This window comes from Planococcus glaciei (assembly GCF_900099655.1).
Classification (GTDB): domain Bacteria; phylum Bacillota; class Bacilli; order Bacillales_A; family Planococcaceae; genus Planococcus; species Planococcus glaciei.
Genome location: NZ_FNDC01000006.1, coordinates 59,618 through 115,970, shown reverse-complemented (window position 1 = coordinate 115,970; position 56,353 = coordinate 59,618). Strand labels below are relative to the sequence as shown.

The window sequence follows — 56,353 nt, the reverse complement described above, 5'->3', positions numbered from 1 at the left end:
TGCACCTTCGTGAAAAATTGAACGAAATCCTGTCAGAACGTACTGGCCAGCCGCTTGAAGTGATTTCTAAAGACACAGACCGCGACAACTTCATGACTGCTGAACGTGCGGTGGAGTACGGTTTGGTTGACCAAATCATCACGCGCAACAAAATGTTGGAAGACAAAAAATAAGATACGCTAAAAGGACCGGGATGAAATCATCCCGGTCTTTTTTCTATTTGTATTCCAAATAAAAGTCCACAGCTTCGGCTGTGGACTTTTTTACGCTTCTTTTTCGATTTGTGCAGCCAAGGAATCGACCGCTTCTTGTTCGTCTCTGCCGTCTGCAGAAATTTTAACACTGGTGCCTTTGCTGATGGCCAGGCTCATAATGCCCATGATGCTTTTCGCATTTACTTTTTTATCGTCTTTTTCCAGGTATACATCCGAATTAAACCGGTTGGCTTCCTGGACGAACAATGCCGCCTGCCTTGCTTGTAAACCTGATTTCAACTGGACTACCACTTGTTTTTCAACCATATTGCTCCTCCTCTAAAACTGATCTGCATACCCAAAATATATGAAAGAACGGCCAAAATTATTGGCCGATCATCTCTCCCTTGCGCAAGTTTTCGGCAATTTCATCAATTTTCCGCAATCTGTGATTTACACCGGATTTACTGACACTGCCGGCCGATACCATTTCACCCAGTTCTTTTAACGTGACGTCCTGGTATTCCACCCGCAGCCGCGCAATTTCCCGCAGCCGCTCAGGCAATTGGTCAATCCCGATCATTTGATCGATAAAACGGATATTTTCCACTTGGCGCAGCGCGGCGTCAATAGTTTTATTTAAATTCGCCGTTTCACAATTCACCAGGCGGTTTACACTGTTGCGCATATCCCGAATGATCCGTACATCTTCGAATTTCAACAATGCAGAATGGGCACCGGCTATGCTCAGGAAATCTGAAATCTTTTCAGCTTCTTTCAAATAAGTCACAAAACCTTTTTTCCGTTCAATCGTTTTCGCGTTCAAGTGGAATTCATTCATCAGATCCACCAGAGATTCTGCATGGTCTTTGTAAAGCGAGTAGATTTCCAAGTGATATGAAGACGTTTCCGGATTATTAACAGAACCGCCAGCTAAAAATGCGCCGCGCAAGTAAGCGCGTTTGCAGCAATTTTTTTCAATCAGTGATTTATTGATTTCATGTTCAAATTGGAAGCCTTCTGAAATGATCGCTAAATCTTCCAATACATGTTTAGAACCTTCCCTGATTCTGCAAATGTAAACGTTGTTTTTCTTCAACCGCATTTTCTTCCGCACCAGCAATTCCACTGGATACGCCCGGTAAAACCGCTTAAGCAACGTGTAGATCCGACGGGCAATCGCTGCATTTTCCGTCTGGATATCAAGGCTTAGCTGCCGGTTTGAAAATGACAGGGTTCCATTCATACGGATCAAGGCAGATAATTCCGCTTTCCCGCAACAATCGTCCACTTCTACTTGGGTCATCTCTTTTTTTGTTTCCGAAGCAAAAGACAAAACATCTTCCCCCTTTCCAAGAGCTAGAAATATAGCTGCTTTGGATCTTCTTTGGCCAGGCCTCCGGCATATTCAAATAACCATTCTGCCACTTTCAATGGTTCATGCCGGACCGTTTCACCCAAAATGTTGGCGATGTCCTGTTTAAAAATTTCAAGGCCCATGCTCTGCAAGCGTTCTTCATCGTACGCCACAGGCCAGGCTTTTTGTTTGATATAGCGTTCCGCAATTCCTTGGGGAACTTGTTCTTTATTCAGCAAAATGGCGTCCAGAAACGGTTCGCCTACATGATCATAGAGCGCCTTGACGTGGTCGCAAGCTGTATATTTATAAGTTTCTCCGGCTTGTGTCATCAGATTGCAAATATAAATCTTTTTGGCTTCGGCTGATACGACCGCCTTTTTGATGTCTTTGACGAGGAGGTTCGGCAAAATGCTGGTGTACAGCGATCCGGGCCCTACAACGATGACATCCGCCTTTTGAATGGCTTGTATGGTATCCGGCAAAGTCTTGACATCGCGCGGCTCCAGAAACACTCTCTTGATTGGCTGTAAATACGCCGGAATTTTTGATTCTCCACTGACAATCGTGCCATCTTCAAATTCTGCATGAAGCGTGACCAATTGGTTGGCTGCCGGCAATACGGTTCCGTTGACATTCAGCACGCGGCTCATTTCTTTCACGGCATGCGAAAAATCGCCGGTGATGTTGGTTAAGGCCGCCAACATCAGATTGCCCAGTGAATGGCCATCCAGATCCGGTGATTGTTTAAATCGATATTGAAACATTTCTGCTACCAATGGTTCGGCATCTGACAGCGCAGCCATGACGTTGCGGATATCGCCCGGAGGCGGAATATCCAAGTCATTCCGAAGGCGCCCGGAGCTTCCCCCATCGTCGGCTACGGTCACAATCGCAGTCAAATCCAACGGGAACTTTTTCAAGCCCCGCAGCAATGTGGACAGCCCTGTGCCGCCGCCGATGATGACCACCCGTTTCCGGCGTAAAGTACTTTCCATGCACTCAGCCCTTTCTTGTTTTGACATCCCGATGCGTAATGATCGTTTTGTTGTTTTCGGCCAGCAGTTTTCCGTAGTATTCAGCAAGCGTCACTGAACGGTGCTGCCCGCCCGTACAGCCGAAAGCAATAACCAATTGGGCTTTGCCTTCGTTTTTATATTGGGGAATGATGAAGTCAAAAAGGTCGCTCAATTTGCTGATCAATGTCTGGGTTTCGCCCCACTGAAGCACGTAACTTGAAACCGGTTCATCCAGACCCGATAACGGCTTTAAATCTTCAATGTAATAAGGGTTTGGCAGGAAGCGCACATCGAAAACCAAATCGGCATCAATCGGAATGCCATGTTTGAAACCGAATGACATGACATTGACGGTAAATTTGTTGCTGGATTGCGTTGCGAAATCTGACACGATTTTTTCTCTAAGCTGGCGAGGCGTCATCGACGAGGTGTTGTACATATACTTCGCGCGCCCTTGCAGATCCATCAGCATATCGCGTTCTTTTTTGATGCCGCCCAGCACTAAGCCGCCTGGCGACAAAGGATGCGAACGCCGTGATTCTTTATAGCGGCTGACCAGCGTCTGATTATCCGCATCCAGGAAGAGGATGGTGGTGGATACTTTCGGTTCTTTCGAAATATTGTCGATTGCATCGACCAGGCTGTCAAAAAAGTCGCCGCCCCGCAAATCCATTACGGCAGCGACGCGTTTCATCGATTTTCCCGAGTCTCTCATCAACTTGATAAAAGTCAATAGAAGCGCAGGCGGTAAGTTGTCAATTGTAAAAAAGCCCAAATCCTCGAAGCTTTGGATGGCAACTGTTTTGCCCGCTCCTGACATGCCGGTAATTATGATCAATTCAGTTTCATCGGTGTGCTTATCCATTACGCGGAATCCCCTCTTCGGTAGACGTTTGAATGTTTTCGTTGATCAATTGGAATTCAGATGAATAATGGAACGTGCCGTACTGCATGCCTTCCTGGCTTACGGCAAACTTCAAGTTTGTCCGGTCGCCTTCCGCCATCGGCAAGAAATCCAAACTTTCAACAGGATGCCATTCAAGCAGCCCTTCTCTTGTTTCTTCATAAGGGGTGCCGGTGATGCCGGTTGCGAGAAACGTAAACAGCATCCATTCGTCTACGATTTGCTCCCCTTCTTGTATCATCATGGTATAAATGCCTTTTAAATGAGTGCCGATCGGCGTCGCTCCGGTTTCTTCCTTAAACTCCCGGATGGCGGCTTCGTAAATCGATTCTCCTGATTCCATTTTCCCGCCCGGGGCTACGTACCAATCCCGCCGGGGTTTCTTCAATAGCAATACTTGTCCGTTCTGGACCACTAATAAATTTGCGATTCGCTGCACTGTCGACACTCCGTATCTATTGTAAACTCTCTCCATTATACATCTATCCAGGCGTGTCATGCAAAAAAGAAAAGCGGAAGCGCCTGTTCAGCTCTGACAGGCATAAGCCAGACCAGCTGTGTGGCGCTTTTGCCACACAGCTGGGCTGGCTTATGACCCGAAGAGCTAGGCGCTGCAGCTAGACAAAAAAGAAAAGTGTAGGCGGCTTGTTCAGCCCCGACAAGCGCTGGAGGGCTTGAAGATAATGGCGTTCTTTGCCATTAGCGGCAAGACCGAAGCGACTCGAGGGGCTAGCCGCCGGAACTGGACACTAAGAAAAGCAGAGGCACCTGTTTAGGCCCGGTTGGAAATAATAAGATCTCCACACAAAAAAAAGAAGCCGTTTTCCGAGTGAATCGGAAAACGGCTTGTCAAAGTTTCTTTATAAAAAGGGGGTCAATTTACTATTCCTACTCTACCACTTATCTGTGACAAGCGTGTTACAGCAGGATTAAATTAGCGTTAAATCAGGCTTTAATCCCGATTCGTTCAACCAGTTCCTCAATATAATGCTGAATAGCTTGTGCAGCGATACTGCCGTCGCCCGTTGCAGTTACAACTTGGCGAAGCATTTTTTCGCGGACATCCCCTGCAGCGTAGATTCCTGGAACCGATGTTTCCATTTTTTCATTGGTCACGATGTAGCCTTCGTCGTTTAAGATACCGAGGTTTGCAAATGGTTTCGTCAATGGCAACAAGCCGATGTAAATGAATACGCCATCTGCATCAAATTCCTGTTCTGCGCCGTCTTTAGTGGAAACCAGTGTGACGCTGCCGACTTTGCCGTTTTCGTCGTTGATTTCTTTCACGGTATGGCTCCAGATAAAGTCGATCTTATCGTTTGCAAATGCGCGGTCTTGAAGAATTTTTTGTGCGCGCAATTCATCGCGTCTGTGGACGATTGTGACTTTGTCAGCGAAACGCGTTAAATAAACGCCTTCTTCAACTGCAGAGTCCCCGCCTCCGACAACAACAAGGTTTTTCTGTTTGAAGAATGCCCCGTCACAAACCGCACAATAGCTGACGCCGCGGCCGCCCAGTTCAGTTTCTCCCGGAACGCCCATTTTTTTGTATTCCGCACCTGTCGTAATGATGACAGCGCGGGCTTTGTATTCTTTCGAACCTACGATGATGGTTTTGTATTCTTCCCCATCGATGATTTCTTTTACATCTCCGTACGCATATTCAGCACCGAATTTCTTCGCATGCTCGAACATTTTATTGGAAAGATCCGGCCCAAGAATATGGTCAAACCCCGGATAGTTTTCAATTTCTTCCGTATTGGCCATTTGGCCGCCCGGAATTCCACGCTCTAACATCAATGTTTTCAAGTTCGCTCTCGATGTGTAAACAGCGGCAGTCATGCCTGCTGGTCCTGCTCCAATAATGATCACGTCGTACGTATTATTCGTCTCAGTCATAATAGGACCTCCTAAATCTCAGTAACTAAATCGTATAAGATTCCCGGCATTGCGGCAACTTTTTTGCTTAGCTCTCAAAAAGCGGCAAGAATTTCGCCAGTTCGTTGACGTATTTTGTCAATGTGGCAGCCGAAACGCCAAACTGGTCGGCAACCGCTTTTTTTGTAACAGACCGGTCTCTTGAAGATTTGACCATATAATATGCTGCCGCGGCCAAAGCCTTTGGATTTTTAAATCCAAAATTTTCATCAAACGCCTTTTCAACCAACATAAACCACAGTTGAAAAACGGCGGCGTTTTGTTCGGTCACCATCTTTTCTTCCTGATACAGGATTTCAGCGGCTTCCATGGCGCGCACAAAAGCCATTTCTTCCGGAATGGATTCCTTGAACGGATGGCCCAGCGCATATCCGAGCATGTAAGTTTCAATTACGGTCGGCTGTTCCGAGTTGAGCCAATTTGGATGAGAAATGATTTCCTGTTTATGGGCAGACTTGCCGAGCAGGAACAAGCCAAACAACCGCTCGCTTTTTTGCACATGATCGAGTTTTCCAACGAGGTAATCGCGGTCATGTTCGAGTGCATCAGCATGCGGCATAGCCGCCTGTTCGGCCCATGGTTCATAACCGTCTTTCCCCGGATCCATTTTCGTCAACTGCTTCCAGGCCTGTTTTGCAATGTCTTCATGGCCGGAATGGTAAGCGGCATGGGACAGCCAGAAATAAAACGCCGGATCTCCGTCAAACCCGCGTTTCTGCAAGCTGCGCAGCCAGCGGTAGGCTTCTTTGTACTTGCCGACCAATGCAAAGGTCGCTCCCAGTTTATAGCGGTGCTCAAAGACATAGGGCTGGATTTTCTTCAATAAGTTCAGGACGTCTTCCAGCTCTTCGTTTTTTTCGTAATAATGGAAAACCGCCAAATTGCAAAGCGCATGCAAATTGCCTGTATTTCTCCGCAGCACGTCATGCAGCAATGCTTTAGCCATTTCGGACTCGCCGATGTAGAAGTAAGCCAGCGCCAGGTTGTTATGCGCTCCCCAGAAGTCCGGCTTTTCTTCAATCAAGGTTTCCAGAAGAACAATGGCTTCCGGGAACTTCCCTTCTTCCATTAAACGGCGTGCTTTTTCCTGCTGATAAAAATACTCGCTGTCCTGTGCTTCGCCTTCATCATCAAAAAGCTGCCAGTCTTCCTGCTCCGCAAAATCAATGATTTCCAGCGCTTCTGCAACATACCTTCCCTGAACATCGTTTTCCACGTATTTCTTGGCGAAATTGCGCGCTTCTAAAAACATCCCCAGATGGGCATGCACTTCCGCTAAGAAAAATAAGGTTTCGGTCTTGTCGATATCCAGGTCATAAGCCGTCCGCAGCGCTTCTCTCGCCTGTTCAAACTCCTGCATTTCCATGAGGACAATCCCGAACTGGATCCAGATGTCAGGATCTTTCGGGCTGAGTTCTGTCGCCCGCTGCAAATACTTATGAGCTTTTGGATACTGCTCGCGGTGCAGCTCTTTCAATGCTTTTTTATAATAATATTCCCCCGTTGGAATGAACGACAGGATATTCTCGTAGTTTTTCTTTTTTTTATTCTCCAAAATATGCCTCCGAAAAAGTAAAAGGAACGATCAACATCGCTCCTTTACTCAAATGTGCTGTTATTATAGCATATTTCCGTATTATTTACTTGCAGTTTTTGTGGCGTGGCGTTCTTTCAAGACGTCGACCACTTGGTCTAGCCCGACTTTTTGTTCCTGCAGCAATACGAGGACATGATAAAACAAGTCTGCTGTTTCCATCGCCAATTCTTTCGGATCTCTGTTTTTAGCAGCGATGATGACTTCTGCAGCTTCTTCTCCTACTTTTTTGCAGATTTTATCAACGCCTTCTTCAAATAAATATGTAGTGTAGGCGCCTTCCGGCATTTCCTGTTCTCTTTTTTCAATAAGCCCGGTCAGTTCGTTGAACATATCCACAGTCGATTCGTTCGGTGTTCCGGCAATCGTGTTGTGGAAGCAGCTTTCTTCGCCGGTGTGGCATGCCGGGCCGTTCGGAATCACTTCGTAGATCAACGAATCGCCGTCGCAATCGAGGCGTACAGCTGTGACCTGCTGCGTGTTGCCGCTTGTTGCCCCTTTGTTCCACAGTTCATTGCGGCTTCTGGAGTACAGCCATGTTTCATTGGTCTCAATTGTTTTTTGCACGGCTTCTTCTGTTGCATAAGCAAGTGTCAGCACTGCTTTTGTTTCAGCGTTTTGAATAATGACGGGAACCAGCCCGTTTGCATCATATTTCACTTCGTTCATCGGACGTTCACTCCCTCTTTCTTTAAATAATCTTTTACTTCAGCCACGCTGGTTTCTTTGTAATGAAAAATCGAAGCAGCAAGAGCCGCATCGGCATCTACTTCTTTAAAGACTTCGGCAAAATGCTCGCGGTTTCCTGCTCCGCCGCTTGCAATCACCGGCACTTCGACCGCTTCCCGCACCGCCTTGGTCAGCGCCAGGTCAAAGCCGTCTTTTTGGCCGTCTTTGTCCATCGACGTCAACAGCAGTTCGCCTGCCCCGAGCTCGACGCTCCGTTTCGCCCATTCCACTGCATCCCATTCGGTCTTGTTGCGGCCGCCGTGGGTATAGACGTCCCAGCCCGTGCCGTTGCTTTTCGCGTCAATCGCTACGACGATGCATTGCGAGCCGAAATAATCGGCGCCTTCTTTGATCAGTTCCGGGCGGTCAAGCGCAGCCGTGTTCAAGGACACTTTGTCTGCACCGGCGCGCAGCATGCGTTTCATGTCTTCAAGCGACCGGATGCCGCCGCCTACAGTAAACGGAATCGACAATTCGGTTGCCACGATTTTCACGACTTCCACCATCGTTTCTTTGCCTTCATGCGAAGCGGAAATGTCCAAAAAGACCAGTTCGTCTGCCCCTTGCTTATCGTAAAAACGGGCCAGTTCCACCGGGTCTCCGGCGTCCCGCAGCTCCACAAAGCTGACGCCTTTGACCACACGCCCTTCCTTCACATCAAGGCACGGAATGATGCGTTTTGTCAGCATGACAGCGCCTCCTCTAACGTAAAGCGGTTTTCATACAATGCTTTTCCAATGATAACGCCGGCAACCGGGCTTTCTTTCGCAGCCGCTTTGACATTTTTAATATCTTCCAGCGTGCCAATGCCCCCCGAGACGATGACTTCGGCTTCGTCCGAATCGACCAAGGCTTTATTTGCCTCGATGTTCGGTCCGGCGAGTGTCCCGTCCGTTGCAATATCCGTATAGATAAAGTGCTTGGCGCCTTTAGACACGAAAAAGCGCGCCACGTCTTTTGCCGACTGCCCCGAGGTTTCAATCCAGCCTTCGGTTGCGGCCATGCCGTCTTTCGCGTCAATGCCGATGACGATCCGGTCAGCTCCGAATTCCTCGATAAACGATACGACCAGTTCCGGATTGCGGATTGCGAGGCTTCCGATTATCACCCGGCTGATGCCGTTCGATAAATAGTGTTCGATGTCTTCACGCGTCCGGATGCCGCCGCCAATCTGGATATTGACCGGCAGTTTCGCGGCTTCAATGACTACTCCATCGTTGATCCGGACGCCGTCTTTTGCTCCGTCCAAATCGACCATATGAATCCATTCCGTACCGGCATCGGCAAACTTCTTCGCCATGTCGACAGGCGAATCGCCGTATACGGTTTCCTGTGCATAATCCCCCTGAAAAAGGCGGACGCACTTGCCGCCGCGCAAATCAATTGCGGGATAGATCTGAAACTTGCTCATCTTGGTTCCTCCTGACATTTGCAATCCATTGCTCCAATAAATAATGGCCAAAGTCGCCCGATTTTTCGGGGTGGAACTGCATCCCGGTAATCAAACCAGAACCGACCACACCCGGCACATCAATGCTGCCATAGCTTGCCGTCGCCCATACTTGTTCAGGGTCTGTGTTCACCGCTAAAAACGAATGGACGAAATAGACATGGGTATCCACTTGCAAATCTTCCAGCCAGTACGGCATACGGGAAAACTCGAGCCGGTTCCAGCCCATATGGGGAATACGGTAAGCCCCTCTTTCAAAACGGCGGATCTGCCCTTTCAGCAAACCCAGCCCCTGTGTCGGCCGGACTTCTGAACTGTCTTCGTATAAAAGCTGCATGCCCAGGCAAATTCCAAGAAGCGGAATCCCTTTTTGGGGCAGTGACCGGATAAAGGAAGAAAGCCCTTTTTGGTTCAACAATTCCATGGCGTCCGGAAAAGCACCGACTCCCGGGAGTAAAATCGCTTCCGCTTCCAGAAGCGTTTCCGGGTCATCGGATAAGATGACGGTGCAGTCCAGTTTTTTCAACGCCTGTTCGACGCTGAACAAATTGCCCATGCCGTAATCGATAATGCCGATGATCATGTGAGCAACCCCTTTGTAGACGGCACGCCTTTCACCCGGGGGTCAATCATGGTCGCTTCGTCCAATGCACGGGCGAGTGCTTTAAAGACCGCTTCAATGATGTGGTGGGTGTTGTAGCCGTAGTGGATGATGACGTGGACGTTCATCCGGGATTCCAGCGCAAATTTCCACAGGAATTCACGGACCAATTCCGTATCGAACGTGCCGACTTTGGCATTCGGAATATCGCCGCGCATTTCCAGATGCGGCCGGTTGGAACAGTCGACAACCACTTGCGCCAGTGCGTCGTCCATCGGCACAAATGCATTGCCGTAGCGGCGGATGCCTTTTTTATCGCCCAATGCTTCTTTCACTGCCTGGCCAAGCACAATGCCGATGTCTTCCGTTGTGTGGTGGTCATCGATATGCGTATCGCCGTCCGCTTTGATTTCCCCGTCGAACAAGCCGTGCTTGATGAACAAATCGAGCATGTGGTCCATGAACGGCACGCCCGTTTCGATGTCTGCTTTTCCTTCTCCATCCAATGAAAACGAAACAGCAATTTTGGTTTCATTTGTATCGCGTTTGATCTCGGCTTTTCTCATCGTCCATTCTCCTTTTTCCAGGCACGGGATTCTACTGCCCGCGCGTGTCCTTCAAGCCCTTCCAGGCGTGCAAGACGTGCGATTTTCGCTTCGTTTTGCTGCCAGGCCTGTTCGCTGTAATACACCACGCTTGTCCGTTTGACAAAATCATAGACCGACAAGGCACTCGAGAACCGTGCCGTGCTATTGGTCGGCAACACATGGTTCGTGCCGGCAAAATAATCGCCGATCGGTTCCGAGGAATAGCGCCCGATAAAAATCGCGCCCGCGTTTTGGATCTTTTCGGACAAGGCTTCGGCATCTGCCGCCATGATTTCCAAATGCTCCGGGGCGAGTTCGTTCGCCGCATCAATCAAGTCGCCCATCGTCTTTCCGATATAAATCATGCCGTAATCCCGGATGGCTTTCCCGGCAATCGCTTGGCGCGGCAAGGTTTCCAGTTGGCGCTCGACTTCAAGTGAAACCGCGTCCGCCAATTGTTGGCTGGTCGTCAACAGCACCGCCGTCGCCATCGGGTCGTGTTCCGCCTGTGACAGCAAGTCCGCAGCCACTTCATCCGCAAAAGCAGTATCGTCGGCAATGACGGTAATTTCGCTCGGACCTGCAATCATGTCAATGGCCACGTCACCAAACACTTCGCGTTTGGCAAGTGCCACAAATACATTGCCCGGCCCCGTGATTTTATCGACAGCCTGGATCGATTCCGTCCCGTAGGCAAGGGCCGCAATGGCCTGTGCCCCGCCGGCTTTGTAAACTTCTTCTATTCCCAGTATATGCGCCGCCGCGAGTACGCCGTCAGACAATTTGCCGTCTTTTCCAGGAGGCGAAATCAGCACGATGCGCCCCACGCCCGCCACTTGCGCCGGAATGACATTCATCAATACGGAAGACGGGTATGCTGCTGTCCCGCCTGGCACATACAAGCCGGCCGAGCCAATGGCGGTGACCCGCTGCGCGACATAAGAGCCGTCGTCTTTTATGTTTTTATAGCCTTGCTGTTTCTGGTTTTCGTGGTAGTCCCGGATATTGCCTGCGGCTTCCGATAAATCCTGGAGAAGCTGCGGATCGAAACGGTCCACGGCTTCTTTCATTTCATCCGGGCCCACTCGGATCGTCTCCAATTTAACGCCGTCCCATTTCTCGGTATATTCAAGCAGCGCTGCATCGCCGTTCAGCCGGACATTCCGGATAATCTCCTTGACCGCGGCCAATTGTTCGGCGTTGTCTTCAGCCACCGTTCTTCTGATGGAGATATCCGAAGTCAATTGCGTCTGTTTCATGCTTTCGCCTGCTTTCGTAGATTTTCCACCAGTTCCCGGATCCGCTGCTGTTTCAATCGGTAACTTACGGGATTAGCAATCAAGCGGGATGTGATGTCCACAATCTGCTCGTATTCCACCAAGCCATTTTCCTTTAAGGTTTTGCCGGTGGAAACAATATCGACGATGCGATCAGCCAAGCCAATCATCGGCGCCAATTCAATCGAACCGTTCAATTCAATGATTTCCACCTGTTCGCCTTTGCCGCGGTAAAAACGGGAAGCGATTTTCGGATACTTTGTCGCAATGCGCGGCGTCACCGGGTTCATTTCCGTGTTGGGGAGTCCTGCTGTTGCAATATAGCAGCGGCTGATGCCAAGGTCGAGCAGTTCATGCACCGAACGGTCGAGCTCGAGCATGACGTCTTTTCCCGCGATTCCGATATCCGCTACGCCGTGTTCCACGTAAACCGGCACATCCATCGGCTTCGCCAAAATAAAGCGGAAGCGTTCGTTCGGCGCTTCCACAATCAGTTTGCGCGAGTCGTCCAGTTCTTTCGGCAAATCATAGCCCGCTTTGACAAGCAGTTCATAAGCTTCTTCAAAAATGCGCCCTTTCGGCATCGCAATTGTCAGTTCATCCATTTGTAGCACCTTCCAATCGTCTTACTTCGCTGAATAATGCGCTAAACTCTTCTAACGCTTTTACTGCCGGAGCATATTGAAGCGTCACCCGCGACCCGTTTGTGCGCAGTTCCTGCGCCTGCTCATGCGCCAGTTCTTCGGTCTCTTCCGAAAAGAGAATGAGGATATGCGGTTCCGCTTCCCGGTCCGGTGCAATGACTTCGAGCAGCCGGTCGACGCGGAGGCCGAAGCCGGTAGCGCCGACATGCAGGCCGAATTGCTTCATCAGTCCGTCGTAGCGCCCGCCGTTGCCGAGCGGAAACCCGCTTCCAGCTCCGTAAAATTCAAACACCAATCCGGTGTAATACGTCATATGGCTTGTGAAGGATAAATCATAGGTAATGGCTTCAGATAAGCCGTTTCGCTGGATAATGGTTTGCAGTTTCAGCATTTCACCGTACAGCGCCGCCTGCTCTTCGTTGGAAGCGTCGATATACGGCTTCCAGTCCTCTAAAGAAGACGTCGTCACCAAGCCTTTAAACGCGGCAGCCTTTGATGCGTCGTCCAGAAGCTCCGTTGCAAGCTGTTCAAAACGGACACTGTTTTTCGATACCAGAGCCGAACGGACAATGTCGATCTGGCTGTTGTCCAAGCCAAAATCTTTTAAAATCAGCTGAAGCAATTGTGTATGGCCAATTACGACACGCCCCGATTCCACGTTCAATTCTTTTAAGATGGTCGATGCCAGGATGATCACTTCTGCATCTGCATAAAGGGAATCGTCGCCGATCAGTTCAACGCCCATTTGTTCGAATTCTGCCGGGCGGCCGCCTTCCCGTTTTTGTGCGCGGAAGACATTGGAATAATAGCCAAGGCGCACCGGCATTTTTTCTTTCAGCAATTTGGATGCTGCCACCCGAGCAATCGGAGATGTCATATCGGGCCGCAGGACGAGCGTTTCGCCTTGGCTGTCCAGCAATTTAAAAAGCGCATTGTCCGGAATGGCGGAAATTTTGCCGATTGTTTCGTAATATTCCAAGGTTGGAGTCTGAAGCAGATCATATCCGGACCCTTGCATAATTGAAGTGCCTTTCGCGCGCAGCTCGGCTTTTTTCTTCGCTATAAAAGGAAAATCGTCGCGCATGCCTAGCGGTTTTTCGAACATTTGAATGGTCATTGGGAGTCACTTCCTAAAATTGGTTATTTTACTTTAGTTAGTTAGAGTGGTGAAGTAATTTTTATTTTAGCGCATCTTTCCATCGACCGTCAAGGAATTGGCTGCAAGTTATGCGAAAGAAATGAATTTTGGCATTGTCTTATCTTTTTCCCTTTTGGAATCTCGCCAACAAACAGTCCCTTTCCTATATACCCTATTCTTTTATAGTAAAAAAACCTGAAAGCACACCGCTTTCAGGTTTTCAGTTGGCGTTCGGCCATTTGTTCAGCTGTATAAATGATTTTCATCGGATTGCCGCCGACAAACGCACCGGCTGGCACGTCTTTGTTGACGAGTGTAGCTGCGGAAACGATGGCGCCGTCGCCAATCGTCACCCCCGGCAAAATGGTGGTGTTGGCGCCGATCAGCACTTCGTCCCCTATAATCACTTCCCCCAACCGGTATTCGTTAATCAAATACTCGTGGGCAAGGATCGTCGTATTGTAGCCAATCACTGAATTGCGTCCGACGGTAATTTTTTCCGGGAACATGACGTCCGGCATGACCATCAGCGCAAAAGAAGAATGTTCTCCCACTTTCATCCGAAGAAAGGTTTTGTAAAGCCAATTTTTCATCGGCAAAAACGGTGTATAGCGGGCCATCTGAATGACGATGAAATTTTTGGCCACTTTCCAGAACGGCACGGTTTTGTAAATATGCCAAAGCGAATTGGAACCTGTCACAAAATGGCGCTCCGTGTTCCTCATTGGACCGCTTCTTTCGTGAGTTCCAGCAAATCGCGGATGTGCTGCAGCATATAATCCGGCCCGAAGCCGGCTAAATATGCCTCGCCTTTGATCGACCACGCCACACCCGCTGTCCGGACGCCGGCATTTTGGCCCCCTTCGATATCGTGTGAGTTGTCCCCGATCATCAAAGCTTCTTCAGGAGACGCGTTCAAACGCTCCAGTGCCAGCAGGACCGGTTCTGGGTCCGGCTTCGGTTCTTTCACTTCGTCCAAACTGACGATGACATCGAAAATTCCTTCAATGCCCATCAATTCCAGGCCATGTCGGATGCCTGCACCTCTTTTCGTCGAGACGATCGCCATTTTCAAGCCCCGGCTTTTTAATAAGTGCAAAGTTTCCGCAACGCCGTCGTATTCTGCCACTAATTCATCATGCAAGGTTTTATTGACAGTCCGGTATTGTTCCATCAGTTCTTCTGCCCGTTCCGGCGCAATTGCGGTAAAGGTCTGTTTCAAGGATGGCCCGATAAAATGCAGCACATCCTCGCGTTCAAAGCGGCCTGGGAAATGTTCGTCCAGCACCGACAGAAAGGTCTGGATGATCAATTCGTTTGTATCAAGCAAGGTGCCGTCAAAATCGAATAACAGCGTATTGATTTCTTTTGTCATGTCGAAACCACTTCCTTCCGGTTTTCTTCCGCTTTACGCCACAGGTAGGAGACTATAATCGTCAAGACTAAAGCGGTCACAAGGCGAATGATAAACAGCGGCCATATCGGAATTCCGAGCGGAACGAATATGAGTGTATCTTCGACAATGGCGTGGCATGCGACCAAAAAGATGAAAGCAAGCGTGGCATCTTTTTTGCTGACGCCGTCTTCCTGAACCGCCTGGATCATGACGCCCGCACCCATTGCGAGTCCAAAGACCAGGCCGGAAGCCAAAGTCAATGAAGCGTTTTTCTGGATGCCGAGCAATTTCGTCAACGGCCCCATGCTATTTGAAATGCGCTGCAAGGCGCCTTTGTCTTTCAAAATTTGAATCATCAGCATGAGTGGAATGACAATCATCGCCAGCTGCAAAATGCCGAATGACGCTTTTTCCAGACCCAGCAGGAAGATGGCCATCCATCCTTCAGGATCAGCAGCCGTTTCCGGCGCAAAGCCGTATTGTGCGGTTTCGGCGCCGCCTTTCCAGACCAGGTTGATGATGATCCCGGATAGAGCGGCAAGCCCAAACCGGACAACGAGCACGACCCACAGTTTGACGCCTACTTTCAGCGCCACACCGGTTTCGATAAAGATATTATGTGAAAAAGACAGCATAACTGCCAGGATAAACACTTCTTTTACAGTAAGCTCCAGAGACAAAATTCCTCCGATTCCGGCGTACAAATTCAACGCATTGCCCAAAACCAGCGGAATGGCGGCATCGCCGCTGAGGCCAAAGATTCCCATGACCGGAGCGATAAAATCGATGATGAAGGGCAGGACCGGTGTATATTGGAGCATCGTCACCAATAATGTGATCGGGAAAATGATTTTCCCCAATGTCCAAGTCGTACGCAGACCCGCTTTCAATCCATTTTTTAACGTAGACATTCCATTCCTTCTTTCTAGTTATCCAAGTAATGAGGCGGATTTTTTAATTTCACGCGGCGATACACAACAAAAACGACGGCAATGAGGATAGCCACTACAGATACTAACTGGGCAGCACGCAGCTCCCCGATGACGTACAAGCTGTCTGTCCGCATGCCTTCAATGAAGAAACGCCCGACAGAATACCAGATGACGTAGAAAAAGAACATTTCCCCCCGTACCAGGTTAACCCGGCGCAGCAGCAGCAAAATAATGATGCCGACAAGGCTCCACATTGATTCGTATAAAAACGTCGGATGGTAATACGCGCCGTCTATGTACATTTGATTGATAATCCAATCCGGGATAAACAAATTCTCCAAAAACGTCCGGCTTACTTCTCCGCCGTGCGCTTCCTGGTTGATGAAATTCCCCCAGCGGCCGACAGCCTGGCCGATCAAAATGCTAGGCGCCAGAATATCCGCTACTTTTAAGAACGACGTATTGCGGCTTTTCGTAAACAAATACGCCACAATCACCGAAGCGATCAAGGCTCCGTGGATCGCAATGCCGCCGTTCCAGATGGCAATGATTTCAGCAGGGTTGTCTTTATAATGCTCCCACTGGAAAATCACATAATAAATGCGGGCCCCGATGATGGCAAGGGGCACCGCCCATATCAACAGATCGGTTAAAAAGTCGGGGTGAAGCCCCCGTTTGACCATTTCACGCTGGCCCACTAAAAATGCGATGATGATGCCGACGGCAATAATGACGCCGTACCAGCGGACATCGATTGGTCCGAGCGAAAAAGCGATCGGATCAATTGAAGCAAGAATCGAATACATGCCGTACACCTTCCTATTCCCTTAGTTTGTATCTTGAGCGATTACTTCATCGAGCCGTTTCGAAAATTCTTCTGCTGCGTTGACGCCCATGCGTTTCAAGCGATAATTCATTGCAGCCACTTCAATAATAACGGCTAAGTTTCGCCCAGGGCGAACAGGAATCGTCAGCTTTGTTAAATCGGTATCGATGATCCGCATTTTTTCTTCTTCCAAACCAAGGCGGTCGTATGTTTTGTCCTGATCCCAGATTTCCAGATCGATGACAAGTGAAATCCGTTTGAATGTCCGGACAGCACTTGCGCCAAACAACGTCATGATATCGATAATGCCGACTCCGCGAATTTCGAGCAAGTGCTCGATCAGTTTCGGCGGATGGCCAACCAGCGTGTTTTCGCCTTCTTGATGGATTTCCACACAATCATCCGCTACCAGCCGATGACCTTTTTTCACAAGCTCCAACGCGGTTTCACTTTTACCGACGCCGCTCTTGCCGGTGATCAATACACCTACGCCATAAATATCGACCAATACGCCATGGACGGCTGTCGTTGGCGCCAATTGGCTTTCCAGGTAGTTGGTCAGCAAACTCGAGAATCGGGTGGTCGGCATCTTCGTGCGAAGTACCGGCACGTGCTTGCGGCCGGACGCATCCACCAATTCATTTGGCACGTCCATGCCGTGCGCCACAATAATGGCCGGCGTGTCATCTGTACAGAGTTTAAACATCCGCTCTGTCCGTTCATGCGCTTCCAGCAGGGCAAAAAACGACAGCTCGGTTTTGCCGAGCATTTGGATCCGGTTTGCCGGGTAATGCGTAAAGTATCCGGCCATTTCAAGCCCCGGCCGAGAAATGTCACTGATGGGAATACGGCGTCCCAGTCCTTCTTCTCCGCTGATTAAATCTAAGTCAAACATATCCATGACTTGCTTTACTGTAACTTGTCCCATGGTTCCCCTCATTCCTTTTACATTCAAAATGCATAGAACCTTTTGCAAAGTTCTTTCATCATTCTGACGGTTTGCTCCTATTTTAACACGGAACACAAGGTTTTGAAGGTTTTCCTGTCTCCTTTCTTTCTGCTTCCATCTATATAGGAAATAAAGGAGGAATTTGACAATGAAAATTATGATTGATGCAGGGCACGGTCCGCATACTCCAGGCAAGCGTTCCCCGGATGGGCGCATCCGGGAGTTCCACTTTAACTCGGCGGTCGCGGATGAGATGAAAAAGCGGCTTGTGCTGGATGGGCATACGGTTTTTTTCAGCCACCAGCCTGACCAGGATGTTCCGCTGCACGAACGGACCGTTCTTGCCAACCGCTTAAAAGCAGATTTGTTTGTCTCTATTCATGCCAATGCGTTCGGCTCTTTTTTCAATGAAACGAGCGGCATTGAAACGTTCACTTTCACCAAACCGAGCACTTCCGCCGTTAATTTTGCCAGCTGCATCCAGCGGGCACTTGTGATGTCGACTCACCGGAAAGACCGCGGAGTGAAACGAGCCGATTATGCCGTTCTGCGGGACACAATGATGCCTGCTGTGCTGATTGAATGCGGTTTTATGACCAACCGGGAAGAAGCCGAACTATTGAAACTGGATGCTTACCGGAAACGGTGCGCCGGCGCCATTGCGTTCGGCATCAGCTGCGCCCTTTCTTAACAAACCGAAGAGAACCCATAAAAGCCGATTTGGCTTTCATGGGTTCTTTTTCTTTTTTTCGAACGCCATAAGTTCTGCTACACTGTTTCCATAGGAAGTTTAATGAAGAGGTGGACCATGAATAAGACAATCGGCATTCTTGCCCATGTGGATGCAGGCAAAACGACGTTTTCGGAACAATTGCTGTACCATACCAAAAGCATTCGGCAGCGGGGGCGCGTCGATCACCAAGACGCTTTTCTCGATAGCCATGAGATCGAAAAAAACAGAGGCATTACAATTTTCGCCGATCAGGCAAAGTTTTCCTACAACGGCTCGACGTATTATTTGATTGATACACCGGGGCATGTCGACTTTTCGGCTGAAATGGAACGCGCCATCCAAGTCATGGACTTTGCCATCCTAATCGTCAGTGCCGTTGACGGCATTGAAGGCCATACGGAAACGGTTTGGCAATTATTAAAAAAACATAAAGTGCCCGTGTTCTTTTTCCTCAATAAAGTTGACCGTGACGGCTCAGATGCCGAACGCACCATCGCCGAAATCCGCAGCAGCCTGACGCCGGATGCCATTGATTTGACGCATGTTTTAGACAACGGCCGGATGGGCGAAGAACTGGTTGAATTTGTTGCCGAACGCAGCGAAGCCCTGCTGGACCATTACATGGAGACCGGATATGACCGGGAACGATGGCTTGTGGCATTAAAAGAAATGATCCAGGAACGCCAGATTTTCGCCTGTGCCAGCGGTTCTGCTTTAAAAGATGCTGGCGTAGCGGAGTTTCTTGAGCAACTCGATCAATTGACGGAAACCCATTATTCAATGGAAGAAGGATTTTCGGCGCAAGTGTATAAAATCCGCCACGAACCCAACGGCAATCGCCTTACCTTTATCAAAGTTTTAAGCGGCGAACTGCGGGTGCGGGATGAAATCTCATACGGCCCTGCCGAACATCGCCTAACGGAAAAAGCGACGCAGCTACGCTCCTATAGCGGCGTGAAGTTCCAGGCGGTTGAAAAAGCGGAAGCCGGCGAACTCGTAGCTGTCGCGGGTTTATCAGATGCTCGCATTGGCGACGGACTGGGCCAGGCATTCTCCCGCGCTTCGTTCTCCATGGTGCCTACATTAAAATCGAAAGTGTTGTTCGATGCAGCAGCCAATGCTAAAGAAGTATTGAAGACATTCATGCTGCTGGATGCGGAAGACCCTTCTTTACGAGTCGTCTGGGACGAACATTTTCAGGAAATCCATATTCACGTCATGGGGGTCATCCAACTGGAAGTGCTGCAGCAAATCGTCAAAGACCGCTTCGGCTTTGTTGTTTCTTTTGGCGCTCCGGAAATCCTGTACAAAGAAACCATCGAAGATGCAGTCATCGGCTATGGCCATTTCGAACCGCTCCGCCATTATGCGGAAGTGCATCTCCAGATTGAATCGGCCCCGCGCGGAAGCGGCATCGCCCTGGCGAATGCCTGCCATGCGGATGCACTGTCGACCGGCAATCAAAATCTCGTGCTGCACCATCTGGAAGAACGCGACCATCACGGCCTGCTTACGGGTTCTGCGTTGACCGATGTGAAAATCACGTTGTTGACCGGCCACGGGCATAACCAGCATACGTCCGGCGGCGACTTCCGCGAAGCCGCTTACCGGGCGCTCCGGCAAGGCCTTGAAAAAGCCAGAAACCGTCTGCTTGAGCCGGTATACCGGTTTAAAATCAATGTCGACTTGGACCACATGGGAAAAGTTTTATCCGACATCCAACAGGCCCATGGCCAATTTGAAGCCCCTGAACTTGCAGGAGGCCGGGCGCTGATTCAAGGGACGGTTCCTGTTGCTACCTTTATGGAGTACAGCACCGAATTCGCATCCTTCACCCACGGCAAAGGCTCTCTTTCCTTGCTGTTCGGCGGCTATGACTTCTGCCATAATGAAGATGAAGTGATCCGGAAAATCGCCTACAACAAAGAAGCCGATCCGGAGTACACCTCGACTTCCATTTTTTGCGCAAAAGGCCAAGGTTATAAAGTTCCGTGGGACGAAGCAGAAGCCGCGATGCACTGCCTTTAAACTCCAACCGAAAAGAGGGATTCCGTATGTATGAACCCAAAACGAAAGAAACCGATTCTGACGTTATCCAGTTTATCGAAGACACGGTGGAAAACCCAAAGAAAAAACAGGATGCTTACCGCTTGCTTGAGATTTTTGAAGAAACCAGCGGCTTTCCGCCGAAAATGTGGGGAACGAGCATCATCGGCTTCGGTTCGTATCATTACGTCTATGAATCCGGCCATGAAGGAGATGCACTGCTTGTCGGCTTTTCCCCACGCAAAGCGAAAACCAGCTTGTATTTTGCCACCGGCGACCCCGACCGCGAACAGCTGCTTGCGAAATTCGGCAAACACACCAGCGGAAAATCATGCGTCTACATCAACAAACTGGAAGATATCGATACCGAAGTGCTAAAAGAATTGATTACCGAATCGATTGATTTCCTCCAGACTTTATATCGTGAATACAATTAAAAAACTGGCAGCGGAAATTTTCCGCTGCCTGTTTTCCTATTCTTTAAAGAGCCCTTCGCAAACCCCTTCTACTCCTGCCAACCCCAATACCGTCATAAAGCTTTTTTGGATTCCGAGATGGCCGTTTTTTGGATTGTGCCATTCTTCCAGTGTATGCGCTCCGCCGAAATCTCCGCCAAGCCCGATGGTAATGGCGGGAATGCCAAGGCTCATCGGGTAATTGGAATCCGTGCTGCTCGGCTCCCCGAGTTTTGGCTGGCCGCCAATCGATTTCACTGCAGCACAGGCAATTTGTACGATGGGTGCATCTGCTGGCTGGCTTGCCGGTGCCCGGTTGCCGAAGCGGTTGATTTCCACTTGCAAGCGGTCATCTTTCCATCTGTTATTTTCATCGTCCCTTGCCGTTTTCACGATTTCTAAAAATCGGCTTTCCAGTTTCTCAAGTTCTTGCTGGTCATTGGAACGCAAATCGACGGACATGCTGGCTTCCTGGGCAATCGCGTTCACGGACGTGCCGCCTGATACCTGTCCGATGGAAAACGTCGTTTTTGGCTGCGAAGGTGTTTCAAGGTCGGCAATTGCTGCAATTGCCCGTCCAAGCGCATGGGTCGCACTCGGCGTTCCAAATGCTCCGAAACTGTGGCCGCCCGGACCTTTATATGTAATGGTATAGCGGAAACTGCCGGTTGCCAGATACGTGATGTGATCATATCCTTCGCCGTCCATCGATACAAAAGCATCGATGTCGGAACGCCCATCAAAAAAGGCTTTCACGCCGCGCAAATCACCGGCGCCTTCTTCGCCGACCGTCCCTCCGAATAGTATATCTCCAGCGGTATTGATGCCCGCTTCATTCAGCGCACGCACTACCGCAAGCAGCTCTGCCAAGCCCCTTGTGTCATCGCCGATGCCCGGAGCGTACATGATGCCGTCTTTTTGGTGCACCGTTGTATCTGTGCCTTCCGGGAAAACTGTATCGAGATGCGCAGATACAAAGATTCTTGGTCCATTGCCCGTTCCTCGGCGCAATCCGAACACATTGCCTTCGGGGTCCATTTGGACTTCTTCAAGCCCCAATTCCTTTAATCTCCGCATAAAATCTTCTGCCCGCTGCTGCTCTTTAAACGGCGGTGCCGGAATTTCGGTTAACGCAATCTGGTCGGCAATGGTTTGCGCATGGTCTTGTCCAATGAACGAAAGCCCCTTTTTCACGGCTTCCTGTTCTGTTAACTGACGGAAAGCTTCTGCAATCCGGGTTGAAATCGTTGAATCTGCCACGTGTCATCCTCCTCTTTTGGTTCCGCTTATAGCCATTGACGAAATTATCGGCCTATTTAAACAGTACCGCAACTTTCAAGTGAGCTCAAGAATAGAAAAAACCGGCATACGTGTATGCCGGTTTCCATTTTCAATTATTCAACTGTCAAATAACGCACAAGTACGGTGCCTGTTTTCGTTTCGCCGTATACAAGAAGAGGTGCTGCCACTGCTTCTCCGCTTTCTTTTGAAAAACGAATAGACTTTTGCATAAACTGGCCTTGCTCATGTGTGTGCTCAACATCAGAAAGCAGCACATCCATTTTGCCGAGGTTAGAAGAAACTTCCCCTCTTAATGGAAGGTGGGACGGAATGTAGATTTCCACATTGCCCGCCAATGTTTTGGCTTCCACTTTGCGTGCTTCTGTAGAGCGAGTCGTTACGACCACATTTCCGTTCAACGATTTTGCTTCCGTTGTCTGGATATCGCCGTCAATGTAGATGCGACCATTCAATGTTTCGGTTTCCATCACTTTCCCTTGCACTTCCTGCACTTGGATGGCTCCGTTCGCTGTTTCCAATTCGGCATCATCAAATTCAACGTTCTTCAAGTCAATTTTGCCATTGGCCGTTTTGACTTTGATCAATGCCGTATTGATGCGCTTCATGGAGAATCCGCCGTTGAATAAACGCGCTGTGATGTGATCGTATGTTTTTGCTGGCACATACAGCAAGACATTTACTTGCGTTGTTTTTAAATCACTGATGATGCGAAGTTTCTGGTCATCGGCAATGAAGACAAACTTATCAAGGAAATCTTCTTTCGCCTGTTCTTCAGATTCAGCACGATACGCTTTCACGCTGCATTCCGCGCGGATGGTATCATCCTGCGACGGGAAAATTTCAAGTTGGCCATTTGCAATATCTGTAATGATGTTGCGGATGTCCACATTTTCCTGTCTGAATGTATGCGTGAACTGGAAAGCTTCTCCGAACGGGGAATCGAATTCCATCGTTTTAAGTTTGCCCACTGAACTTTGCATAAACTGCATCATGCGGTCGCTCAACTGGTTAAAATCTTTTGAAAGGTTTTTCGAGAAGTCCTTCGAAAAATCACGGGATAAATCTTTCGAGAATTTCTTTACCATGTCTTCCGGTCTGAACAAGCCGCGTCTGCCGCGCTTTTCCCGGTAATCGTCCCGGCTGTAGTTGCGGGATGATTGGTCCCGGTCTCCTCCGCCGTCTATCGCTTTCAGTAGCTCTACTGCTTCTCTTGCCGTAATGGTGCCATTTTCCACCATGTCCAAAATGCGTTCTTTTTCACTTTGCATGTATTGCGGCCTCCTCTTCGTCGGTTAGATGACTAGCCGGGCAGCAGTGTGGTTCCCTTTTGAAAGAAACCCTGGCAGCTGCCCTGCTAAGCAAGAACTCAACTGAATGTTCTTCTTAATCATACGTTTAGTGATGCAAAAGGTTTCATTTCGCTACTTTTTTCTTGCGCGTCGCTTTCTTGACTTGCGCTCCCATACGGGCACGATCCCGTTCCAAAATCGGGCCCAGGTATTTGCCCGTGTAAGAGCCTTTGACGTTGGCGATGTCTTCCGGTGTTCCCGTAGCAAGAATGGTGCCGCCCTGGTCTCCGCCTTCCGGCCCGAGGTCGATGATGTAATCCGCTGTTTTGATGACATCCAGGTTGTGCTCGATGGTCAATACGGTATCGCCGTTGTCCACCAGGCGCTGAAGCACAAGAAGCAAACGCGAAATATCATCCGCATGAAGCCCTGTTGTCGGTTCGTCCAATATATAGAAGGATTTGCCGTTCGAGCGTTTATGCAATTCGGAAGCAAGTTTCACCCGCTGCGCTTCACCCCCGGATAAAGTCGTGGCCGGCTGCCCCAATGTGACATAGCCTAATCCCACATCCACAATCGTCTTTAATTTGCGGTGGATTTTCGGGTGGTTCTCAAAAAACTGGGAAGCGGCTTCGGCAGTCATTTCCAACACATCTGAAATGCTCTTGTCTTTGTACTTCACTTCCAGGGTTTCCCGGTTATAGCGTTTGCCATGGCAGACTTCGCATGGAACGTAGACATCCGGCAGGAAGTGCATTTCTATTTTTATAATACCATCTCCGCGGCACGCTTCACAGCGTCCGCCCTTGACGTTGAAACTGAAACGCCCTTTTTTATAGCCGCGCACTTTCGCTTCGTTCGTCGATGCGTAGACGTCGCGGATATCGTCGAATACACCAGTATAAGTAGCAGGATTGGACCGCGGCGTCCGGCCGATCGGCGACTGGTCAATGTCAATCACTTTTTCAAGTTCGTCGATGCCTTCAATCGAATCGTGCTTGCCTGGTTTTATGCGTGCCCGGTTCAATTTGCTGGCGAGCGATTTGTAGAGGATTTCATTAATCAATGTACTTTTACCCGATCCGGATACGCCCGTGACCGCCACAAACATGCCCAATGGGATATCCACGCTTACTTTTTTCAAGTTGTTTTCGTTTGCGCCGCGGATGGAAATTGCGCGGCCGTCCGACTGTCTGCGCTCTGCAGGCAGCGGAATAAATTTTGTGCCGTTTAAATATTGGCCCGTTAAGGACTTTTTGTTTTTCATCACTTTCTCAGGAGTCCCGGCTGCAATGATTTCACCGCCGTGCACTCCGGCTCCCGGCCCGATATCAATCAGGTAATCGGCTGCCAGCATCGTATCTTCATCGTGTTCTACAACAATCAAGGTATTGCCCAAATCGCGCATGTCCTTCAGCGCACCGATTAACCGGTCGTTGTCCCGCTGATGCAGCCCGATGGACGGCTCATCCAGAATGTATAAGACGCCCGTCAGGCGTGAACCGATCTGTGTTGCCAGGCGGATCCGCTGCGCTTCGCCGCCCGACAACGTACCGGAAGCCCGGTTCAAAGTTAAGTAATCGAGCCCGACGTTGATCAGGAAACTGACCCGTTCACGGATTTCACGGACAATGGCACTTGCAATTTGTGCGTCTTTTTCCGACAATACCAGATTTTTGAAAAACTCATCCGCTTCAACAATTGAAAACTCGGAAACCAGGCCAATATGCAAATCGTTCACTTTCACTGCGAGTGATTCCGGTTTTAACCGATGGCCTTTACAGGATGGGCAAGGCTGTTCGCCCATGTATTTCTCCATTTGTTCGCGGGTCCAATCGGAAGAGGTTTCCCGGAAGCGCCGGTCGACATTGGTCATGACGCCTTCAAAATGGATGTGGTTGTCGCGGATTTGTCCGTAGTCGTTTTCGTAGCGGAAACGAATTTTGTCGTGGCCGGAGCCGTGAAGCAAAATCTGAATGTGTTCTTCCGGCAATTCGCTGACGGGCACTGTCATGTCAATTTTGTAATGGTTGCAGACGGCTTTCAGCATCTGCGGATAATATTGCGAACTTGTCGGTTTCCACGGAGCAAGTGCATCGTTTTCAAGTGAAACGCTCCAGTCCGGAATCACAAGGTCCGGATCCACTTCCAGTTTATGGCCAAGCCCATCGCATTCCGGGCAGGCGCCGAACGGCGAGTTGAACGAGAACATGCGCGGCTCCAGTTCGCCGATGGAAAATCCGCAAATCGGGCAGGCGTGGTGCTCGCTGAACAACAGCTCTTCCTGTTCCATGACATCGACCAACACCCGGCCATCCGCAATGCGCAGCGCAGATTCCAGGGAATCGCTGAGGCGTGTGGCAATGCCTTCTTTCATAATGACGCGGTCAATGACCACTTCGATCGAATGTTTTTTGTTTTTATCCAAATTGATGTCATCATCCAGGTCAACCAAATCGCCATTGACCCGCACACGGACATATCCCTGTTTTTTTATGTCTTCCAGCAATTTCGCATGTGTGCCTTTTCTTCCTGAAACGACCGGCGCTAAAATCTGCATTTTGGTCCGCTCCGGATATTCCAGCAGGCGGTCCACCATCTGTTCAATGGTCTGGGATGAAATTTCAATGCCGTGATTCGGGCAGATTGGCTTGCCGATCCGTGCATACATTAAACGCATATAGTCATAAATCTCGGTTACGGTAGCTACTGTCGAACGCGGATTTTTACTCGTCGTCTTCTGGTCAATGGAGATTGCCGGCGACAACCCTTCAATCGAGTCGACATCCGGCTTGTCCATCTGCCCTAAAAACTGGCGGGCATACGAAGACAGCGACTCTACATATCTTCGCTGCCCTTCCGCGTAAATCGTATCAAATGCCAAAGAAGATTTCCCTGAACCGGAAAGGCCTGTCATAACCACGAGCTGATCCCGTGGGATGACGACATCAATGTTTTTTAAATTATGCGCACGCGCGCCTTGGATTCGTATTTCCTGATTTTTCAAGCTTTATCACCCTTCCGCTTTCAATTCCAGCACTGTATCTCGCAGTTCGGCTGCCCGTTCGAAATCGAGCGCTTTGGCTGCTTCTTTCATTTCTTTTTCCAGTAAAGTAATCAATTTCACGCGATCTTCTTTTTTGAGCTTTTTGCCGGCTGCCGCTTTTGAAACGTATTCTTCCGTCTCTTCTGCTGCAACCGTAGCCCGGATCACATCGCGGATTTTCTTTTCTATTGTAATTGGCGTAATGCCATGTTTTTCATTGTAAGCGGCCTGTATGGTGCGCCGGCGGGTCGTTTCATCAATCGCCTTTTGCATCGAGTCGGTCATTTTATCGGCGTACATGATGACATGGCCGTTGGAATTCCGCGCCGCACGCCCCATCGTTTGAATAAGCGAGCGTTCTGACCGCAAGAAGCCTTCCTTGTCGGCATCAAGGATGGTGACAAGAGAAACTTCCGGAATGTCCAGTCCTTCCCGAAGCAAGTTGATGCCGACAAGCACATCGTAAACACCCATCCGCAATTCACGGATAATTTCGATTCGCTCGAGTGTCTTGATCTCCGAGTGCAGGTAATTGACTTTAATCCCTGCTTCTTTCAAATAAGCCGTCAGGTCTTCAGACATTTTTTTCGTCAATGTGGTCACGAGCACCCGCTCATTTCTTTCGGTGCGCTGGCGGATTTCATCCATTAAGTCATCGATCTGCCCTTCGATTGGACGCACTTCAATGGTCGGATCCAACAGCCCTGTCGGCCGGATGATCTGTTCCACCATTTCCGGTGTATGCTCCAGTTCGTATGGCCCCGGTGTTGCGGAGACAAAAACGGCCTGGTGGATGTGCTTTTCGAATTCATCGAATGTCAATGGCCGGTTGTCCATCGCTGAAGGCAGGCGGAAACCGTGGTCAACCAACACTTTTTTGCGTGCCTGGTCACCGTTGAACATCCCGCGGACCTGCGGCAGCGTCACGTGGCTTTCGTCGACCACCAGCAGGAAATCTTCCGGGAAGTAATCGATGAGTGTGTAAGGCTGCGCGCCTGGAGGGCGCAAAGTCAAGTGGCGGGAATAGTTTTCAATGCCTGAGCAAAAGCCCATTTCCCGCATCATTTCCAAATCGTAGCGTGTGCGCTGTTCAAGGCGCTGCGCTTCAAGCAGTTTGTCTTCTGCGCGCATTTCTTTTAAGCGTTCTTCCAGTTCCGCTTCGATATTTTCAATGGCTTTCACCATTTTTTCTTCCCGGGTAACGAAGTGGGATGCCGGGAAGATGGCGACATGTTCCCGCTCGCCGATAATTTCACCGGTCAACGCATCCACTTCACGGATCCGGTCGATTTCATCTCCAAAAAACTCAACGCGCAGACAGCGTTCATCGCGTGATGCAGGAAAAATTTCCACTACGTCTCCGCGCACGCGGAAAGTTCCGCGAATGAAGTTGATGTCGTTTCGCTCATACTGGACATCCACCAATTTCCGCAGCAGCTGATTGCGTTCGATTTCCATCCCTTTCCGTAGAGAAACGACAAGCTCCCGGTACTCTTTCGGAGAACCGAGGCCATAAATGCAGGATACGGAAGCTATGACGATGACATCATCCCGTTCAAACAACGAACTTGTCGCCGAGTGGCGAAGCTTGTCGATTTCATCGTTGATGCTTGCGTCTTTTTCTATATACGTATCGGATTGGGGCACATAAGCTTCCGGCTGATAGTAATCGTAATAACTGACAAAGTATTCAACCGCGTTATCCGGAAAGAATTCCTTGAATTCACTGTAAAGCTGCCCTGCCAATGTTTTGTTGTGCGCCATGACGAGCGTCGGCTTTTTCACTTGCTGAATGACATTCGACATGGTGTAAGTTTTCCCTGTTCCTGTTGCACCGAGCAAAGTCTGGCAGCGCTTGCCGTTAATAATGCCTTGTGTAAGTTCTGCTATGGCTGCGGGCTGATCTCCTGCCGGCTCATAAGGTGCCTGGAGTTTAAATTCCTGTTTCATCTTAACGTCCTCCCGTTTGTTTCGCTGTCCCTATTTTATCATATGCCCTAAAAATCCCCTAACAAAAAGCGAACGTATGTTTTTTGCGCCATCTTTTTTGAGACAAAATAAAAAAACCGCCCGTTGAGGGCGGTTTTGATTTTTATTCATCTTCGCACTTTAAAGCCTGCAATTGGGCTGAATAAGTGGCAAATGCTTCACGGTCGTTGTTGTCCAGGGCTTGGTCGATAAGCGTCATGAGCTGTTCTTCCTGCTGTGAGCGGTGTACATGCTTCAAGAATAGATCCAGATAAATATCGTTCAGCAGTTTTTCCGCTTCAGTGATTTTCTTCGTTTGAGCCATCGCTTTCATGAAGTCAGCATAAGAATAATAGTTTTCCATTCTTCATCACCCCGAATGCTTTTCATTAGTATACATGATAAAGCTATCAACAATCAATTGTTTTTTGAAAATTCTAATGAAATAGAAAAAATTTTATTTTTGAAATAAAAACGATTGAAAATCTTCCATTTATTGTTACAATAATATTTGTATAGTAAATTTGGGGGGTATAGCATAATGGGTAAAAGGAATCATCAGCCCTCTTCTTATACGGTGTGCAGCAATACATACGCACTTTTGCCGTATATAGACGGCAACCGCAGCTGGACGCGTGTTATTGAAGATCGAAGCGAGTTTGTCGTAGAAGAGTCCGTTTACAAAACAGTCAGTTCTTCTTGCAGTTTTTATAGGGGTTCACTGGAGAGCGCGACTCTCTATTCCCAAAAAGCAGTCCGCGTCAAACACAAGCCGCCCATTATTATCGGGGAGTATTATGGCAATCCGCTTCTCTTCTTCCCTACGCATTCTCCGAAAAACAAAGAATCAGTGTGGCTCAATTTTGACGCCGTCGAATTGGTGGAAAGCGATGACAGCGGAAAAGGCAGCATTGTGTATTTAAGCAATGGCGTAACCGTTCCTCTCGATGTATCTCCGATCGCTTTAAGGAATCAGCATTCCTTTGCTGGATCGCTGCGCCGTTATTTTAAAAATGCACAGCAGGTTCATCAACACCAAATGGTCTATTTGACAAAGCGCCGATATCCCCCTAGAAGACAACATCCTCTCGATTAAGTTTTCCAGTTGAAACGGCAAAAAAGCAGGCAGAAGCCGAGGCATTCAATCGGCTTCTTTTTTGCGCCTGCTTTTTTGCAAGCTCTCTCCTGCTATCAGATTTGCCGATTGGACATCGCCAAATACACACGCAGCAATTCTTCCACCCGGTTGCGCAGGCGCAAGTTTAAATAGCGCCGGTGGTCCTCGTAGCCGCCGTGATAAAAGACGTACTCGGTAAATGTATCATCTCCAATTCCCCTGATCATTTTCATGTGGTGCTTGCGCATATGGATCTTCGTTTCCTGCAGCTCTTTTTGAACAAGCTTGATTGCGTTGTCCACCAGTTCAATGTATGGCCGCTTCAACTTAAAAGTTCCTTTTTCGAATAAAGACCGGTCGCGTTCGAGGATGATGAGCACCATTGGCAAATAAATAGCTTTCTCAAAATGGACAACTTCCTCTTGTGAGATCAACGGCATGTTTTACACCTCCTCAAAAAGGGAACGTTTGTTCTTATTTTTAATTCTACCTTGAAATGGCCAAATTGCAAGGCTTGCCAAAAAAAAATCTGTGCCCGGTAAGGCACAGATTTTTCGTTCTTATTTGATTGAGCGGTAAGTCCACAGCGATCCGGCAAAAAAAACACCGGAGACCCAGATGAGCGGTTCATGGGAAAACCAGACAGCTGTTGAGATGCCGAAAAACGACAAAATCGTGAAAATGCCGGCAAACATGCGGCTCTGCAAGTCCCGCTGATGCTCCCGTTCCCGGCCATCCCGGTTTTCCAGGTAGTGCCGCAGCCGTTCCGGTTCTTCCAGGTAATTGATCACTTTCTGCGGGAACACGCGCAAAGGCCCTGATGCGTTCAGCACCCAGCGGAGAACATCCGCACGGCCGAACACACGCTTTTCTTCCTGCTGGGAAGATGCCCATTCGATGACGCGCGGCCGTGCCAGCGCCAGCAAGTCGATTCCCGGGTCAAGCACATTCAGCACACCGACAAAAATGGAGGCTGCCCGGCCAAAAAAAGCAAACTCAGCCGGGAGCTGGACAGGCTGGGTGCGCACAATATTCTGCATGTCCTTGAACAGCCGCTCCACCACGAAGCTGTCCATCTGCATCAATTCGTTCGATTCATAGGCGGCGACTAAGCGTGCGATGGTATCTGCCAGCAGCTCGCGGTCGGCCTGCGGCAGCAGAAAGCGCAATTCTTCAAGCGCATCAATCACTTGATCATAATTCTTGAAGATAATGCCTTCGGCAATCCGCAGCACTGCCTGAGAATCCTTTTTCGTGATGGTGCCGGTCATGCCAAAATCGATCAGCACAATCGTACCGTCCGGTTTCAGCAATACATTTCCGCCATGTGGATCCGCATGGAACTGGCCGCCGTAGAGGACTTGTTCAAGGAACAGGATGAACAAACGCTCTGCAATCTCATGGCGGTCGAGTTCGTTCTTTTCAATAAAGGCCAAATCCGTTATGCGTGCTCCTTCAATCCATTCCATCGCCAGTACACGGCGTGTCGAGATTTCATCAAAATAAACCGGGAAGCGAATGCCTTGCATTTCGGAAAAACGGTCTGCGAACGATCGCCCGCTTTGCAGTTCCTGAAGGAAATTCAGTTCAGCTCCGATGGTCTCGGTCATTTCCCGGAACAATTGATTGAAATTGATTTGCTTTGAAAGCGGCGTAAAGGTCTTCATAAACCAGATGACGATGCGCATCGCCTGAAAATCTGCCCGCAGCAGCCGGTCAGTTCCCGGCCGTTGGACTTTCAATGCTACAATCGTGCCGTCTTTCAATACACCCTTGTATACTTCTCCGATGGAAGCCGAAGCTACAGCACTTGCCGACAGCTCGGACAAATAGCTGCTATAAGGGGAATTCCATTCCGATTCAAGCACAGAAACAATTTTTTCCCGCGCTACTGACGGCACCCGGTCGGTCAGCCCCTCCAGTTCCTCCAAAAAAGACGGCGGCATGATATCAGCCCGGGTGGACAAGAACTGCCCCATTTTAATCATCAGGCCACCCAGTTTTAAGGCGAGTGTCTTGTATTGTTTTGCTTGCTTGGTAACAAGCCAGTTCCACTTCTCCTCAACAATCGGATTCCACCTGCCGCGGTATCGGCGCTGAAAAAGCGTTGCCTGCGTATAAAATTTAATTGCCATATAAACAATTCGATAAATGCGGATAAACGTGATACGGTTCATACAGAAATCCCCTCTCTGCGCTTTATTATAGAGCGGGTTGGCGGAATAGTCCAAAAAATGGTATGTTTTTAATGGATGGAATGATACTAAGGGGGATGGAAATGGACACAATTCATTATGAACAACACGGCAATCTGGCATTTGTCACGTTGAACCGGCCGGATTCCATGAATGCTTTCAATTACGATATGCTAGCTGAGCTCGGCCAGGTGGTCGAAGCAATCCGCATCAATCCGGATATCCGCGTTGTGATCTTCACCGGCGCCGGTGAAAAAGCGTTTAGTGTCGGAGCCGATTTGAAAGAACGCAAAACGCTCACTGAACAACATGTGAAACGCAATATCTTTAAAATTGGGGAAGTTTTTACTACGATTGAGAATTTGCCGCAGCCGACAATCGCCATGATGAACGGCTTTGCTTTTGGCGGCGGTATGGAACTGGCGCTGGCCTGCGATTTCCGCATCATTGCAGACGATACACTGCTCGGTTTGACCGAAACCAGCCTGGCCATTATTCCGGGAGCCGGCGGCACACAGCGGCTGCCGCGTTTAATCGGGGAATCCAAAGCGATGGAATTGATTTTGACGGCGCGCCGCTTAAAGCCGGCTGAAGCTTTGGCATATGGGCTTGTCACAAAAGTGGCGCCGCGCGCTGAACTGGTGGACGTTACCGCCCAATTCGCCGATATGATGCTGGCCAATGGGCCGATCGCTTTGCAGCAGGCGAAATTTGCCATTAAGAACGGCATGAATGCAGACTTGCAGACGGGCTTGAATATCGAACGCAAAGCTTACGAGCTGACCATTCCGACTGAAGATCGGGTCGAGGCCCTTATGGCGTTCAGCGAAAAACGGAAACCTGTTTTTAAAGGCAAATAAGTGCGAGTCACAAAACAAACGAAGAAGGAGCGCCTCTTAGAGTCGCTCCTTCTTTTTTTATGCATTTGAAACTCCGTCATTCGGGTTATATGGACTATTAAAAATAAAAATAATTTAAAATTAAATATTTTATAGTCATAAGGGTCTAAACTTTACCATGATTGGGTATCTCTTTTAGTAACGTCTATAAATCAGAGGACTCTATTGTTTTTATCGGAACAACTATACGGAGGAGGTGACATATGGCCATACTTGAGCGAAGCACTCCTTTAAAAATCCCTGTCTGGACGCTTGGTATTTTGAATGTCTTGGATGGAATGCTGACTTTCTTCGGCCTCAGCTTAGGCTATATAACAGAAGGCAACCCTTTACTGAGTTCCCTTTCGCCATTCGCCATTTTAACCATCAAGCTGTTCTTATCGCTGTGCCTGTTCAGCCTGCTTTTAACGCCTTTCATTGCCATTCGGGCCCGCCACTGGCGCTACCTGCTGCTATCTGCAAATGTTCTCTACTCCATGATCCTTATCCTTCATGCCAGCTGGCTCATCCTCGTCGCCATTGCCTAATGCGCCTTGCTCCATATCTATTTATTTGCATAAAGAAGACGCCCAACAGCAGTCGGGCGTCTTTAAAATTCCGTTCCTTATAGATATTTCTCCATCCAGCCGGCAATTTGCTCAAGGCGTGCAAAGCGCAGGTTCGGTTTTCCGGTGCGCGACAGGTTGTGGTCGGCTTCCGGGAAACGCACAAACTCGGTTTCTTTGCCCATGCTCTTCAACGTGACATACAGCTGTTCCGACTGCTCGATTGGGCAGCGGAAATCGTTCTCCGAATGAAGGATCAACAGAGGAGTCTCGACATCTTTTGCATATTTCAGCGGCGAGTGGTGCCACAAGGTCTCGACATCGGTCATGTCCGCACCGATTTGCCAATCACTGAAATAGTAGCCGATGTCTGAGACGCCGTAAAATGACACCCAGTTGGAAATCGAGCGCTGCGTAACGGCCGCTTTAAAGCGGTCGGTATGTCCGACAATCCAGTTGGTCATAAAGCCGCCGTAGCTGCCGCCGGTCACGCCGAGGCGATCTTCATCGATCCAGCTATGCTGGCCCACGATTCCTTCAAGCGATTTCATGATATCTTCATAATCCCCGCCGCCGTAATCGCCGCGCACGGCATCGACGAACTCTTGGCTGTAGCCGTGGCTGCCGCGCGGGTTGACGTACAATACGCCGAAGCCGCGCGCCGCCAGCACCTGCATTTCATGAAAGAACGTATTGGCATACATGGCATGCGGACCTCCGTGGATGTTCACCACAAGCGGATATTTCCCGCCTTCTTTAAAGCCGCGCGGTTTCATGAGCCAGCCGTGGATGGTCCAGCCTTTTGCACCATCTGCGACAATGGCCACCGGCTCAATCAGTTCCGTTTCTTCCAGATAGGTTTTATTAAACTCAGTTAATGGTTCCCGTTCTCCAGTGGCAATTGTCAGCTTGTACAATTCACCGGGATTCACCGGATCGCTGATCGCTGCAACTGCAAACACGCCGTCTCTTGAAATGTCATAGCCGTAAACATGTTCCATTTCGGGAGAAGCCGGGTAAATTGCCCCGTCAAGCGAAGCAAAATACAAGCGGACGTCGCCCATTGTGGAGACTTGGAAATACAGATGGTCATCTTGTGTCCATACCATGGCCGGTGCTGCTGCTCCTTGCTGATGATCCGCCACCACATAATCGCCGACCGGTGCATCGAGCCCTTCCGTCAAGCATACGATTGATTGCTGTACCGCATCGTAGACGTAAATATCGGTATGGGATGCGTTCTCAAATTGGCGCGTGCTTCCAACAAAAGCAATTTTCGAATCGTCGTGTGAAAAGGCTGCATCGCCGTAATAGCCATCTTTATCAATCAGCGGCGTTTCTTTTTTCGTTTCCACTTCGTACAGGTAAAGCGGCTGGCGGAAAACAAAGTCCAGATTTTCTTCACGCACCACACCGTATACCAATTGGTCCCCCTTGTGCGATACCGCTTCTAAATTGTAATCATAATTGCCTTCCGTAACTTGCTGCACTTCTTTGGTGTTGAGGTCAATCACGCCGATCTGGCGGTGGAAATCCATCGGCACTAAGCCCATGCCATCCATTTTATATTTGAGCTTGCTGACGAAAACCGGCTCCGGGTTTTTCTTTTCTTTTTCGTCTTCTTTGTCAGTAAACGTCTTGCCTTCTTTGGCCAAGGCATTAAACCAAATTTTTTCACCGCATGGCGACCAGAAGAATCCATTGACTCCTTTTTCAAAATCCGTCAATGCCCGTGCTTCGCCGCCTGTTGCCGGCAGGACGTACAATTGATTTTTGTCGTCGCGCGTCGATAAAAATGCCACATAATTGCCGTCGGCCGACCAAGCCGGCGAAGAAACGCGTTCTTTGCCGTATGTCCATTGCGTCACTCCTCCGCTTGCCAGATCCAAATGGTACAGGTGAGCTGTGTATGTATTTTCGTCTTCATCAATATGGGTGCGGATAAACAATGCTTTCGAGCCGTCCGGTGAGATTCGTGGATCTGTTACAGAAACAAGTTTGCTTAAGTCTTTAATTTCTACCGCATTTTTTGCCATTGTGAATCCTCCTGTAAAATATATTTCGTGACTCGCAATACTTCCTTCTTTACTATAAAGAAAAGAGTCAGTCTTTTCAATCAAATCCATCAGAAAAACGGTTTCGGCTTGATATGCCGAAACCGTTTTTGCTCGCTTCTTCTAAAAATAAGGATTACTTGTTCAGCGCCTGGTCTTTTAGTGAGCGGCGCAAGATTTTGCCGGTGGTGTTTTTCGGCAATTCTTCTAGAATCTCAAAATGCTTTGGCACTTTGTATTTTGCCAAGTGTTCGGCACAATAAGTACGGAGATCTTCAGCAGTCGGCGCGTCGTCTTTCAAGACCACGTATGCATGGACTTCTTCCCCGAAATTCGGGTCAGGCAGCCCGACTACTGCTGCTTCGACCACACCCGGATGGGCGAACAGCACTTCTTCGACTTCACGCGGATACACATTGTAGCCGCCCACAATAATCATATCTTTTTTGCGGTCGACAATATAGAAGTAGCCTTCTTCATCGACGCGCGCCAAATCGCCTGTATACAGCCAGCCACCGCGAAGAGCCGACTGGGTTTCTTCCGGCATCTTGTAATAGCCTTTCATGACGTTCGGGCCGCGGACAACCAGTTCGCCGACTTCGCCGACCGGCACTTCTTCTCCCAGTTCATCGACCACTTTGTTTTCAACATTGATGATCGAAGTTCCGATCGATCCGGCTTTCCGCTCGCGGTCAACCGGATTAAAGCAAGTAACGGGTGAAGCTTCGGACAAGCCGTAGCCTTCTGAAATGCGCACATTGAATTTCTCTTCAAAATTGTGCAGCAAAGCGACCGGCATGGCTGAGCCTCCTGAAATGGCAAGGCGGACCGAGTCAAAATCAGCCGGCTGGGCATCCGGGAATTGGTACATGAAATTGAACATCGTCGGCACACCTGCAAAGACCGTAGCTTTTTGCGATTTGATGGCTTCGAACACTTCTTTCGGATTAAAGCGCGGCACTAAGATGATTGTCGCTCCTTGCAATAATGGCGCATTTACAACGACAGTCAAAGCAAATACATGGAATACCGGAAGCGTAGCAACCACCCGGTCTTCAGGAGTCACCCCTAGATAAGCGCCAACGTCCCGCGCATTCGAATAGAGGTTGTCATGCGTCAGCATGGCCCCTTTCGGTTTTCCCGTCGTTCCGGAAGTATACAGAATAACAGCATTGTCGTCTCCTTGAACTTCCACTGCCTGTTCAAGAGACCCCGGCTGGCGGATCACTTCTGAGAATGCGCGGACTTTCGCTTTGGCGTCAGCCGGCAATTCAGCGATTTTGGCCACGGTTTCCGGAGCGGTTTCACAGATGACAAAAGCGGCAACCTTTGGAAGGGCTGTATGCGCTTTCTCGACAAGCGGAAGAAGTGCATCCAATGCAATAACCACTTTCGCATCGCTGTCTTTCAATATGTAAGCGATTTCATCCGGAGTGTAGATTGGATTGATCGGAACAGCCGTCGCCCCTACCCGCATTGTGGCATACAAAGAAATCAAGAAATGTGGTGTATTCCCCAAAAGAAAAGCGACATGATCGCCTTTTTCTACACCCAGACTCTGCAAAGCAGCTGCAAACTTCGCAACAGATCCTTCAAACTCGGCATATGATGTATCTTTCCCCATAAAATGATACGCCGTTTTGCCCGGATTTTTTGTTGAAACTTCATGAACATATTGGCTCAAACTCATCTTCCATCCCTCTTTCGTGTTGAATGAATCCTCATTCATTATTTACACTGTATTCATTATAAAATAAATCTTCAGACAATACAACAAGCATCGTAAAATTACGATGCTTGCAGATGGGCAATATAACGCCAGCGTATTAAAAAGAAGTAAAGAATTTGAGCCACCGTAAATCCGCTCAGCACGAGGACCATTTCGCCAAGGATCGACAGTTCGGCAAATTCGTCCCACACCACTTGAAGCGAGATGAAAGCAAATGTGCTATGGAGCAGCGCAACGCCCCAAGGCAGGAAGAACTGGGGAACGAGCTGCCGGTTGACGATTTTCCGGAGCTCTTTTTCCGTCATTCCGAGGCGAACCAAAAGCGAATATTGCTTCCGGTCACGTTCAAGCCCCGTATACAATTTAAAGTAAATAAAACTTCCCGCAGCCAGCAGGAATACCGCCGCTACCATGACTCCGATAAACAGCAGGATGGCAAACGATGATTTAAAGCGCCGGTAATCTTCGCCAGGGTTTTCAAAAAAGAAATTAACGCCGCTGAAATCTGCGGCAGCGGCTGCTTTTTCCATCTTTTCTTCCAATTCCCCGCCGATAGCAATCGTCTCTTCCCATTCCGGTACATCGAACGCATAATACGTGAATGTCGACTCTCCGGGGCCATACCCAATCAGGGGCTGATCAATCGCTTCATAATCCTCGTCGTTAACAATGATGCTGTTTAAATTCATCGTATGCCCAGGGAACATCAGCCGCGGATAAACTTCCGCAATGGAAAGGTCGATGCCGCTTTCCACCAATGTGGTTTGTACATTGCTGTTTTCCAGTTCTTTCAGTGAATCCCTGGAATAAGGGATAAAAATCCCATTCCCCTTTTCCGGATAGACCGGTTCGAAGCCAAGCGAAAAGGCCAGCCGGTTAAATTGCTGTGCCGAGAAAATATCCACATCGTTCCCGGTAAAAGCGGACGTTTGGCGCTTGATCGACAGCGGCACGACATCGTAAGCCAGTTGCTTTTCTTCCAGCTGCAAAGCCAATCTTTCCACATCTGCCTGCTCTGATTCATTGCCGTTAAATGAAATATAAATCAACCCGAGCGGATTGGATTCCCGGAAATCTCCGGTATAGGACATAAACGAAGCCAATGTGCCTACCGTCAAAAACGCAACCGTCGAAACGATTGTCACGATGAAAAACATCTGGGCACTGTCTTTCAGCTTCACTGAAGCTTCCGCCAAAGAAATGAGCCGCGTCTTATGCCAATAAACCCCTTTTCTTCGTTTATACAAGTTCAACAGCGAGTGGATGGAATGTGTGAAAAATAGATAGGTGCCGAGCGTGGCAATCGGTGGAATGATCGCAGCCATTTGATACACCGTCTGGTCAGTCACCATCGAAGCCAAAATGTAGGCAGCCAGCAAGAGGAAGATCCCAAGCAGCGACAGGCCTTTTGAAATCCCTGTCACTTCATCCGTCTTCCAATAGCCCTGCAGCAAATCCAGGATGCCTTTCGTCCGGATAAACGACACACTGATAACGGAGATGATGATGAACAAACTGGCAAAAGCTCCGATCGTCAAAGCAAAGGGCTTCCACGATACATACAAAGGAAGCGATTCCAGCTGCATGATTTCGCGGCCGATCATAAAGAAGAATTTCGAAAAAGCAAAGCCGAAAGCAATTCCAGCCACTGTTGAAACCGCCCCGAGGATCATCGTCTCAAAAAAAATCATTTTGTTCAGTTGCTTTTTGGTCATGCCCAAATGCATGAGGATGCCAAACTCTTTCGACCGGGCCTGCAAAAAAGCGCTCATCGAATAGAACAGGAAAAACAGCGTGAAGATATACAAGACGATTTCTGCGATGAACATGCCGCGGACAGCCAGTTCCTGCAGCCCATCTTCTTTAAAAAGCGGATGGAAAATAAACATCGAATACACAAAAAACACCATAACGGAAAATACACTGGCCAGAAAGAACGCGGCGTAGCTGCGGCGGCTCCGTAAGACATTATGGTAAGCGAGTTGCCGAAAGGTCATTCACGTTTCCTCCAAGCAAGGATAGAACATTCAAGATCCTTTGATAGAATGTCTGACGGCGTTCATCGCCATAGATTTCATTGAAAAATTCCCCGTCTTTGATGAACAGCACCCGGTCGCAGTAGCTGGCAGCGATGGGGTCATGCGTCACCATCACAATGGTCGCACCTTCGTTGGCACTGACTTTCGATAATAAATCCAGGACGTCCCGGGAGGCTTTTGAATCCAGGTTCCCGGTCGGTTCATCGGCCAGAATGATGGCCGGTTTGTGGATCAATGCCCGGCCGATTGCGGTCCGCTGGGCTTCCCCGCCGGATATTTCATTCGGTCGCTTATGGAGAATGGCCGTTAAATCGAGCCGTTTGGCAAGTTCCAATACACGCGTCGCCATATCATTGATCGGCACATAATCCAGCGTCAGCGGCAGCACCAGATTTTCTTCCACTGTCAGCATCTGCAGCAAATTAAAATCCTGGAACACAAAGCCAAGTTTGCGCCGTCTGAACAGCGCCAGTTCATTTTTGTCCAGGCGATGGGGATTGACGCCGTCGATGAGAATTTCACCGGCAGTCAGCGAATCGATTGTTGAAATCAAGTTGAGCAGCGTTGTTTTTCCGCTGCCGGAAGGGCCCATGACAGCCAGAAATTCACCTTTTTCCACTTCGAAGCTCAGTTGATTCAACGCCCGATGGGTGACCTTCCCTTCGTACACTTTCGTCACTTCGTCGATTTTCAATAACGACATCGTCTTGGCCTCCTGTTGTTGAGTCTTGGTTGAAGAACGATACCGATACGGCAGTTCCTTGTCCCCGTTCCGAGGAAATTGTCAGCTGGTGGCCGAGTTTATCGCATACTTCTTTTGCTAAATACAAGCCCATTCCCGTAGACTCCCCCGTTTTCCGCCCGTTTTCCCCTGTGAAAAAGGCTTTCGTAATACGCGGCAAATCGGAAGACGGAATGCCGATTCCTTCATCCCGAACCGTCAAAACGGCGTTGCCGTCTGCACATTCGGCATGGAGATACACTTTCTTGTTCGGTTCAAACGTATATTTTAAGGCATTTGTTAAAAACTGCCCCACGATAAACTTCATCCATTTCCGGTCAGTTGCCACAACGCAGTCTTCGGCCATGTCGATTTCCGGATACACGCGCTTGGAAATAAACAAGCGCTTGTTTTCTGTGACGATTTCCGCCACCATGGCGCGCAGCGAGACTTGTTCGATTTGCATATCGTCTTCGAACGTATCCAGCCGTGCATTCATCAATACCGTATCGAGCCCCGACTTCAACCGGTCCACTTCTTCGCGGACACTGTTTTTATCGAGTTCCCCTTCTTCCTGAAGCAATAATTGCATAACCGATAAAGGGGTTTTCATCTGATGCACCCACTGGTTCATAAACTGAAGATGGCGGTTTTGAGAAGCATAAAGCGCCTGCGCTTCGTTCTGGTAGAGCCGGTACAGTTCCTGCAAATACTTTTCGCTTTGAAGCTGTTCCGGAGAGCGGGCTTCCCGCTGGATGGCATGTTCCATCCGGTCCGGAATGGCCAGGATCTTTTGATAAAAATGGTACCGCTTCACAAAGCGTGCAGCTAAAAAAGTGACGACCAGCAATGTGCTGATGACAAAAGAGTAAATGGCCGTATCGACGTTCCGGAAGCCGTCAAGCCAGTACAGCGCCATGATGAACGCCACCAGCACCGCCTGAAAGACAATAAATGCAGCATGTTCTCTAAAAAACAAGCGAAACATTACAGTTCCTCCTCATGGATCAGCAACCGGTAACCGGAGCCCCGGACTGTTTCAATGGAAGACAGCACTTCATAATCCGCCAGTTTTTTCCGGACACGCGTCATATTGACATTCAGCGTATTTTCGTCCACAAAAGCCTGGTCATCCCAAAGCTCTTCCAGCAACTGCTCCCGGGTCACCACTTTTGGGTATTGGGCCAACAACAATTCCATGATGGTGCATTCTTTTTTCTGCAGCGGAATGACCGCCGCCTTTACATGGAGCTCCATTCGTTCAAGGAACAGCGAGATGCGCCCCGCCTTCACTGAACGCTCTTCCTGCTTCGGAGCATATTCCCCATAAGCTCTGCGCAGATGGCTTCTTATTTTTGCAAGGACGATTTCATAATGGAAAGGTTTCGTGATGAAATCATCTCCGCCGTTTTCAAGAGCAAAAACCTGATCCATTTCCCCTGACCTGGCGGAAATGAATAAAATCGGGCAAGTGGATGTTTGGCGCAATTGGCGGCACCAATAGTATCCATCATAAGAAGGCAAATTGATATCGAGCAGAACCATATGGGGATCAAATGCCTCAAACTCTTCAAGAATGCGGTCGAAATCTTTTGCCGTTTCCACATCGTAATGGTATTTCCGCAAAGTCTCGGCCAGCATTGCCGCTATTTTCAAATCATCTTCCACGATGAAAATTCTTTGAGCTGCCAAATTGATTCCCCCTTTCCTGTTTCTTTCCATTTTAACAAAAGAGCCTGCTCGATAGCAGGCTCTTCATGAATTCTTAATAAATTAATTTCAGGAATTCTTCTTTTGTGATGCCGCCAAGATAAGTCGGGATATCAAATCCGCTGATGGCTTCATCAAGTGAAGCCCGTTCGTATTTAACGCCGGTAATGGCCTGTTCGATTTCCGCCACATCGCCGACACCGAAAAAGTCGCCGTAAATATTGGCATCCTGTACGATGCCATTTTCCACTTGCAGGCGCACGTCAATGCCGCCGACCGGAAATCTGTGTGAATGCTTCACATTGAACTTAGGCGATTTCCCGTAGTTCCAGTCCCAGTTGCCGTAGCGTTCTTTTGACAATTGGCGGATGTTTTCCCAATCCTGGTCCGTCAACTCCCAGTACTGGATGTTTTCTTCGCCGTCAAACAGCGAAGCCAGGATCGCTGAACGGAATTCCGTGACCGTCATCGGTTCTTTCAGGAACTCCGAAATATTCGCGACGCGGCTGCGGATCGACTTGATGCCTTTGGACTCGATTTTTTCTTTGCTGACTTTTAAAGCCGACACTACTGCATCCACTTCTGTATCGAACATCAAGGTTCCGTGGCTGAACATGCGGCCGCGGGTAGAGAATTGGGCATTGCCAGAAACTTTGCGCCCTTCTACCATCAAATCATTGCGTCCGGATAGTTCGGCATTGACGCCGAGGCTCTGCAAAGCATGTACGACAGGCTCAGTGAACTTCCGGAAATTGCGGAAGCTGTTGCCGTCGTCGACAGTGATAAAGCTGTAGTTCAAGTTGCCGAGGTCATGGTAGACAGCGCCGCCGCCGGACAAACGGCGGACAACATGAATGCCGTTTGAATCAACATAGTCGGTGTTGATTTCTTCTGCCGTGTTTTGGTTTTTCCCAATAATGATGGAAGGTTCGTTTATGTAAAACAGCAAAAATGGATCTTTTTCTACATCCATTGTCTTCAGCAGGTATTCTTCAATTGCCAAGTTAATGCGCGGGTCGGTAATGCCTTTATTGTCTACGAAATACATAATTTCTCTCCTTTGAAGTACATACTCTCTTTAGTTTAACGGATTTTTCAAAATAATTCACGGTTTAGGGTTGACGAATCTAATCTGTTATAATACAATTCAATAAAGAATCACAGTACTATAACAAAGGAGCTGGAATGGATATGGAAAACGTAGTGGAATTTTTCAAGAACCTGCCCGCAAAAAAATGCTCGAATTGTGGAGAGAAGATCGAAGAACAGCATGAATGTTATGGTAGCCAATGTGAAAAGTGCGACAAATTATAAACATACATAAAAGAAGCGGACGCTGCCAATATGCGCCCGCTTCTTTTATTTGTGCCTGAACCCCACCGGCAACTGTATCAATATCTGTATCATACAAGCCCGATATATCTGGAAAACTGTTCTTTTCTTCATCTGGCATGGGTCATATACCAATTGTATGCGTCTTTATCCAAGGTGGCCAAATTGTAGCCGCCAATGTCGCCAAGCTTGCAATAAGGTTTGGCGTAACCTCCGTATCCACTGACTGCCGCATCGTTCACCGATACATTCGTCAGCAGATAGACGATTTCTTCTTCACAATATAACGCATACCTTACGCGCTCTGTTTCATGCTCTTTAAACAGCATAATTTCATGTAAAGGAATCTCGTATTTTGTAAACTCAAAAATTTCATAAGGCGTTGCAGAATGTTGTGCTTTCTGGAAATACTTCATGGCCGCCACCTCCTTCGTCCAGACATTCAGTTAAAAAGAAAAGCCGGCTGCATGAACGCAGCCGGCTCTTTCATCATCTCAGTGGCCGGAATGGTCTCCCATTTTGTCCATGCCTTCTGCGTCTTCGCTGTCATCCGGTACGACAGATGCCGGATCCGGATTGCCTACAGTGATTTCCTGCTTCGGCATCACGTGCAGGCGGCGGGCGCTGGTATGCGCCTGGATCAAGTACACGCCTTCTTCTTCAAAGGCAGTCTCGGCTTCATAAACGCCGTCTCCTGTATGTTTCGCTTCAATCATTTCGCTGCTGTCGCGGTGTCCCGATTCCCAAACTTCATAAACGACTTCATCTGCATCTTCGACAGCTTCATCGCCTTGCGTAACGGTTGCCGACAACACGACTTCCCCGGCCTGCTCCACTGTTTGCGGCGTATTGATTTCCACCACAACTTCTTCCAGCGAGTTGCCGGTCCCGGCTGAGTCGGCTTCTTCACTGCCGCATGCCGCCAATAGCAATAACGGCAGCGCCAGCCCCATCAATTTCTTCATAGTGCTACCTCCGCATTTCCTGTTCCATTTGGCAACTCCCAAGAATTTGCTGCGCCGCTGCTTTTCCTTGGGCTACGCAGCCTTGCAAGCCAAATCCTTCAAATGAACTGCCGATAATCTGAACCATGGGAAAGTTTTTTTCCACTTCTCTGCGTGCTTTTTCCACACGCTCTTTATGTCCAACCAAATATTGCGGCATCGCTTCTGACCAGCGCGAAACAATTGTAAATTCCGGGTCTGCTTCAATGGCCATCGCTTTCTGCAAATCTGTCAGGACGGTTTTTTCAATTTCTTTATCCGATAATTCCACCACCGCTTCATCACCCACACGGCCAATAAACGCTTTAAACAGCATTTTGCCTTCCGGCGTTTGCGATGGCCATTTGCAATGCGAAGCAATACATGCGGTGATGGAAAGGTCGCTGTTTCGCGCCACGACGAATCCCATGGCCTGATCCGCGAATTCACGGACCGCTTCAGCCGGAAACGCCATGGACACAGTGGCAACTGAAGTTGCCGGCATCGCTTTTAACTCTTCCAATAACCCGTAAGGTTCGAATAAGGGCTGGACTTTCGTATGTGGAAGCGCAAAAATCACCTCATCCACAACCAACGTCGACTCATTATTCAGCTTCAAAACAGCTTGGCCGTTGTTTTCCGCAATCTGAACTACTTTGACGCCTTTTAATATGGTGGAAGCAGTGAGTTCTTTTTCAATTGCGGTCACCAGCGTTTCCATTCCGTTTTTAAAAGACCGGAAAACCCCTCTTTTATTGGTGGTGTATTCGTTCGGACAAATCCGTTCGTTTTTTTTCATCCCATAAATCAGGCTGCGATGCCGCTGCTCGATTTCCTGGAATGCCGGGAATGTAGCGTCTAGACTTAAACGGTCGATGTCCCCGGAGAAAAAACCGGAGAACAGCGGTTCAATCAAGTTTTCCACGACTTCATTGCCAAAACGGCGCCGCACGAAGGGACCGACCGGCTGATCCGTTGTTTTTTTGGATTTGGGCAAGACCAGATCGACTGCCGCTCGGACTTTGCCGCTCCATGAATACAGCGACGAAGCCAGGAAAGGGCCAACAGCTGTCGGTACGCCCATCACCGAGCCTTTCGGTACAGGATGCAGTTTGTCTTCCACCATGACATAGGTTTCCCCTGCACCGCTTTCTACCAGCTGATCTTCGATTCCCAATTCCTTGACCAATGCATTAATATTTTTCGTACGGGAGAGAAACGAATCTGACCCACGCTCAATTACAAAACCGTCTTTGCGCAGCGTTTGGATTTTTCCGCCTAAGCGGTGCATCGCCTCAATCAAGGTGACTTCCAATGAAACGCCAAGTTCCTGCGCTTGTTTTTGTAAATAGTAAGCAGCAGACAGACCTGTGATTCCTCCGCCCACGACTGCTACTTTTCGCGTTCGTTCCGCCACGTTTCGCCCTCTCTTTCGCTTTTCTTTATTTTTCAGCTAACTTTCTCAGAACGACGTCTGCCAACCCATCGATAAACAATGGCTGAACATTCGGCATTTCCGGACGTCTGTAAGTTGCGCCGATTTCGTCGCATACGACTTTACACTCGTAATCGTTGTCGAATAGCACTTCCAAGTGATCAGCCACAAAACCTAGTGGTGTGTAAACGAACGAAGTGTAGCCTTTTTCGGTGAACAATTCACGCGTCAAGTCCTGGACATCCGGGCCAATCCAAGGTTCCGGTGTCTGTCCAGCGCTCTGCCATCCGACTTCCACGTTGTTCACGCCAGCAGCTTCAGAAACCAATACAGCTGTTTCTTTCAATTGCTCCGGATACGGATCTCCGTTAGCGATGATTTTTTCCGGCAACGAATGCGCAGAAACGATCAGGCAAGCTTTTTCGCGTTCTTCTTCTGACATTTCAGCAAAAGCGGCGCTTACTTTTTCGCTCCAATATTGGATGAATTTCGGCTCGGTATACCAGCTTTCCACGGAAGTCAGTGAAATGCCCGCTTTTTCAGCGGCTTCTGCAGCACGTCCGTTATAGGATTTAACTGAGAATGTTGAAAAGTGAGGAGCCAAAACAATCGAAACCGCTTCAGTGATGCCGTCAGCACGCATCGCTTCAACACCGTCTTCTACAAATGGTTCAATGTGTTTCAAGCCAAGATAAACTTTAAATTCGATATCGTCCTGCATTTCATTCAAGCGGGCGCCTAGCGCATCAGCTTGGTCTTGTGTAATTTTGGCAAGCGGTGAAAGTCCGCCAATCGCTTTATAGCGGCTGCGCAAGTCTTCCAGGCTTTCTTCGCTCGGTTTGCGGCCGCGGCGAATATGTGTGTAATAGCGTTCAATATCTGCTTCTTCGTAAGGCGTACCATACGCCATCACTAATAGTCCCATTGTCTTTTTCAATGTAATCACCCCAAGAGAAATTTGTTGTTCGATTAAACGCGTGCTTTATGGGCAGCGCTGTATTCATGTACAAATGAAGTCAAACGCTTAAGCGTATCCGGCTGAACTTCCGGGAACACGCCGTGGCCCAAGTTGAAAATGTAGCCATCCTGCTGCAAGCCCATATCCAAAATCGCTTTTACGCGTTTTTCAATAATCGGCCAGTCTGCCAGCAAATAAGAAGGATCGAAATTCCCTTGGAGGGTTTTTGTTAATCCCATTGCACGCGCTTCAGAGATCGGCAGGCGCCAGTCAAGTCCGACAACGTCTACGGGAAGGTCATGCCACTCTTTTGCCAAATGGCTTGCCCCAACGCCGAAAATGATCAACGGTACGCCTTCTGTGCGAAGTTCCGAGAAGATGCGGTCCATTACCGGCTTGATGAAAATGCGGTAATCTTCAACATTTAAAGCCCCTACCCATGAATCAAAGATCTGGATTACTTTCGCCCCTGCTTTGATCTGGGCTTTCACGTAAGGGATGATGGTATCAGCAAGCTTGTCCATCAACAAAAACCACATTTCCGGCTGTGACACCATCATGGCTTTTGTTTTATTGTAGCTTTTCGAAGGGCCGCCTTCGATCATATAGCTCGCAAGTGTAAACGGTGCCCCGGAAAAGCCGATCAAAGGAACATTCAACTGTTCCTGCGTCAAAATGCGGATGGTTTCAAGCACAAAATCCACATCTTTCTCCGGATTGATCTCACCCAAGCGTTCGATATCCGCCATCGTGCGGATCGGGTTGTCGATGACCGGGCCAACTCCCGCTTTGATTTTCACATCTACGCCAATTGCAGGCAGCGGAGTAACGATGTCTTTGTAAAGAACAGCGGCATCCACATTGTATTGGTCGACAGGAAGCTTTGTCACATACGCACAAAGTTCGGGTTGATGTGTAATCTCTTCTAGCGAGTATTTTTCTTTGATCTTACGGTATTCAGGCTGCGAACGGCCAGCTTGGCGCATAAACCACACCGGTGTGTGATCCGCTTTCTCTCCGCGCGCCGCCCTCAAAAAAGTATCGTTAAATTCAGTCATGTTGATAAACATCCCTTCAGTTCATTTCGTCCTGCATTCTATATCCGTATTTCACTATAGACGCTCCGCTTTCTATTGTATAGATTCCTTCGGCAAATGTCATAAATTAGACGCTTATGCCTTCACCGGTTCGCCATTATGTGTTTCAGCCCATTTTTTGAGGGAACCATATATAATGAAAGCAATTGCTCAAGGAGGGATTTTGATGAATTTATTTATGACGACAGGCACTTATGATTTTATGAAGAAGATGCGGGAAAAACATCCCAATGAAACGATGGTGCTGATGCAGGGCGAAAACACCACTTTGCTGCTGCATGAAACAGAAGGCAAAACCATCTTCCAGACACCGCGCCGATATGAAGTGGTGGATGGTACCGGCACCTTTAAAGAAAAAGGCTTTTTTGTTTTCAATAACATTCCGGTTACAGATGAAGGCCGGCCGATTTTTGAGCACCGCTTTAAAAACCGCGCCGGCGCCATCGAAAGCGAGCCTGGCTATGTGGCGTTCCGGGTACTGCGCCCATTGGATTCCGATACGTATGTGGTATTAACCGAATGGGAATCACCGGCGTTCTTTGAGAAATGGAAAGAATCGCAGGCTTTTTCGAAAGCACACGGAAAACCAGCGGAAAATGCCGGAGAGAAACGCCCGAACATTTTCTCAGGCGCTTCTTATATTACGACCTACAAAGCAAAACCGGAAGACGAATAAAGCTCGGCAAACCTCTTCGTTAAGAGGTTTGTTACATAATGATTAGGGGGAACACCATTGGCATTTGTTTACTTCATCCTCGCTGCTATCGTGACCGTTTTTGCTGCCGTCAAGCTTTCGCAGTATGCAGATGTTATCAGTGAAAAAACTTCCATGGGCGGCATGATGGTCGGCACGTTGCTGTTGGCTGGGGCCACTTCGCTCCCGGAAATTTCCACCAGCTTTTCAGCGGCGGCCATCGGAAATGCAGATATTGCAGTCGGCAATATGATCGGCTCCAACCTGTTTAATCTTTTCATTTTGGCAGCGTTCGATTTTTTGCTGAGCAGGCGACGGATTTTGGAACGTGCCTCCCGAGACCATATCTATACACTGTTTCTTGGGTTACTATTGACCGTTTTGGTTATTTTAGCTCTTTGGCTGCGGCTTGATGCATCCGTTTTGGGTATTGGCCTGGACGCTTTAGTGATCGCACTTACTTATATAGCAGGGATGCTCATCATCAATAAATTGCCAAAGTCGGAGCCTGCCATGCCACAATCCTTGCCGCAATCGGAGCCTGCCAACCCAAGCGCTTCCTTGTCTGCAAATGCGGCTATCGCACGCTTTATCCTAGCAGCCATTATCATATTAGGTGCCGGTACTGCATTGTCCATAACAGGCGACCAAATTGCGGTTATTACCGGCATCGGCTCAAGTTTTATCGGCAGTTTTCTGATCGCTGCTACGACTTCCCTGCCGGAAGCCATTTCCGTCTTTGTCGCTCTGCGGCTAAGCAATGTCAATATGGCGGTTGGAGCTATCCTGGGGAGCAATGTGTTTAATATGATCATCCTGGCAATATCAGACCCGGTTTATACAGCGGGGCCGATTCTGTCTGCCGTTTCAAATTCGCATCTGATCATTGCTGTCGGTGTACTCCTTATGTCGCTGCTCGTGCTTTACTCGCTGCTTCAGCGGAAGACGATTTCCAACTTCAAATATGCGCTGCCGTCGGCAATTGTCATTTTGATTTATTTCATCGCTTCCTATTTGAATTTCACTTATTAAAAAAAAGAGCCGAGTGCTCTTTTTTTTATGCTATCATTTATAGTGGAACTATTTTGATTATTGGAAATTGAAAGGGGTTTACAACATGATTGAAAAAATTTATGCCGAACTGGATTCAAGCTACGAAGAAATGGTAGACATACGCAGACATTTGCATATGCATCCTGAACCTTCTTTCAATGAAACAAAAACCGCTTATTATATCCGCCACTTTTATGAACAGCTTGGCGTTGAAGTAAAACATGGCGTTGGCGGCAATGGCGTAATTGCCACGATCCGCGGCAGCAAGCCGGGAAAAACCGTTGCGCTGCGGGCCGATTTTGATGCCCTCTCCATTCAGGACCAAAAGAAAGTTGCCTATAAATCGACGGTTCCGGGTGTGATGCATGCTTGCGGACATGACGGCCATACGGCCACTCTGCTTGTCCTTGGCAAAGTGCTGCACACTTTCCGCAACGAATTGAGCGGCACGTACGTGCTCATTCACCAGCATGCAGAAGAACAGGCGCCAGGCGGAGCAAAAGCCATGATCGAAGCAGGCGCGCTTGAAGGCGTAGATGTCATTTTCGGCACGCATTTATGGTCGACGACACCTTTTGGCAGAATCGATTACCGGGTCGGGCCAATCATGGCTGCAGCCGACTCGTTTGAGATCAAGATCCAAGGCCGCGGCGGACATGGCGCCAACCCGCATGAAACAAAAGATGCGGTGGTAATCGGTTCCCAGCTCGTGACAAACTTGCAGCAATTGGTGTCCCGCCGCGTCGATCCGCTCGAATCTGCGGTACTGTCCGTTACATCGTTTGTCGCTGAAAATCCCTACAATATCATCGCAGACCAGGCCTTACTCGGCGGAACCGTCCGGACGTTTACGGAAGCCAACCGGGTGCTCATGGAAAAAGAAATGGCCCGCGTCATCGAAGGCACCAGCATCGCCACAGACAGCCTGTATGAATTCAACTTCATGCGCGGCTATCCGGCGGTTGTAAACCATGAAAACGAAACGCTGTATTTGAAAGAAATCGCAGCTGGTGTACCCGGCGTCGAAGAAGTCTTCCAATGTGCGCCGCAAATGGGCGGAGAAGACTTCGCTTATTACTTAGAGCACGTGCCCGGCACCTTCTTCTTTACCGGTGCGATGCCGGACGGCGATGTGTACCCGCATCACCATCCAAAGTTCGACTTTAAAGAAGAAGCGATGTTAGTAGCCGCCAAAACCCTGGCGACCGCTGCACTGAATATGAATGAATAATAAAAATCCCCGCCGATTCAAAATCGGCGGGGATTTCAGCTTGTTGAGAAAGAAATAACTTATTAACCGATATTCCGCAACCCAGCTGCGCTTGCCGCGGGCGAGCCGCCAAGCCTCCTCAGCCGCTGCGCGTCTTGCGGGGTCTCGGCTGTCTCGCTTTCCCGCAGGCAAGACATTAGCCGAAGCCTGCGAGGCTAAGTCTTTGCGACGAAGTGCGCAGCACTGCAGGAGCAGTAGGGTTTTCTCCGCTGGTTTGCTCCATATCGACAGTGAACTGTGAATAAACAGCATACTTACTCTTCAACTCTTTCTAATAAAAAGAAAACTTTATGAAAAGAGTGAGCCGAATGTAGCGGAAAGTGGCGACTCCAGCGGGAGCAGCACGAGCTGAAGACACTGGACGGAGCGTAGCGAAGGAAGCGGCTGAAGCCGTGCCCGCGGAAAGCGTCCACTTGGAGCGAAATAAATATAGGATTCTCTTGTTTCTCGACAGCCTAAAATCCCCGCCGATTCAAAATCGGCGGGGATTTCGTTAGTTCTTCTTCTTTCCAAAAGCCAGTGTAATAGCTGAAACAAGCAAAATCACGGCGAAGACAGCAAGCGCGGTAAGCGGCTCCCCTACTCCTATAAGGACGGCTGCGACCAAAATCGCCTGCAGCAGCTGCATAACCAAAATAAGCTTTCTGACTGCCCGCTCCCTGCTGAATTTTGTCAGCGGAAACAGGTTGTCCATCCGGAAATGCTGGGTCTGGTTCAGGCCTTGCCAAATCTGGATGGCGGAAGCAAAAGCGAGTGCGGCAGCGAAAATGATGACAGCCGCCGGAAACGGAATGAGCCAAGCGCCTGCCATGGCAATGACGGTCAGCCTCACCCACAAATAAAACAATTCATCGGACCGGATAAATGTGCGCCAAACCAGGTAGTAGTGGGCGTTTTCCGGCCCTCTCTTGATAAAACGGTAAACCCAATTCAACCAGGCCCGTTCTTTGATCTTCCCTTTGATATGCGGAACATCGGTAAAATAATTGGCGAACTGGTAGAAGCGCAGCATCCGGTTTTCTTCCAGGCCGACAAAATGCTCATAAGCAAACGGCTTTCCTGCCGCCTGCTGCTGCACCCATCTGCCGTAAACGATGATGGCAAACAACACCAGCACCGCAATTAACAGGTTGCTTGCGACATATAGGTAAACAAAAATGAAGACGAACGCGAAGCGGACAAGCCGGTCCAGCCAAGCACGGTGTCCCGAATAGGCTTTGCGGTACGCAAACTCGGTCTGGATATTCCACCATTTGAGCAGCAGCAGTAAAATCGGCAAACCGATCAACAAGGAAGACGGCAAGCCGTACAAGGCGTTGACCATCGGCAAGGAAACGATAAACGCAATGACCGGCAAGTACAATTGCGAAAAGAACGTCCATTTTAATGCCGGCTTTAAAAATTGGTCCAATTGGCTTTCAAGCGGCAGAAAGTAAACCATGTCCGCTTCTTTCAATAAGGTCGTCGGCGGGCTGTATGCCAGAAGCAGACCGAAGACAGCTGCTAAAATCCAGGCGCCCGGAAAATCAGGCGGCACATTCTGCACCCATTCGCTGTACGCATAGCCAGCTGCTCCAATGGCGAAAAGCAGGACAACTGCAATATGTCCGGTAAAGATGTACTTTAAATAATTTTGGACTTCAATGGTGTATTTTTGAAGCCGGTTCGACCACACTTCATGCAAGTTCTTCATTGACAGCATCCTCGGTCATCGCAATGTATAAATCGTCCAGTGATGCATCCGGCATATTGAACGCCTTCCGCAAATCCGCCATTGTTCCCATCGCACGGATCCGCCCGTTATGCAGCAGAATAATCCGGTCGCAGTACCGTTCCGCCGTCGACAGGATGTGCGTAGACATCAGGACCGAAGCCCCTTTTTTCTTTTGCTGCTCCATTTGATCCAGCAGCGATTTGATGCCGAGCGGATCGAGCCCGACAAAAGGTTCGTCGATGATGTAAAGCGCAGGATTCACAAGAAACGCGCTCATGATCATCACTTTTTGCCGCATTCCTTTTGAAAAATGGGACGGAAACCATCTCAGCCTTTTTTCCATGCGGAATTCTTTCAGCAATTCTGCCGACCGTTTTTCAAAGCTTGCTGAATCGAGGTTGTACGCCATGGCGGTCAGCTCCAGATGCTCGCGCAATGTCAGTTCCTCATATAATACCGGCGTCTCCGGAATGTATGTAAACGATGACCGGTAAGCATCCATGTCTTCCTCAAAGGTTTTGCCGTTCAAGCGGATTTCTCCGGACTGCGGCTGCATAAGGCCGATGATGTGCTTAATGGTGGTACTTTTCCCCGCACCGTTCAAGCCGATCAACCCGACCAGTTCTCCTTTGTTGATTGAAAATGTTACGTCTTGCAGCACGGGCTTTCTTGTATACCCGCCCGTTAATGACTGGACTTCCAAAATAGCCAATCTAAACACCTCTTTCTTTCAAACTATTGTATCAAAATCAGCTGACGATTTCTTTTCCGAAATCGAATTTATGATAAACTGGAAAAAATGGAAAGGATGATGACAATGACCGATTGTATTTTCTGCAAAATTATCAACGGCGATATCCCCAGTGTAAAAGTGTATGAAGACGAGCATGTTTATGCCTTCATGGATATCATGCCGCTATCTAAAGGCCATACTTTGCTCATCCCCAAAACGCATCGCGAGTATGTATACGATTTAGCCCCGGAAGAAGCTGCCAACCTGTTTTCAGTGGCACCGAAGATTGCCAGCGCCATTAAAGAGACATTCCAACCGGAAGGCATGAACCTGTTGAACAACAACGGAGCCAAAGCCGGGCAAAGCGTTTACCACTTCCATTTGCATTTTATCCCCCGCTACGGCGCAACCGACGGCTTTGGCGCAAAATGGATGACCAAAGAAAAAGAATACACGGCTGAACGCATCCAGGAACTGGCAGAGCAAGTCAAACAGAAATTAAATCCGGATACTTGATAAAAAGCACCGGACACGATAGAATCAGTATAAGTTTTTTCGCCGGCGGCCAAGAGGGCACGTCCGGGAAAAGCAAATAGCCAAGAGCTGAGGAGAGATGAGAAATGAATACGAAAAATTTAGTTTTAATGGCGCTGCTGGTCAGTGTCGGAGCTGCACTTTATGTGGTGATTCCAGGATTTAGCGGCGGAATGAAGCCGGACTTTATGCTGACAATGATGTTTATCGGGATTCTTTTGTTCCCGAATGTGAAATCGGTGTTCTTGCTGGCCGTGACAACCGGAGTCATTTCCGGGTTGTTTTCCACTTTCCCAGGAGGATTTTTCCCAAATATCATCGATAAATTCATCACAGCGTTTGTCTTTTTCGCTTTTGTTTTGATCTTGAAAAAAGTGGTCGTTAAACTTCCAGTGGCCATCGCCCTTTGCGCAGCCGGTACAGTCCTTTCAGGAACCATTTTCCTGTCAGCAGCCATTTTCGTAATCGGTGCAGAAATTCCTTTCGGCCTTCTTTTCACAACGGTCGTACTGCCAGCCATCGTGCTGAACGGCGTTGCTTTTGCGCTCATCTACCCGATTGTCATCCAGTTGGTTAGACGCTCAAAGTTTGAAACAGCCGTTACACCTTCTGCTGGAAGAAGCGGGAGTATTACTGCCCGTTAAAGTGAGATAAAAAAGAGCTTTTCAGTGAGAAAATCACTGAAAAGCTTTTTTTAATTGAATAGTCGTTCATCTTTATGTTTTAATTAAGTGAAATAAAGGAAAAGAACGGTATAGGACGAAAGGGGCGTTTGGCCAATGAAAGCATCAACTTTTTTTATAGGACTTGCTACAGGGCTTGCGGCAGGAGCTGCAGCTACACTATTTTCCACTCCCCAATCCGGGAAAGAGCTTAGAAGCTCAGTGAAAACTGCGTCTACGGATTGGAAAGAGAAATTATCGGATGTAAAAGAAAAAGTGAACGGTTTAAAAGAGTCAGTCGCTAAATTATCAGATGAAGCTAAAACCGTCGTTCCGGAAGCAACTGACGGCTTGAAAGATTCACTTCAGGAATGGCAGGAAAGCACGGCTCCGGCAAAAGAGCATTTGCAGCTTGAAATATTAGCGATTCAGAACGCAATCGAAGCGCTGCAAAACTCCATCACCAAAGACAAAAAAGACAAAAAAGACAAAAAAGATGATAAAGACGATGAAAATAACGATTAAGCTGCCTTGTGCAGCTTTTTTATTTTTCTTTTTTACTTTCATCATGGGTTTTCGCTTCTGGCATATCGAAGAGCAATGGCTGACCACACCAAAAGTAACGCCCAATCCCCTGTCCCTCTTTTCGCCCGAAACATATATTTAAATTTTTTTATTATTCACACTTCATTATATTTTGCTTTACTGCTATAATAAAGAAAAAATATTTTGGGGGAAAGTGGGTGCTTTAATGAGTGAACAAGATTATACCTTTAAAGAAGCCATGTTATTTAGCCAGCGGATTGGGCAGCTGTCAAAAGCATTGTGGAAAGCAGTCGAAAAAGACTGGCAGTTATGGATAAAACCTTATGATTTAAATATTAATGAACACCATATTTTATGGATTTCCTATCATTTAAAAGGCGCTTCCATTTCCGATGTCGCAAAATTTGGAGTCATGCATGTTTCCACTGCCTTCAACTTTTCAAAGAAATTGGAAGAGCGCGAGCTGCTGGCATTTTCCAAACGGGACACAGACAAACGCAATACATATGTGGAACTGACCCCAAAAGGAGAAGCCTTAATGCAGGAAATGATTGAGAAGTATCATGACACCCCTCACGCAGTCATTGACGGTTCAATGCCATTGAAAGAACTGTACGGTAAATTCCCCGAATTTCTGGATATCATGGCGGTAATCCGGAATATCTACGGTGATGACTTTATGGAAATTTTCGAAGCTTCCTTTAAGAACATCGAAGCAAAATTCAGTGAAGAAAATCAGATCATTGTGGCGTCTGAAAAAAATGAAAACGTTCTATAAAATTTAAAGCGAATCTTTATTGCATTTCCCAGCTATTCGTTGTATTGTATGTATCGAATCAAAAGAGAAATTCACTTTTAGGAGATGCAAAGATGCACTGCTGGAAAACCATTAATGTAAAAAAACAATACGGACTCGATCGTTTATATATCATGTCTGCACTTATTGCCTTGGGTGTCTTTATGAGCTTTTATATCGTATTGAACATTCTTTATTCCGATCCTTTGTCCGATCAAAACTTCCTATTATTCATCTGTGCTATTCTTGCCGTTTATCCGTTGCATAAATTGTGCCACTTCCTGCCGCTCGTCGGTTGCCGGAAATGCCTGAAACTGATTGTTAAAAAACAGCTGAAAGTTTTGCCGAAGATTTCGCTGCACATCAGCGAACCGGTGAGCAAGATTCGATTTATCCTGACACTAGCAGCACCGTTTGTATTGATCAACACCACAATTGTAGGGTTAAGCTTGCTCATGCCTGTTTACAGCCATTATTTTGCCATGCTGCTGGCTTACCACAGCGGTTTATGTTTGACGGATTTGATTTATATGCGAAACTTGGCACATTCGCCTAAAGACGCACTTATTGAAGAAACGGACACCGGCTTTGAAATTCTCGTACCCGAAGTGGTAGCCTAATCCTGCTTTTTCTTCCCGTCTTTGGTATACTAGAACCTAACATTAGAGGGGAGGAAATTCATGATTATCGCATTTGTAGTGATGTTCTCTGTACTTTACTTATTCCAGATCAACCGCATGACATTGGCGCTTGTAACTTCCCGGGAAATTCCTGAAGAAAACCATCAGAAGATTTTCCGTACAATCAATATATTGATCACGATTTTACTGGTATCCTTGTACGTAGGCGTAGAATTTACTCCGTGAGTTCACTTGCCCCTGGCAACTGAACTTTTTTTTATCCAAATTTAAAAACTTTGGATGTGGCGGAGAGAAATTTTCCTCTTTAAGGAAACTTTTTGATTTTTTAAACGTTTATGGTATAGTAACTACTGCATCTAGATAGAATGTTGGGAGCGAAAAAAATGAAAAAATCAATATTAACCCTTTCTTTAGCCGTATCTGTGTTGGCATTGGCTGCATGCAGCGACAGCGGTTCTGGCGATGAAGTCATCGTTGAATCAAAAGTTGGGGATATTACACAGCAAGACCTTTATGAAGAAA

At 48.4% G+C, this 56,353-nt stretch carries 60 protein-coding genes (2 of these 60 cut by a window edge); 19 read left to right on the top strand and 41 right to left on the bottom strand.

The genetic code is table 11. The features are described 5' to 3' along the window. Positions 1-173, top strand: the end of a protein-coding gene (gene clpP, locus BLQ32_RS09475; protein WP_074510146.1) for an ATP-dependent Clp endopeptidase proteolytic subunit ClpP. Its footprint begins 430 nt before the window's first position; 173 of the gene's 603 nt are visible here — the last part of the coding sequence; the start codon falls outside the window, past its left edge; the stop codon is at positions 171-173. A 90-nt stretch (positions 174-263) separates the two neighbouring features. On the opposite strand, the gene BLQ32_RS09470 is transcribed toward clpP, so the two are convergent. The 20 genes from BLQ32_RS09470 to hprK form a co-directional block, all read right to left on the bottom strand. Further along, positions 264-521: an HPr family phosphocarrier protein gene (locus BLQ32_RS09470; RefSeq protein ID WP_036808168.1), complete on the bottom strand. Its 258-nt coding sequence runs from the start codon at positions 519-521 to the stop codon at positions 264-266. 58 nt (positions 522-579) lie between these two features. Continuing rightward, positions 580-1,530 (bottom strand): DNA-binding protein WhiA, encoded by a 951-nt coding sequence (gene whiA, locus BLQ32_RS09465; protein WP_036808165.1) that lies wholly within the window; start codon positions 1,528-1,530, stop codon positions 580-582. 23 nt (positions 1,531-1,553) lie between these two features. Continuing rightward, positions 1,554-2,549 carry a gluconeogenesis factor YvcK family protein gene (locus BLQ32_RS09460; protein ID WP_036808162.1) on the bottom strand — a complete coding sequence of 332 codons (996 nt, stop codon included), beginning with the start codon at positions 2,547-2,549 and terminating at the stop codon, positions 1,554-1,556. 4 nt (positions 2,550-2,553) lie between these two features. Beyond that, a complete protein-coding gene (rapZ, locus tag BLQ32_RS09455) occupies positions 2,554-3,435 on the bottom strand; it encodes an RNase adapter RapZ (protein WP_074510145.1) in 882 nt (293 codons plus the stop codon). Further along, entirely contained in the window at positions 3,428-3,913 is a 486-nt protein-coding gene (locus BLQ32_RS09450) for an 8-oxo-dGTP diphosphatase (protein WP_036808156.1), read from the bottom strand. Before BLQ32_RS09450 ends, rapZ begins: the two co-directional genes overlap by 8 nt. A gap of 506 nt (positions 3,914-4,419) precedes the next feature. Further along, the gene (gene trxB / locus BLQ32_RS09445; protein WP_074510144.1) at positions 4,420-5,373 is read right to left on the bottom strand and encodes a thioredoxin-disulfide reductase; all 954 of its coding nucleotides are present in this window, start codon (positions 5,371-5,373) and stop codon (positions 4,420-4,422) included. A gap of 67 nt (positions 5,374-5,440) precedes the next feature. Continuing rightward, positions 5,441-6,967 carry a tetratricopeptide repeat protein gene (locus BLQ32_RS09440; RefSeq protein ID WP_074510143.1) on the bottom strand — a complete coding sequence of 509 codons (1,527 nt, stop codon included), beginning with the start codon at positions 6,965-6,967 and terminating at the stop codon, positions 5,441-5,443. A gap of 81 nt (positions 6,968-7,048) precedes the next feature. After that, positions 7,049-7,675 (bottom strand): bifunctional phosphoribosyl-AMP cyclohydrolase/phosphoribosyl-ATP diphosphatase HisIE, encoded by a 627-nt coding sequence (gene hisIE, locus BLQ32_RS09435; protein ID WP_036808147.1) that lies wholly within the window; start codon positions 7,673-7,675, stop codon positions 7,049-7,051. After that, complete coding sequence (gene hisF, locus BLQ32_RS09430) at positions 7,672-8,424, bottom strand: imidazole glycerol phosphate synthase subunit HisF (protein WP_053166602.1); 753 nt, start codon at positions 8,422-8,424, stop codon at positions 7,672-7,674. The genes hisIE and hisF overlap by 4 nt, the downstream gene beginning before the upstream one ends. Then, complete coding sequence (gene hisA / locus BLQ32_RS09425; RefSeq protein WP_036808141.1) at positions 8,418-9,146, bottom strand: 1-(5-phosphoribosyl)-5-[(5-phosphoribosylamino)methylideneamino]imidazole-4-carboxamide isomerase; 729 nt, start codon at positions 9,144-9,146, stop codon at positions 8,418-8,420. The genes hisF and hisA overlap by 7 nt, the downstream gene beginning before the upstream one ends. Continuing rightward, positions 9,115-9,768, bottom strand: a complete 654-nt coding sequence (gene hisH, locus BLQ32_RS09420; RefSeq protein ID WP_074510142.1) for an imidazole glycerol phosphate synthase subunit HisH — start codon at positions 9,766-9,768, stop codon at positions 9,115-9,117. Before hisH ends, hisA begins: the two co-directional genes overlap by 32 nt. Next, entirely contained in the window at positions 9,765-10,352 is a 588-nt protein-coding gene (gene hisB / locus BLQ32_RS09415; RefSeq protein ID WP_036808135.1) for an imidazoleglycerol-phosphate dehydratase HisB, read from the bottom strand. The genes hisH and hisB overlap by 4 nt, the downstream gene beginning before the upstream one ends. Continuing rightward, positions 10,349-11,632 carry a histidinol dehydrogenase gene (gene hisD / locus BLQ32_RS09410; protein WP_074510141.1) on the bottom strand — a complete coding sequence of 428 codons (1,284 nt, stop codon included), beginning with the start codon at positions 11,630-11,632 and terminating at the stop codon, positions 10,349-10,351. Before hisD ends, hisB begins: the two co-directional genes overlap by 4 nt. Then, positions 11,629-12,255 (bottom strand): ATP phosphoribosyltransferase, encoded by a 627-nt coding sequence (hisG, locus tag BLQ32_RS09405; RefSeq protein ID WP_036808129.1) that lies wholly within the window; start codon positions 12,253-12,255, stop codon positions 11,629-11,631. Before hisG ends, hisD begins: the two co-directional genes overlap by 4 nt. After that, on the bottom strand, positions 12,248-13,411 hold the full coding sequence (locus tag BLQ32_RS09400) for an ATP phosphoribosyltransferase regulatory subunit (RefSeq protein ID WP_053166605.1): 1,164 nt from the start codon (positions 13,409-13,411) through the stop codon (positions 12,248-12,250). The genes hisG and BLQ32_RS09400 overlap by 8 nt, the downstream gene beginning before the upstream one ends. A gap of 233 nt (positions 13,412-13,644) precedes the next feature. Continuing rightward, on the bottom strand, positions 13,645-14,157 hold the full coding sequence (locus BLQ32_RS09395) for an acyltransferase (protein ID WP_074510140.1): 513 nt from the start codon (positions 14,155-14,157) through the stop codon (positions 13,645-13,647). Further along, positions 14,154-14,807, bottom strand: coding sequence for a pyrophosphatase PpaX (ppaX, locus tag BLQ32_RS09390; RefSeq protein ID WP_074510139.1), 654 nt, complete (start codon positions 14,805-14,807; stop codon positions 14,154-14,156). The genes BLQ32_RS09395 and ppaX overlap by 4 nt, the downstream gene beginning before the upstream one ends. After that, entirely contained in the window at positions 14,804-15,739 is a 936-nt protein-coding gene (locus tag BLQ32_RS09385) for a nucleoside recognition domain-containing protein (protein WP_053166606.1), read from the bottom strand. Before BLQ32_RS09385 ends, ppaX begins: the two co-directional genes overlap by 4 nt. Before the next feature lie 14 nt (positions 15,740-15,753). Next, a complete protein-coding gene (gene lgt / locus BLQ32_RS09380; RefSeq protein ID WP_053166607.1) occupies positions 15,754-16,566 on the bottom strand; it encodes a prolipoprotein diacylglyceryl transferase in 813 nt (270 codons plus the stop codon). Between the two features lie 21 nt (positions 16,567-16,587). Next, positions 16,588-17,514, bottom strand: a complete 927-nt coding sequence (gene hprK / locus BLQ32_RS09375; RefSeq protein ID WP_036808112.1) for an HPr(Ser) kinase/phosphatase — start codon at positions 17,512-17,514, stop codon at positions 16,588-16,590. A 169-nt stretch (positions 17,515-17,683) separates the two neighbouring features. On the opposite strand from hprK, the gene BLQ32_RS09370 reads away from it, so the two are divergent. The 3 genes from BLQ32_RS09370 (at position 17,684) to BLQ32_RS09360 (ending at position 20,751) form a co-directional block, all read left to right on the top strand. Continuing rightward, positions 17,684-18,226, top strand: a complete 543-nt coding sequence (locus BLQ32_RS09370; protein WP_074510138.1) for an N-acetylmuramoyl-L-alanine amidase family protein — start codon at positions 17,684-17,686, stop codon at positions 18,224-18,226. A gap of 117 nt (positions 18,227-18,343) precedes the next feature. Then, positions 18,344-20,296, top strand: coding sequence for a GTP-binding protein (locus BLQ32_RS09365; RefSeq protein WP_175557098.1), 1,953 nt, complete (start codon positions 18,344-18,346; stop codon positions 20,294-20,296). A 26-nt stretch (positions 20,297-20,322) separates the two neighbouring features. Next, positions 20,323-20,751: a DUF1801 domain-containing protein gene (locus BLQ32_RS09360; RefSeq protein ID WP_074510136.1), complete on the top strand. Its 429-nt coding sequence runs from the start codon at positions 20,323-20,325 to the stop codon at positions 20,749-20,751. Between the two features lie 36 nt (positions 20,752-20,787). Here BLQ32_RS09360 and BLQ32_RS09355 read toward each other — a convergent pair whose 3' ends face one another. The 5 genes from BLQ32_RS09355 to BLQ32_RS09335 form a co-directional block, all read right to left on the bottom strand. Next, on the bottom strand, positions 20,788-22,029 hold the full coding sequence (locus BLQ32_RS09355) for a M20/M25/M40 family metallo-hydrolase (RefSeq protein ID WP_074510135.1): 1,242 nt from the start codon (positions 22,027-22,029) through the stop codon (positions 20,788-20,790). A gap of 134 nt (positions 22,030-22,163) precedes the next feature. Further along, positions 22,164-23,339, bottom strand: a complete 1,176-nt coding sequence (locus BLQ32_RS09350) for a DUF4097 family beta strand repeat-containing protein (RefSeq protein WP_036808098.1) — start codon at positions 23,337-23,339, stop codon at positions 22,164-22,166. Between the two features lie 145 nt (positions 23,340-23,484). Next, complete coding sequence (uvrA, locus tag BLQ32_RS09345) at positions 23,485-26,367, bottom strand: excinuclease ABC subunit UvrA (protein ID WP_074510134.1); 2,883 nt, start codon at positions 26,365-26,367, stop codon at positions 23,485-23,487. A gap of 6 nt (positions 26,368-26,373) precedes the next feature. Continuing rightward, the gene (gene uvrB, locus BLQ32_RS09340; RefSeq protein WP_036808092.1) at positions 26,374-28,356 is read right to left on the bottom strand and encodes an excinuclease ABC subunit UvrB; all 1,983 of its coding nucleotides are present in this window, start codon (positions 28,354-28,356) and stop codon (positions 26,374-26,376) included. 142 nt (positions 28,357-28,498) lie between these two features. Next, entirely contained in the window at positions 28,499-28,738 is a 240-nt protein-coding gene (locus tag BLQ32_RS09335; protein ID WP_036808089.1) for an IDEAL domain-containing protein, read from the bottom strand. A 177-nt stretch (positions 28,739-28,915) separates the two neighbouring features. Between BLQ32_RS09335 and BLQ32_RS09330 the strand changes: the two genes are divergently transcribed. After that, positions 28,916-29,470 carry a competence protein ComK gene (locus BLQ32_RS09330; RefSeq protein ID WP_036808086.1) on the top strand — a complete coding sequence of 185 codons (555 nt, stop codon included), beginning with the start codon at positions 28,916-28,918 and terminating at the stop codon, positions 29,468-29,470. A 95-nt stretch (positions 29,471-29,565) separates the two neighbouring features. On the opposite strand, the gene BLQ32_RS09325 is transcribed toward BLQ32_RS09330, so the two are convergent. Further along, positions 29,566-29,931 carry a YhjD family protein gene (locus BLQ32_RS09325; RefSeq protein ID WP_036808084.1) on the bottom strand — a complete coding sequence of 122 codons (366 nt, stop codon included), beginning with the start codon at positions 29,929-29,931 and terminating at the stop codon, positions 29,566-29,568. Between the two features lie 120 nt (positions 29,932-30,051). Further along, positions 30,052-31,668 carry an ABC1 kinase family protein gene (locus BLQ32_RS09320; RefSeq protein ID WP_074510133.1) on the bottom strand — a complete coding sequence of 539 codons (1,617 nt, stop codon included), beginning with the start codon at positions 31,666-31,668 and terminating at the stop codon, positions 30,052-30,054. Between the two features lie 101 nt (positions 31,669-31,769). On the opposite strand from BLQ32_RS09320, the gene BLQ32_RS09315 reads away from it, so the two are divergent. Together BLQ32_RS09315 and BLQ32_RS09310 are read left to right on the top strand one after the other, a co-directional pair. Further along, the gene (locus tag BLQ32_RS09315) at positions 31,770-32,546 is read left to right on the top strand and encodes an enoyl-CoA hydratase-related protein (protein ID WP_036808079.1); all 777 of its coding nucleotides are present in this window, start codon (positions 31,770-31,772) and stop codon (positions 32,544-32,546) included. Between the two features lie 242 nt (positions 32,547-32,788). Further along, positions 32,789-33,112 (top strand): DUF5658 family protein, encoded by a 324-nt coding sequence (locus BLQ32_RS09310; protein ID WP_074510132.1) that lies wholly within the window; start codon positions 32,789-32,791, stop codon positions 33,110-33,112. Positions 33,113-33,189: 77 nt separating this feature from the next. On the opposite strand, the gene BLQ32_RS09305 is transcribed toward BLQ32_RS09310, so the two are convergent. The 7 genes from BLQ32_RS09305 to lplA all read right to left on the bottom strand — a co-directional run bounded on the left by BLQ32_RS09305 (position 33,190) and on the right by lplA (position 42,431). Next, positions 33,190-35,166 carry a S9 family peptidase gene (locus tag BLQ32_RS09305; protein ID WP_074510131.1) on the bottom strand — a complete coding sequence of 659 codons (1,977 nt, stop codon included), beginning with the start codon at positions 35,164-35,166 and terminating at the stop codon, positions 33,190-33,192. Positions 35,167-35,320: 154 nt separating this feature from the next. Next, on the bottom strand, positions 35,321-36,874 hold the full coding sequence (locus BLQ32_RS09300) for a fatty acid--CoA ligase family protein (protein WP_074510130.1): 1,554 nt from the start codon (positions 36,872-36,874) through the stop codon (positions 35,321-35,323). Between the two features lie 98 nt (positions 36,875-36,972). Next, positions 36,973-38,910 carry an FtsX-like permease family protein gene (locus tag BLQ32_RS09295; RefSeq protein WP_074510129.1) on the bottom strand — a complete coding sequence of 646 codons (1,938 nt, stop codon included), beginning with the start codon at positions 38,908-38,910 and terminating at the stop codon, positions 36,973-36,975. Then, complete coding sequence (locus BLQ32_RS09290) at positions 38,882-39,655, bottom strand: ABC transporter ATP-binding protein (protein ID WP_036808067.1); 774 nt, start codon at positions 39,653-39,655, stop codon at positions 38,882-38,884. Before BLQ32_RS09290 ends, BLQ32_RS09295 begins: the two co-directional genes overlap by 29 nt. Further along, on the bottom strand, positions 39,558-40,661 hold the full coding sequence (locus tag BLQ32_RS09285) for a sensor histidine kinase (RefSeq protein ID WP_074510128.1): 1,104 nt from the start codon (positions 40,659-40,661) through the stop codon (positions 39,558-39,560). The genes BLQ32_RS09290 and BLQ32_RS09285 overlap by 98 nt, the downstream gene beginning before the upstream one ends. After that, positions 40,661-41,365, bottom strand: coding sequence for a response regulator transcription factor (locus BLQ32_RS09280; RefSeq protein ID WP_036808061.1), 705 nt, complete (start codon positions 41,363-41,365; stop codon positions 40,661-40,663). Before BLQ32_RS09280 ends, BLQ32_RS09285 begins: the two co-directional genes overlap by 1 nt. A 73-nt stretch (positions 41,366-41,438) precedes the next feature. Then, on the bottom strand, positions 41,439-42,431 hold the full coding sequence (gene lplA / locus BLQ32_RS09275; RefSeq protein ID WP_074510127.1) for a lipoate--protein ligase: 993 nt from the start codon (positions 42,429-42,431) through the stop codon (positions 41,439-41,441). Between the two features lie 143 nt (positions 42,432-42,574). Between lplA and yhfH the strand changes: the two genes are divergently transcribed. Further along, positions 42,575-42,697: a protein YhfH gene (gene yhfH / locus BLQ32_RS09270; RefSeq protein WP_074510126.1), complete on the top strand. Its 123-nt coding sequence runs from the start codon at positions 42,575-42,577 to the stop codon at positions 42,695-42,697. 128 nt (positions 42,698-42,825) lie between these two features. Here the strand turns inward: yhfH and BLQ32_RS09265 are convergent, their stop codons facing one another. The 5 genes from BLQ32_RS09265 to hemE form a co-directional block, all read right to left on the bottom strand. Beyond that, entirely contained in the window at positions 42,826-43,131 is a 306-nt protein-coding gene (locus BLQ32_RS09265) for a hypothetical protein (protein ID WP_074510125.1), read from the bottom strand. 78 nt (positions 43,132-43,209) lie between these two features. Then, positions 43,210-43,680 (bottom strand): FixH family protein, encoded by a 471-nt coding sequence (locus tag BLQ32_RS09260; protein ID WP_036808036.1) that lies wholly within the window; start codon positions 43,678-43,680, stop codon positions 43,210-43,212. A gap of 4 nt (positions 43,681-43,684) precedes the next feature. Further along, a complete protein-coding gene (gene hemY, locus BLQ32_RS09255) occupies positions 43,685-45,115 on the bottom strand; it encodes a protoporphyrinogen oxidase (protein WP_074510124.1) in 1,431 nt (476 codons plus the stop codon). A 25-nt stretch (positions 45,116-45,140) separates the two neighbouring features. Beyond that, a complete protein-coding gene (gene hemH / locus BLQ32_RS09250) occupies positions 45,141-46,058 on the bottom strand; it encodes a ferrochelatase (RefSeq protein ID WP_074510197.1) in 918 nt (305 codons plus the stop codon). Positions 46,059-46,102: 44 nt separating this feature from the next. Further along, positions 46,103-47,149 (bottom strand): uroporphyrinogen decarboxylase, encoded by a 1,047-nt coding sequence (hemE, locus tag BLQ32_RS09245; RefSeq protein WP_074510196.1) that lies wholly within the window; start codon positions 47,147-47,149, stop codon positions 46,103-46,105. A gap of 205 nt (positions 47,150-47,354) precedes the next feature. Here hemE and BLQ32_RS09240 point away from each other — a divergent pair, with 205 nt between their 5' ends. The 3 genes from BLQ32_RS09240 to BLQ32_RS09230 all read left to right on the top strand — a co-directional run bounded on the left by BLQ32_RS09240 (position 47,355) and on the right by BLQ32_RS09230 (position 50,166). Next, a complete protein-coding gene (locus BLQ32_RS09240; RefSeq protein WP_074510123.1) occupies positions 47,355-47,864 on the top strand; it encodes an antibiotic biosynthesis monooxygenase family protein in 510 nt (169 codons plus the stop codon). 57 nt (positions 47,865-47,921) lie between these two features. Then, positions 47,922-48,914, top strand: coding sequence for a sodium:calcium antiporter (locus BLQ32_RS09235; protein WP_074510122.1), 993 nt, complete (start codon positions 47,922-47,924; stop codon positions 48,912-48,914). Between the two features lie 85 nt (positions 48,915-48,999). Continuing rightward, entirely contained in the window at positions 49,000-50,166 is a 1,167-nt protein-coding gene (locus tag BLQ32_RS09230) for an amidohydrolase (RefSeq protein WP_074510121.1), read from the top strand. 532 nt (positions 50,167-50,698) lie between these two features. Here the strand turns inward: BLQ32_RS09230 and BLQ32_RS09225 are convergent. Further along, the gene (locus BLQ32_RS09225) at positions 50,699-51,898 is read right to left on the bottom strand and encodes an ABC transporter permease (protein WP_074510120.1); all 1,200 of its coding nucleotides are present in this window, start codon (positions 51,896-51,898) and stop codon (positions 50,699-50,701) included. Beyond that, positions 51,882-52,631, bottom strand: a complete 750-nt coding sequence (locus BLQ32_RS09220; RefSeq protein WP_036808003.1) for an ABC transporter ATP-binding protein — start codon at positions 52,629-52,631, stop codon at positions 51,882-51,884. Before BLQ32_RS09220 ends, BLQ32_RS09225 begins: the two co-directional genes overlap by 17 nt. Before the next feature lie 105 nt (positions 52,632-52,736). Between BLQ32_RS09220 and BLQ32_RS09215 the strand changes: the two genes are divergently transcribed. The 8 genes from BLQ32_RS09215 to BLQ32_RS09185 form a co-directional block, all read left to right on the top strand. Next, a complete protein-coding gene (locus BLQ32_RS09215) occupies positions 52,737-53,168 on the top strand; it encodes an HIT family protein (RefSeq protein ID WP_074510119.1) in 432 nt (143 codons plus the stop codon). A 104-nt stretch (positions 53,169-53,272) separates the two neighbouring features. Next, positions 53,273-53,830: a tryptophan transporter gene (locus BLQ32_RS09210; protein WP_036807996.1), complete on the top strand. Its 558-nt coding sequence runs from the start codon at positions 53,273-53,275 to the stop codon at positions 53,828-53,830. 135 nt (positions 53,831-53,965) lie between these two features. After that, positions 53,966-54,373: a YtxH domain-containing protein gene (locus tag BLQ32_RS09205; RefSeq protein ID WP_036807994.1), complete on the top strand. Its 408-nt coding sequence runs from the start codon at positions 53,966-53,968 to the stop codon at positions 54,371-54,373. After that, positions 54,357-54,515, top strand: coding sequence for a hypothetical protein (locus tag BLQ32_RS19835; RefSeq protein ID WP_175557096.1), 159 nt, complete (start codon positions 54,357-54,359; stop codon positions 54,513-54,515). The genes BLQ32_RS09205 and BLQ32_RS19835 overlap by 17 nt, the downstream gene beginning before the upstream one ends. Positions 54,516-54,599: 84 nt before the next feature. After that, the gene (locus tag BLQ32_RS09200; protein ID WP_074510118.1) at positions 54,600-55,172 is read left to right on the top strand and encodes an HTH-type transcriptional regulator Hpr; all 573 of its coding nucleotides are present in this window, start codon (positions 54,600-54,602) and stop codon (positions 55,170-55,172) included. Between the two features lie 92 nt (positions 55,173-55,264). Beyond that, positions 55,265-55,810 carry a DUF3267 domain-containing protein gene (locus BLQ32_RS09195; protein ID WP_074510117.1) on the top strand — a complete coding sequence of 182 codons (546 nt, stop codon included), beginning with the start codon at positions 55,265-55,267 and terminating at the stop codon, positions 55,808-55,810. A 60-nt stretch (positions 55,811-55,870) separates the two neighbouring features. Beyond that, positions 55,871-56,056, top strand: a complete 186-nt coding sequence (locus BLQ32_RS09190; RefSeq protein ID WP_036807986.1) for a hypothetical protein — start codon at positions 55,871-55,873, stop codon at positions 56,054-56,056. Between the two features lie 158 nt (positions 56,057-56,214). Continuing rightward, positions 56,215-56,353, top strand: the 5' end (the start) of a protein-coding gene (locus BLQ32_RS09185; protein WP_074510116.1) for a peptidylprolyl isomerase. It continues 749 nt past the right edge of the window; only the first 139 of its 888 coding nucleotides appear in the window; it begins with the start codon at positions 56,215-56,217; its stop codon lies off the right edge, out of view.

What these genes read in the sequence shown, in the direction of transcription:
- BLQ32_RS09225 (WP_074510120.1), bottom strand. Translation starts at nt 51,898, where the DNA reads ATGAAGAACTTGCATGAAGTGTGGTCGAACCGGCTTCAAAAATACACC.
- hisG (WP_036808129.1), bottom strand. Translation starts at nt 12,255, where the DNA reads ATGGATGAACTGACAATTGCGATGCCGAAAGGGCGCATTTTTGAAGAA.
- BLQ32_RS09210 (WP_036807996.1), top strand. Translation starts at nt 53,273, where the DNA reads ATGAATACGAAAAATTTAGTTTTAATGGCGCTGCTGGTCAGTGTCGGA.
- rapZ (WP_074510145.1), bottom strand. Translation starts at nt 3,435, where the DNA reads ATGGATAAGCACACCGATGAAACTGAATTGATCATAATTACCGGCATG.
- BLQ32_RS09265 (WP_074510125.1), bottom strand. Translation starts at nt 43,131, where the DNA reads ATGAAGTATTTCCAGAAAGCACAACATTCTGCAACGCCTTATGAAATT.
- BLQ32_RS09320 (WP_074510133.1), bottom strand. Translation starts at nt 31,668, where the DNA reads ATGAACCGTATCACGTTTATCCGCATTTATCGAATTGTTTATATGGCA.
- BLQ32_RS09370 (WP_074510138.1), top strand. Translation starts at nt 17,684, where the DNA reads ATGAAAATTATGATTGATGCAGGGCACGGTCCGCATACTCCAGGCAAG.
- BLQ32_RS09230 (WP_074510121.1), top strand. Translation starts at nt 49,000, where the DNA reads ATGATTGAAAAAATTTATGCCGAACTGGATTCAAGCTACGAAGAAATG.
- hisA (WP_036808141.1), bottom strand. Translation starts at nt 9,146, where the DNA reads ATGAGCAAGTTTCAGATCTATCCCGCAATTGATTTGCGCGGCGGCAAG.
- BLQ32_RS09205 (WP_036807994.1), top strand. Translation starts at nt 53,966, where the DNA reads ATGAAAGCATCAACTTTTTTTATAGGACTTGCTACAGGGCTTGCGGCA.
- BLQ32_RS09325 (WP_036808084.1), bottom strand. Translation starts at nt 29,931, where the DNA reads ATGCCGTTGATCTCACAAGAGGAAGTTGTCCATTTTGAGAAAGCTATT.
- lgt (WP_053166607.1), bottom strand. Translation starts at nt 16,566, where the DNA reads ATGTATTCGATTCTTGCTTCAATTGATCCGATCGCTTTTTCGCTCGGA.
- BLQ32_RS09200 (WP_074510118.1), top strand. Translation starts at nt 54,600, where the DNA reads ATGAGTGAACAAGATTATACCTTTAAAGAAGCCATGTTATTTAGCCAG.
- hisF (WP_053166602.1), bottom strand. Translation starts at nt 8,424, where the DNA reads ATGCTGACAAAACGCATCATTCCGTGCCTTGATGTGAAGGAAGGGCGT.
- hemE (WP_074510196.1), bottom strand. Translation starts at nt 47,149, where the DNA reads ATGACTGAATTTAACGATACTTTTTTGAGGGCGGCGCGCGGAGAGAAA.
- BLQ32_RS09385 (WP_053166606.1), bottom strand. Translation starts at nt 15,739, where the DNA reads ATGTCTACGTTAAAAAATGGATTGAAAGCGGGTCTGCGTACGACTTGG.
- BLQ32_RS09360 (WP_074510136.1), top strand. Translation starts at nt 20,323, where the DNA reads ATGTATGAACCCAAAACGAAAGAAACCGATTCTGACGTTATCCAGTTT.
- BLQ32_RS09330 (WP_036808086.1), top strand. Translation starts at nt 28,916, where the DNA reads ATGGGTAAAAGGAATCATCAGCCCTCTTCTTATACGGTGTGCAGCAAT.
- lplA (WP_074510127.1), bottom strand. Translation starts at nt 42,431, where the DNA reads ATGTATTTCGTAGACAATAAAGGCATTACCGACCCGCGCATTAACTTG.
- yhfH (WP_074510126.1), top strand. Translation starts at nt 42,575, where the DNA reads ATGGAAAACGTAGTGGAATTTTTCAAGAACCTGCCCGCAAAAAAATGC.
- BLQ32_RS09310 (WP_074510132.1), top strand. Translation starts at nt 32,789, where the DNA reads ATGGCCATACTTGAGCGAAGCACTCCTTTAAAAATCCCTGTCTGGACG.
- BLQ32_RS09295 (WP_074510129.1), bottom strand. Translation starts at nt 38,910, where the DNA reads ATGACCTTTCGGCAACTCGCTTACCATAATGTCTTACGGAGCCGCCGC.
- BLQ32_RS09365 (WP_175557098.1), top strand. Translation starts at nt 18,344, where the DNA reads ATGAATAAGACAATCGGCATTCTTGCCCATGTGGATGCAGGCAAAACG.
- hisH (WP_074510142.1), bottom strand. Translation starts at nt 9,768, where the DNA reads ATGATCATCGGCATTATCGATTACGGCATGGGCAATTTGTTCAGCGTC.
- hprK (WP_036808112.1), bottom strand. Translation starts at nt 17,514, where the DNA reads ATGGGACAAGTTACAGTAAAGCAAGTCATGGATATGTTTGACTTAGAT.
- BLQ32_RS09395 (WP_074510140.1), bottom strand. Translation starts at nt 14,157, where the DNA reads ATGAGGAACACGGAGCGCCATTTTGTGACAGGTTCCAATTCGCTTTGG.
- BLQ32_RS09300 (WP_074510130.1), bottom strand. Translation starts at nt 36,874, where the DNA reads ATGAGTTTGAGCCAATATGTTCATGAAGTTTCAACAAAAAATCCGGGC.
- hisD (WP_074510141.1), bottom strand. Translation starts at nt 11,632, where the DNA reads ATGAAACAGACGCAATTGACTTCGGATATCTCCATCAGAAGAACGGTG.
- BLQ32_RS09335 (WP_036808089.1), bottom strand. Translation starts at nt 28,738, where the DNA reads ATGGAAAACTATTATTCTTATGCTGACTTCATGAAAGCGATGGCTCAA.
- BLQ32_RS09260 (WP_036808036.1), bottom strand. Translation starts at nt 43,680, where the DNA reads ATGAAGAAATTGATGGGGCTGGCGCTGCCGTTATTGCTATTGGCGGCA.
- hisIE (WP_036808147.1), bottom strand. Translation starts at nt 7,675, where the DNA reads ATGAACGAAGTGAAATATGATGCAAACGGGCTGGTTCCCGTCATTATT.
- BLQ32_RS09460 (WP_036808162.1), bottom strand. Translation starts at nt 2,549, where the DNA reads ATGGAAAGTACTTTACGCCGGAAACGGGTGGTCATCATCGGCGGCGGC.
- BLQ32_RS09240 (WP_074510123.1), top strand. Translation starts at nt 47,355, where the DNA reads ATGAATTTATTTATGACGACAGGCACTTATGATTTTATGAAGAAGATG.
- BLQ32_RS09470 (WP_036808168.1), bottom strand. Translation starts at nt 521, where the DNA reads ATGGTTGAAAAACAAGTGGTAGTCCAGTTGAAATCAGGTTTACAAGCA.
- hemH (WP_074510197.1), bottom strand. Translation starts at nt 46,058, where the DNA reads ATGGGACTATTAGTGATGGCGTATGGTACGCCTTACGAAGAAGCAGAT.
- BLQ32_RS09400 (WP_053166605.1), bottom strand. Translation starts at nt 13,411, where the DNA reads ATGACCATTCAAATGTTCGAAAAACCGCTAGGCATGCGCGACGATTTT.
- uvrB (WP_036808092.1), bottom strand. Translation starts at nt 28,356, where the DNA reads ATGAAACAGGAATTTAAACTCCAGGCACCTTATGAGCCGGCAGGAGAT.
- BLQ32_RS09195 (WP_074510117.1), top strand. Translation starts at nt 55,265, where the DNA reads ATGCACTGCTGGAAAACCATTAATGTAAAAAAACAATACGGACTCGAT.
- BLQ32_RS09305 (WP_074510131.1), bottom strand. Translation starts at nt 35,166, where the DNA reads ATGGCAAAAAATGCGGTAGAAATTAAAGACTTAAGCAAACTTGTTTCT.
- BLQ32_RS09215 (WP_074510119.1), top strand. Translation starts at nt 52,737, where the DNA reads ATGACCGATTGTATTTTCTGCAAAATTATCAACGGCGATATCCCCAGT.
- BLQ32_RS09190 (WP_036807986.1), top strand. Translation starts at nt 55,871, where the DNA reads ATGATTATCGCATTTGTAGTGATGTTCTCTGTACTTTACTTATTCCAG.
- BLQ32_RS09285 (WP_074510128.1), bottom strand. Translation starts at nt 40,661, where the DNA reads ATGTTTCGCTTGTTTTTTAGAGAACATGCTGCATTTATTGTCTTTCAG.
- BLQ32_RS09290 (WP_036808067.1), bottom strand. Translation starts at nt 39,655, where the DNA reads ATGTCGTTATTGAAAATCGACGAAGTGACGAAAGTGTACGAAGGGAAG.
- hisB (WP_036808135.1), bottom strand. Translation starts at nt 10,352, where the DNA reads ATGAGAAAAGCCGAGATCAAACGCGATACAAATGAAACCAAAATTGCT.
- BLQ32_RS19835 (WP_175557096.1), top strand. Translation starts at nt 54,357, where the DNA reads ATGAAAATAACGATTAAGCTGCCTTGTGCAGCTTTTTTATTTTTCTTT.
- ppaX (WP_074510139.1), bottom strand. Translation starts at nt 14,807, where the DNA reads ATGACAAAAGAAATCAATACGCTGTTATTCGATTTTGACGGCACCTTG.
- BLQ32_RS09315 (WP_036808079.1), top strand. Translation starts at nt 31,770, where the DNA reads ATGGACACAATTCATTATGAACAACACGGCAATCTGGCATTTGTCACG.
- BLQ32_RS09350 (WP_036808098.1), bottom strand. Translation starts at nt 23,339, where the DNA reads ATGCAAAGTGAAAAAGAACGCATTTTGGACATGGTGGAAAATGGCACC.
- trxB (WP_074510144.1), bottom strand. Translation starts at nt 5,373, where the DNA reads ATGACTGAGACGAATAATACGTACGACGTGATCATTATTGGAGCAGGA.